This window comes from Flagellimonas algicola, from assembly GCF_005937185.1.
In the GTDB taxonomy this organism is placed as follows: domain Bacteria; phylum Bacteroidota; class Bacteroidia; order Flavobacteriales; family Flavobacteriaceae; genus Flagellimonas; species Flagellimonas algicola.
The window spans coordinates 288,358-346,028 of sequence record NZ_VCNI01000001.1 but is presented as its reverse complement, the minus strand read 5'-3'; the positions used below and the strand labels follow the sequence as shown (position 1 = coordinate 346,028).

Annotated in this window: 52 protein-coding genes (2 of these 52 only partly in view); 32 read left to right on the top strand and 20 right to left on the bottom strand. The window is 39.9% G+C overall.

Features of this window, described 5'->3' with window-relative positions; translation table 11 throughout:
• The 4 genes from FGG15_RS01470 to acs all read right to left on the bottom strand — a co-directional run.
• Positions 1-652: the 5' portion of an NAD(P)/FAD-dependent oxidoreductase gene (locus tag FGG15_RS01470; protein WP_138832480.1), read on the bottom strand. 617 nt of this gene lie to the left of the window's left edge; only the first 652 of its 1,269 coding nucleotides appear in the window; it begins with the start codon at positions 650-652; the stop codon falls past the left edge of the window.
• 141 nt (positions 653-793) lie between these two features.
• Positions 794-1,180, bottom strand: a complete 387-nt coding sequence (locus tag FGG15_RS01465) for a DoxX family membrane protein (RefSeq protein ID WP_138832478.1) — start codon at positions 1,178-1,180, stop codon at positions 794-796.
• A gap of 93 nt (positions 1,181-1,273) precedes the next feature.
• Positions 1,274-2,872, bottom strand: a complete 1,599-nt coding sequence (locus tag FGG15_RS01460) for a LamG-like jellyroll fold domain-containing protein (RefSeq protein ID WP_161991892.1) — start codon at positions 2,870-2,872, stop codon at positions 1,274-1,276.
• Between the two features lie 54 nt (positions 2,873-2,926).
• Positions 2,927-4,834 (bottom strand): acetate--CoA ligase, encoded by a 1,908-nt coding sequence (gene acs / locus FGG15_RS01455; protein WP_138832474.1) that lies wholly within the window; start codon positions 4,832-4,834, stop codon positions 2,927-2,929.
• 122 nt (positions 4,835-4,956) lie between these two features.
• On the opposite strand from acs, the gene FGG15_RS20430 reads away from it, so the two are divergent.
• Together FGG15_RS20430 and FGG15_RS01445 are read left to right on the top strand one after the other, a co-directional pair.
• A complete protein-coding gene (locus FGG15_RS20430) occupies positions 4,957-5,820 on the top strand; it encodes an AraC family transcriptional regulator (protein WP_138832471.1) in 864 nt (287 codons plus the stop codon).
• Between the two features lie 77 nt (positions 5,821-5,897).
• On the top strand, positions 5,898-6,653 hold the full coding sequence (locus FGG15_RS01445; protein WP_138832469.1) for an SDR family NAD(P)-dependent oxidoreductase: 756 nt from the start codon (positions 5,898-5,900) through the stop codon (positions 6,651-6,653).
• Between the two features lie 40 nt (positions 6,654-6,693).
• Here the strand turns inward: FGG15_RS01445 and FGG15_RS01440 are convergent, their stop codons facing one another.
• From FGG15_RS01440 to FGG15_RS01425, 4 genes are all read right to left on the bottom strand, one after another.
• Positions 6,694-8,469: a sodium:solute symporter family protein gene (locus tag FGG15_RS01440; protein ID WP_138832467.1), complete on the bottom strand. Its 1,776-nt coding sequence runs from the start codon at positions 8,467-8,469 to the stop codon at positions 6,694-6,696.
• Positions 8,470-8,472: 3 nt separating this feature from the next.
• Positions 8,473-8,727, bottom strand: a complete 255-nt coding sequence (locus FGG15_RS01435; RefSeq protein ID WP_138832465.1) for a DUF4212 domain-containing protein — start codon at positions 8,725-8,727, stop codon at positions 8,473-8,475.
• Positions 8,728-8,821: 94 nt separating this feature from the next.
• Complete coding sequence (locus tag FGG15_RS01430; protein WP_138832463.1) at positions 8,822-9,778, bottom strand: phosphoribosylaminoimidazolesuccinocarboxamide synthase; 957 nt, start codon at positions 9,776-9,778, stop codon at positions 8,822-8,824.
• A 6-nt stretch (positions 9,779-9,784) separates the two neighbouring features.
• Complete coding sequence (locus FGG15_RS01425; RefSeq protein WP_138832461.1) at positions 9,785-10,738, bottom strand: PhoH family protein; 954 nt, start codon at positions 10,736-10,738, stop codon at positions 9,785-9,787.
• A gap of 123 nt (positions 10,739-10,861) precedes the next feature.
• Here FGG15_RS01425 and FGG15_RS01420 point away from each other — a divergent pair, with 123 nt between their 5' ends.
• The 5 genes from FGG15_RS01420 to dnaN all read left to right on the top strand — a co-directional run bounded on the left by FGG15_RS01420 (position 10,862) and on the right by dnaN (position 15,718).
• Positions 10,862-11,692: an SAM hydrolase/SAM-dependent halogenase family protein gene (locus tag FGG15_RS01420; RefSeq protein ID WP_138832459.1), complete on the top strand. Its 831-nt coding sequence runs from the start codon at positions 10,862-10,864 to the stop codon at positions 11,690-11,692.
• Positions 11,693-11,989, top strand: a complete 297-nt coding sequence (locus FGG15_RS01415) for a putative quinol monooxygenase (protein ID WP_138832457.1) — start codon at positions 11,693-11,695, stop codon at positions 11,987-11,989.
• Between the two features lie 96 nt (positions 11,990-12,085).
• Positions 12,086-12,817, top strand: a complete 732-nt coding sequence (gene gldF / locus FGG15_RS20145) for a gliding motility-associated ABC transporter permease subunit GldF (RefSeq protein ID WP_138832455.1) — start codon at positions 12,086-12,088, stop codon at positions 12,815-12,817.
• Positions 12,814-14,481 (top strand): gliding motility-associated ABC transporter substrate-binding protein GldG, encoded by a 1,668-nt coding sequence (gene gldG / locus FGG15_RS01405; protein WP_138832453.1) that lies wholly within the window; start codon positions 12,814-12,816, stop codon positions 14,479-14,481. Before gldF ends, gldG begins: the two co-directional genes overlap by 4 nt.
• A 118-nt stretch (positions 14,482-14,599) precedes the next feature.
• Complete coding sequence (dnaN, locus tag FGG15_RS01400) at positions 14,600-15,718, top strand: DNA polymerase III subunit beta (protein ID WP_138832451.1); 1,119 nt, start codon at positions 14,600-14,602, stop codon at positions 15,716-15,718.
• A 50-nt stretch (positions 15,719-15,768) separates the two neighbouring features.
• On the opposite strand, the gene FGG15_RS01395 is transcribed toward dnaN, so the two are convergent.
• A complete protein-coding gene (locus FGG15_RS01395) occupies positions 15,769-16,128 on the bottom strand; it encodes a DUF4870 domain-containing protein (protein WP_138832449.1) in 360 nt (119 codons plus the stop codon).
• 86 nt (positions 16,129-16,214) lie between these two features.
• Between FGG15_RS01395 and mnmE the strand changes: the two genes are divergently transcribed.
• The gene (mnmE, locus tag FGG15_RS01390; protein ID WP_138832447.1) at positions 16,215-17,585 is read left to right on the top strand and encodes a tRNA uridine-5-carboxymethylaminomethyl(34) synthesis GTPase MnmE; all 1,371 of its coding nucleotides are present in this window, start codon (positions 16,215-16,217) and stop codon (positions 17,583-17,585) included.
• Positions 17,586-17,635: 50 nt separating this feature from the next.
• Positions 17,636-18,376 (top strand): tyrosine-protein phosphatase, encoded by a 741-nt coding sequence (locus FGG15_RS01385; protein ID WP_138832445.1) that lies wholly within the window; start codon positions 17,636-17,638, stop codon positions 18,374-18,376.
• Here FGG15_RS01385 and FGG15_RS01380 read toward each other — a convergent pair whose 3' ends face one another.
• From FGG15_RS01380 to FGG15_RS01365, 4 genes are read right to left on the bottom strand one after another with little or no spacing between them, the layout of a single operon-like run.
• On the bottom strand, positions 18,377-20,770 hold the full coding sequence (locus tag FGG15_RS01380) for a GumC family protein (RefSeq protein WP_138832443.1): 2,394 nt from the start codon (positions 20,768-20,770) through the stop codon (positions 18,377-18,379).
• 11 nt (positions 20,771-20,781) lie between these two features.
• A complete protein-coding gene (locus FGG15_RS01375; RefSeq protein WP_138832441.1) occupies positions 20,782-21,558 on the bottom strand; it encodes a polysaccharide biosynthesis/export family protein in 777 nt (258 codons plus the stop codon).
• Positions 21,559-21,592: 34 nt separating this feature from the next.
• Positions 21,593-23,533, bottom strand: coding sequence for a polysaccharide biosynthesis protein (locus FGG15_RS01370; RefSeq protein ID WP_138832439.1), 1,941 nt, complete (start codon positions 23,531-23,533; stop codon positions 21,593-21,595).
• A complete protein-coding gene (locus tag FGG15_RS01365; RefSeq protein WP_313790985.1) occupies positions 23,530-24,618 on the bottom strand; it encodes a DegT/DnrJ/EryC1/StrS family aminotransferase in 1,089 nt (362 codons plus the stop codon). The genes FGG15_RS01370 and FGG15_RS01365 overlap by 4 nt, the downstream gene beginning before the upstream one ends.
• Before the next feature lie 429 nt (positions 24,619-25,047).
• Here FGG15_RS01365 and FGG15_RS01360 point away from each other — a divergent pair, with 429 nt between their 5' ends.
• The 7 genes from FGG15_RS01360 (at position 25,048) to FGG15_RS01330 (ending at position 31,823) form a co-directional block, all read left to right on the top strand.
• Complete coding sequence (locus FGG15_RS01360; RefSeq protein ID WP_138832437.1) at positions 25,048-26,076, top strand: NAD-dependent epimerase; 1,029 nt, start codon at positions 25,048-25,050, stop codon at positions 26,074-26,076.
• 181 nt (positions 26,077-26,257) lie between these two features.
• Positions 26,258-27,076 (top strand): 3'(2'),5'-bisphosphate nucleotidase CysQ, encoded by an 819-nt coding sequence (gene cysQ / locus FGG15_RS01355; RefSeq protein WP_138832435.1) that lies wholly within the window; start codon positions 26,258-26,260, stop codon positions 27,074-27,076.
• Between the two features lie 24 nt (positions 27,077-27,100).
• The gene (locus tag FGG15_RS01350; protein WP_138835341.1) at positions 27,101-27,529 is read left to right on the top strand and encodes a DUF2061 domain-containing protein; all 429 of its coding nucleotides are present in this window, start codon (positions 27,101-27,103) and stop codon (positions 27,527-27,529) included.
• Positions 27,514-28,113 (top strand): adenylyl-sulfate kinase, encoded by a 600-nt coding sequence (gene cysC / locus FGG15_RS01345; RefSeq protein ID WP_138832433.1) that lies wholly within the window; start codon positions 27,514-27,516, stop codon positions 28,111-28,113. The genes FGG15_RS01350 and cysC overlap by 16 nt, the downstream gene beginning before the upstream one ends.
• Entirely contained in the window at positions 28,106-29,011 is a 906-nt protein-coding gene (gene cysD, locus FGG15_RS01340; protein WP_138832430.1) for a sulfate adenylyltransferase subunit CysD, read from the top strand. Before cysC ends, cysD begins: the two co-directional genes overlap by 8 nt.
• A 10-nt stretch (positions 29,012-29,021) precedes the next feature.
• A complete protein-coding gene (locus FGG15_RS01335; protein ID WP_138832428.1) occupies positions 29,022-30,278 on the top strand; it encodes a sulfate adenylyltransferase subunit 1 in 1,257 nt (418 codons plus the stop codon).
• Between the two features lie 216 nt (positions 30,279-30,494).
• Positions 30,495-31,823, top strand: coding sequence for a UDP-glucose dehydrogenase family protein (locus FGG15_RS01330; protein ID WP_138832426.1), 1,329 nt, complete (start codon positions 30,495-30,497; stop codon positions 31,821-31,823).
• A gap of 101 nt (positions 31,824-31,924) precedes the next feature.
• Here FGG15_RS01330 and FGG15_RS01325 read toward each other — a convergent pair whose 3' ends face one another.
• Entirely contained in the window at positions 31,925-32,653 is a 729-nt protein-coding gene (locus tag FGG15_RS01325; protein ID WP_138832424.1) for a sulfotransferase domain-containing protein, read from the bottom strand.
• Positions 32,654-33,008: 355 nt separating this feature from the next.
• Here FGG15_RS01325 and FGG15_RS01320 point away from each other — a divergent pair, with 355 nt between their 5' ends.
• The gene (locus tag FGG15_RS01320) at positions 33,009-33,917 is read left to right on the top strand and encodes a sulfotransferase family protein (RefSeq protein WP_138832422.1); all 909 of its coding nucleotides are present in this window, start codon (positions 33,009-33,011) and stop codon (positions 33,915-33,917) included.
• Positions 33,918-34,130: 213 nt separating this feature from the next.
• Here FGG15_RS01320 and FGG15_RS01315 read toward each other — a convergent pair whose 3' ends face one another.
• On the bottom strand, positions 34,131-35,138 hold the full coding sequence (locus FGG15_RS01315; RefSeq protein ID WP_138832420.1) for a heparin lyase I family protein: 1,008 nt from the start codon (positions 35,136-35,138) through the stop codon (positions 34,131-34,133).
• Positions 35,139-35,671: 533 nt separating this feature from the next.
• Between FGG15_RS01315 and FGG15_RS01310 the strand changes: the two genes are divergently transcribed.
• On the top strand, positions 35,672-36,805 hold the full coding sequence (locus FGG15_RS01310; RefSeq protein WP_138832418.1) for a glycosyltransferase family 4 protein: 1,134 nt from the start codon (positions 35,672-35,674) through the stop codon (positions 36,803-36,805).
• Entirely contained in the window at positions 36,792-38,051 is a 1,260-nt protein-coding gene (locus tag FGG15_RS01305) for a hypothetical protein (RefSeq protein ID WP_138832416.1), read from the top strand. The genes FGG15_RS01310 and FGG15_RS01305 overlap by 14 nt, the downstream gene beginning before the upstream one ends.
• A 61-nt stretch (positions 38,052-38,112) precedes the next feature.
• Here the strand turns inward: FGG15_RS01305 and FGG15_RS01300 are convergent, their stop codons facing one another.
• The 5 genes from FGG15_RS01300 to FGG15_RS01280 form a co-directional block, all read right to left on the bottom strand.
• The gene (locus FGG15_RS01300) at positions 38,113-39,069 is read right to left on the bottom strand and encodes a sulfotransferase domain-containing protein (RefSeq protein ID WP_138832414.1); all 957 of its coding nucleotides are present in this window, start codon (positions 39,067-39,069) and stop codon (positions 38,113-38,115) included.
• A 78-nt stretch (positions 39,070-39,147) separates the two neighbouring features.
• A complete protein-coding gene (locus FGG15_RS01295; protein ID WP_138832412.1) occupies positions 39,148-40,605 on the bottom strand; it encodes a lipopolysaccharide biosynthesis protein in 1,458 nt (485 codons plus the stop codon).
• On the bottom strand, positions 40,602-41,459 hold the full coding sequence (locus FGG15_RS01290) for a sulfotransferase (RefSeq protein WP_138832410.1): 858 nt from the start codon (positions 41,457-41,459) through the stop codon (positions 40,602-40,604). Before FGG15_RS01290 ends, FGG15_RS01295 begins: the two co-directional genes overlap by 4 nt.
• Before the next feature lie 30 nt (positions 41,460-41,489).
• Entirely contained in the window at positions 41,490-42,614 is a 1,125-nt protein-coding gene (locus tag FGG15_RS01285; RefSeq protein ID WP_138832408.1) for a glycosyltransferase family 4 protein, read from the bottom strand.
• Entirely contained in the window at positions 42,614-43,795 is a 1,182-nt protein-coding gene (locus FGG15_RS01280) for an O-antigen ligase family protein (protein ID WP_138832406.1), read from the bottom strand. The genes FGG15_RS01285 and FGG15_RS01280 overlap by 1 nt, the downstream gene beginning before the upstream one ends.
• Before the next feature lie 440 nt (positions 43,796-44,235).
• On the opposite strand from FGG15_RS01280, the gene FGG15_RS01275 reads away from it, so the two are divergent.
• The 13 genes from FGG15_RS01275 to FGG15_RS01215 form a co-directional block, all read left to right on the top strand.
• A complete protein-coding gene (locus tag FGG15_RS01275; RefSeq protein WP_138832404.1) occupies positions 44,236-45,453 on the top strand; it encodes a glycosyltransferase family 4 protein in 1,218 nt (405 codons plus the stop codon).
• Between the two features lie 82 nt (positions 45,454-45,535).
• The gene (locus FGG15_RS01270) at positions 45,536-46,321 is read left to right on the top strand and encodes a VOC family protein (RefSeq protein ID WP_138832402.1); all 786 of its coding nucleotides are present in this window, start codon (positions 45,536-45,538) and stop codon (positions 46,319-46,321) included.
• A gap of 304 nt (positions 46,322-46,625) precedes the next feature.
• Positions 46,626-47,237: a sugar transferase gene (locus FGG15_RS01265; RefSeq protein WP_138832400.1), complete on the top strand. Its 612-nt coding sequence runs from the start codon at positions 46,626-46,628 to the stop codon at positions 47,235-47,237.
• A 170-nt stretch (positions 47,238-47,407) separates the two neighbouring features.
• Positions 47,408-48,451, top strand: a complete 1,044-nt coding sequence (locus FGG15_RS01260) for a GNAT family N-acetyltransferase (RefSeq protein ID WP_138832398.1) — start codon at positions 47,408-47,410, stop codon at positions 48,449-48,451.
• A 241-nt stretch (positions 48,452-48,692) separates the two neighbouring features.
• Complete coding sequence (locus FGG15_RS01255) at positions 48,693-49,358, top strand: LbetaH domain-containing protein (RefSeq protein WP_138832396.1); 666 nt, start codon at positions 48,693-48,695, stop codon at positions 49,356-49,358.
• 616 nt (positions 49,359-49,974) lie between these two features.
• Positions 49,975-50,421, top strand: coding sequence for a hypothetical protein (locus FGG15_RS01250; RefSeq protein WP_237561715.1), 447 nt, complete (start codon positions 49,975-49,977; stop codon positions 50,419-50,421).
• Between the two features lie 244 nt (positions 50,422-50,665).
• A complete protein-coding gene (locus FGG15_RS01245) occupies positions 50,666-52,186 on the top strand; it encodes an amino acid adenylation domain-containing protein (protein WP_138832392.1) in 1,521 nt (506 codons plus the stop codon).
• Between the two features lie 65 nt (positions 52,187-52,251).
• Positions 52,252-52,461 (top strand): acyl carrier protein, encoded by a 210-nt coding sequence (locus FGG15_RS01240; protein WP_237561714.1) that lies wholly within the window; start codon positions 52,252-52,254, stop codon positions 52,459-52,461.
• Positions 52,458-53,525 (top strand): 3-oxoacyl-ACP synthase III family protein, encoded by a 1,068-nt coding sequence (locus FGG15_RS01235; protein ID WP_138832388.1) that lies wholly within the window; start codon positions 52,458-52,460, stop codon positions 53,523-53,525. The genes FGG15_RS01240 and FGG15_RS01235 overlap by 4 nt, the downstream gene beginning before the upstream one ends.
• Positions 53,526-53,531: 6 nt before the next feature.
• The gene (locus FGG15_RS01230; protein ID WP_138832386.1) at positions 53,532-53,747 is read left to right on the top strand and encodes an acyl carrier protein; all 216 of its coding nucleotides are present in this window, start codon (positions 53,532-53,534) and stop codon (positions 53,745-53,747) included.
• A gap of 306 nt (positions 53,748-54,053) precedes the next feature.
• The gene (locus FGG15_RS01225; protein WP_138832384.1) at positions 54,054-55,292 is read left to right on the top strand and encodes a GNAT family N-acetyltransferase; all 1,239 of its coding nucleotides are present in this window, start codon (positions 54,054-54,056) and stop codon (positions 55,290-55,292) included.
• Between the two features lie 9 nt (positions 55,293-55,301).
• Complete coding sequence (locus FGG15_RS01220; protein WP_138832382.1) at positions 55,302-56,495, top strand: GNAT family N-acetyltransferase; 1,194 nt, start codon at positions 55,302-55,304, stop codon at positions 56,493-56,495.
• A gap of 11 nt (positions 56,496-56,506) precedes the next feature.
• Positions 56,507-57,671, top strand: the 5' portion of a protein-coding gene (locus FGG15_RS01215) for a GNAT family N-acetyltransferase (protein ID WP_138832380.1). Its footprint extends 2 nt past the window's final position; the window shows 1,165 of its 1,167 coding nt (coding positions 1-1,165); the start codon lies at positions 56,507-56,509; the stop codon is cut by the window's right edge — 1 of its three bases falls inside, at position 57,671.

Sequence of the window (57,671 nt, the reverse complement as noted above, 5' to 3'; positions counted from 1 at the left end):
TCTGGGATTTGGTAGACATGGCTGCCAAAACTGCATCTTGTCCGTCCAGCAAATAGATATCTCCCAAATCTTTTTTGTCCAATTCAGGATAGTCCTTTTGCAAGATGTGATCTCGCATCTCCGCAAAAATCCCGGAAAGTTCAACCCCGGTGGGCCCAGCACCAGCAATCACGAACGTGAGCAATTTTTTCCGGGCGGCACTATCCGTAAGTCTAGTGGCCCTATCCAAGCGGGTGAAGATTACATTTCTTAGTGAAAGGGCATCGCTAATAGTCTTCATAGGAAGACTATACTTTTCGATGTTCTTGTTCCCGAAAAAATTGGTTTCCGTACCCGTAGCCATAATTAGGGTATCGTAAAAGAGTTCGCCATTGTCCAAAATAATCTTGTTCTCGGTCGGTACCACCTCTTTCAGCTCCCCAAGTCTAAATCGTGTATTTTTCCTTTGCCTTAAGATCTTTCTAAAGGGATAACTTATGGCCGATGGTTCCATAAATCCAGTGGATACTTGGTAGATTAAGGGTGGAAAGAAATTGTAGTTGTTGGCGTCCACCAAAATGATATTGAACTCTGGGGAATCCCGCATACTTTTGATGAATTCTAAACCTGCAAACCCCCCGCCAACAATGACAATCGTATGTTTATGTGTCAATCTGATCTTGTTTTAATGAAACCTACTACAAAAGTACCTCCCAACGGTGAATTTCCGATTAAGCTGGCTTAAGAAAATGGTGGATTTAACCTAGTTTTAAGGTTTGCGTTCTGGCGACAAAATTTCTTTCAAAACTACCCCTTACCGAAACGAAAGAAGCAACTGTTTCAACTGTCCCCAGTACATTTTCAATAGGATGGCACAGCACAATAAAACGATGACGGCCAAATAGAAGAGTAATCCGCCATCTCCCTGTACTTCAATCCCCAAACTGGTCAAATGGAAGAAAATGGCACCAGAAATCACACCAATCCCCATCAAGGCTCCCAAACCTACGGTTCTTGGCCAAAGTAGCAGGACACTTGCAATCAATTCCACTACCCCGCTGCCATAACGACCCCAGGGTTCCATGCCCACTTGCTCGAATATATAGATGCTTTCCGGAGCACCGGTAAACTTAAAGAATAGGGTTTGCAGTAAAATAATGGCCGCAACCAAACGTAATATCCAGGAGATTATGTTTTTCATGATGTAATGGTTTGTGTTACTTGGTCTGCATCCCTTAGCCTTGCCTTACACCCTTGTGTTAACTTTTGTTATCAAAAGCTGCTCCTGTTGATTTTAATCTATTCGGAAAACGGTCAATACCCCGGCGTGATCTGACGGAAACATAATGGGGTGATAATCCACTACTTTGGATTCAATGGCATTAAGATTTTTGCCCTGATAAAAAATATAGTCGATTCTATCGCGTAACCCATATTTATCTGATGAAGTAGCCGCTCTGGGAGTCCATGTAAAACCTGGGTCAAGCAATGGGTCAATGTGTAGTTCCCGATAGCTATCCTTAAAACCAGCATTGGTCATTTCCAAACTCACAGGCCATTTGATTTTTTTATTGTGGTGTATTCCCTTGGTTTCCTCAATCCAATCCAGATGGGAGCCCACATTAAAATCCCCAGACATAACTATGGGTGTTTCCTCTGACTCTTCTAGGTAAGGTGCAATTTCCTTAAGTATCGCCTTGACCTCTGCATGGCGTGTTTCTCCTTCTTCTGTGACCAACTGTTTGGGGGATTTCTTTCCTTCAATCACGCCTTGGCCATAATCTGGAAGGTAATGCAGCCATGTGTCGAAAAATATAAGGTCTTTGCCCCCGCCTAAACTAAGTTTTGCCCCACCAAAGTTAAAAGGCTTAAATGCGGTTATTGTTTCAGTAATTGGATACCTGCTCATAATGGATAAATTGGAACTGATCAAATAAAAATGATAGCCCAAGGCATCTGCTATTATTTCACCGGACCCATAGGTTTCAATCAATCCAATAATATCGGCATCGGTTGCCTTTATGGTTTCTATTACCCGCTGCACACCAACCGCCTCACCATATCGATGTCCTCCATGCCAGATATTCCAGGCCAAAACTTTTAGATGTTGGGGCTGTATGCGATTCTTGTCCTCATTAGTGCTTGGATAAAACCTGAGATACTGTTTTTGAATTTCTTCTGGACGTACCACCCTATCCCAAATTTTTACCTCATCTACAAAACCATTGAAGGCGTTCCACTGCGCATAGGATCCATATTCCCATTTTTCGTCAGATCCTCCAACAACGGTGGCCAATTCTGTTTGAAAATCCCCAATGCCCGGAGTGTTGTATATGGCTACATTGTTCCCGTCCAAATACATCCAGACCTCTTCTTTGTCCTGATTGATGGCAAAAGCGATTTGATGCCATTTTCCATCATTGACTTGTTGCCTTTTGGCCGTGGGCCTATAATCGTATTGACTTTTTCCATCGTGCAAGTTCAAAGCCCAAGCTCCATTCTCACTGGTGTACAATTGCCATCCTTTTGAATCAGGTTTATTGGCCTTTTTGTTCCCTATAATGGGTGACCCCATGATGGCATCTGGCAGCGTTTTTATCCAGATTTGAATTGAAAATGACTGCTTATCCGTGTATGGAATTACCTCACTTTTCAGTTTAACAGGTCTTCTTAAGGCTGCATTAGCTGAAAGATCCAATGCTCTACCTGATATCCCTTCTGCATATTCTGATCGCAGTAAATCCACCATATAAATGGCTTCTTCCTTAGGAATTATAGTTTCTTCAAACCCATGGGTATCGAAATCCAATTGAAAAATAGGTTCCTGTGCGCTGACAACGCCAACAAATTGCACAAATACCATGGTAACCCATAAAGTTCTTATTAAACTCATGTTATACAGAAATTTTTGGACCATCCAAGTCCACAAACAATTATACTACAGCATTTATAATGCTTCCTCTATGATTTTTTCAACCACTTCTGGGTTCAACAAGGTGGAGATATCCCCAAGATTGCTCGTGTCTTTGGAGGCAATCTTACGTAAAATTCGACGCATGATCTTACCACTTCGGGTTTTAGGCAAACCGGGTACAAACTGAATTTTATCCAACTTGGCTATGGGCCCGATGTGTTCTGTAATCATTTGGTTGATTTCTTTTTTCAGATTATCACGATCACGAGATTCACCTGTTTCCTTTAAGATGACGTAGCCATAGAGCGCATTCCCTTTAATGTCATGCGGGAAGCCCACAATAGCAGACTCAGCCACTGCTGGGTGCTCGTTAATGGCATCTTCAATAGGAGCTGTGCCCAAATTGTGTCCGGATACGATAATCACATCATCTACTCTACCAGTGATTCTGTAATAACCAACTTCATCCCGCAGTGCTCCATCTCCGGTGAAATATTTGCCCTCGAAAGCTGAAAAATAAGTGTCTTTGTACCGCTGGTGATCCCCCCAAATGGTTCGTGCTATGGAAGGCCATGGGAACTTAATACATAGCCGCCCATCTACTTGGTTTCCTTTAATTTCTTTGCCATTTTCATCCATTAATGCGGGTTGTACCCCAGGCATGGGCAGCGTGGCGTAAGTGGGCTTGGTCGGTGTGGAAAATGGAATAGGTGAAATCAGAATCCCTCCGGTTTCGGTCTGCCACCAGGTATCTACGATCGGACATTTTTTCTCTCCCACATGATCATTGTACCAGTGCCAAGCTTCTTCGTTAATGGGTTCTCCAACCGTACCCAATACCTTAAGGCTTGATAGGTCGTATTTGTCCACAAATTCCAAATTCTCCTTGGCTAAAGCCCTGATGGCTGTTGGTGCCGTATAGAACTGGGTCACTTTATGCTTTTGCACAACTTCCCAAAATCGACCAAAATCTGGATAGGAAGGAACACCTTCGAACATTACAGTGGTAGCTCCGTTGGCCAAAGGTCCATAAACAATATAGGAATGACCTGTAATCCAGCCAACATCTGCGGTACACCAGTACACATCCTCCTCACGGTATTGGAAGACATTTTTAAAAGTAAATGCCGTATACACCATATAACCTGCAGTGGTATGCATCATTCCTTTAGGTCTCCCCGTTGAACCCGAGGTATATAGAATAAACAACGGGTCTTCAGCATCCATAATCTCGGCAGGATAGTCAGAATAAGCTTTATCCAGCAAGGGCTGTAACCATTGATCCCTACCTTTTTCCATATGGATTTTTGCACCGGTTCTTTTGGCGACCAAAACGGACTTAACACCTGGACATTGTGCCAAGGCCTCATCTACAATACCTTTTAGATCAATGGTTTTTGCACCACGATACGAACCATCAGAAGTCAAAACCATTTTGGCATCACAATCGTTGATTCGCGTGGCTAAAGCTGTTGACGAAAACCCAGCGAAGACCACGGAATGTATTGCCCCAACACGTGCGCAAGCAAGCACTGAAATGGCCAATTCTGGAATCATGGGTAAATAAATGACCACACGATCACCCTTTTCCACTCCATTATCCTTTAGTACATTGGCAAACTTGCAAACACGTTCATGCAATTGCCTATAGGTGATATGCTCAGCTGGCTCCTTGGGGTCGTTGGGTTCAAAAAGAATCGCTGTTTTATTGCCTCGAATGTGTAAGTGTCGGTCAATACAGTTTTCTGTAATATTGAGTTGCGCACCATCAAACCACTTTATTTCAGGCTTGCTGAAATCCCAATCCAAAACAGAGTCCCATTTTTTCCTCCAGACGAAATGCTCCTCTGCTACTTCTTCCCAAAATTCCTCAGGATTTCTGACTGATTTTCGATACACCTGAAAATACTCCTCTAGGTGTTTGATGTGGTAATTGCTCATGCGCTTGGTTTAGTTAATTCAGAACCTTAAAAATATAAAAAAACCAACCGTTTTAATAGCGAAAGGTGTTTTATCGACGTAAGGGTTTTATGTAACTTCGACCTACTCATCCACATAGACGAATGACAGAGATAAAAAGGTACGACCTACATAAAAATGACCCTTCCAAGCTTCATTTTGAGGTAAACAATGCGCGAAAGTACCTTGACAAAAACCTGAAACATGCTGCCATCCCACATAGGCACAGCTTTTACCAAATTATCTGGTTCAAGGAAAAAGGAAGGCATTATGTGGACTTTGAGGTGGTAGAGCATGAGGCGCAAGCGGTTTTTTTCATCAACAAAAACCAAATCCACTATTTCTGTCCAGATTCGTCCAATGAGGGATTTTTATTCCACTTCAATGATGAGTTCATCAATACCCATGGCCCAGGAAGGATGGAGCGATTCTCCACCACCATATTCAATGAGATTGGAAATCGTTTTCTGAAGATACCAGCAACGGAAATTCAAAAAATGGGATTGATTACCTCGTACATTGAGTCCGAAATCTTGGCCAGGGAGCAAAACTACCGTGAGCAAATCTATCACCATTTTCAAACCATCTTATACTTGGTTGAACGTCTGCGAAGCAAGGCTAACAACTTTGACCTCAAATCGCATCCAGAGTACAAAATGGCGTCAGACTTCAAAAAACTAATTTTCCAATGGTTGGATGCACCCAAAAGTATTGATGACTACGCAAGTGCTCTTGGCACCAATTCCAAATCCTTGACACGAATCTGCAAAAAATACTTGTTGGACACCCCGGCCCATATCATCCGACAAAGTAAACTGCTGGAAGCCAAGCGAATGTTGTCCAATCAAAAAACATCTGTTAAGGAAATTGCATATTCCCTAGGTTTTGAAGATCCTACTTACTTTACCAAATACTTCAAAAAAGGTACGGGAACAACTCCCAAGGAATTTCAAAGGAAGGTGCTCTAAACTACCAGAAACTGTCCTTGGATCACCATTTTTTCTTTTGCATTGTTAGGAATTTTACATCATCTAAAATGTAACATATGAAAAAGCAAGCTTTAATAGTAGGTGGCACCACCGGAATGGGAAGGGCCACCGCAGAACTTTTGTTAAATGATGGTGTTGAAGTCATTATCATAGGAAGAAATGAACAGAATCTTGGTAAAGTAGTGGCTGAGTTGAGCTCCAAAGGAAGTGTAAAAACTGTGGAACTTGATCTCAACGATTTTGGTGCCGTGACCCAGTTTTGTCTAGAATTACCCCTGGAGGTGCCTCATTTGACTTATTTGGTAAATGCAGCTGGTTACTTTAGTCCCAAGCTATTTTTAGAGCATGAGGAGGCTGATTATGACGCTTATCACAATTTCAACAAGGCTTTCTTCTTTATCACCCAGGCCGCTGGTACTATTTTGGTGAAAAACGGTGGCGGGTCCATTGTGAACATTGGTTCCATGTGGGCAAAACAGGCCATAAAAGCCACACCTTCCTCGGCCTATTCCATGGCAAAGGCGGGTCTCCACTCACTTACACAGCATTTGGCTATGGAGCTGGCAGAGCACAATATTAGGGTAAACGCAGTTTCTCCGGCAGTTGTGGTCACCCCAATTTATGGTGCCTTTATTGAAAAAGACAAGATTGAGGAGACCCTTCAAGGTTTTAATGATTTCCACCCTATTGGTAGAGTGGGTCGAGCGGAGGACATTGCCAAAACTATCCATTTTCTACTTACAGACAATAGCTCATGGGTTACTGGAGCCGTTTGGGACGTGGATGGAGGCGTTATGGCCGGAAGAAACTAACATAGGGACGCCCCATTAGTGTCTGTGACATGGATGGGGTTTAATGATCTACCGCTTGTCCTGCCCCACTTGGTATTCTGATGTCCTCCACTATTTGCTGGACATCTTCTGGGGGTGCTGCTGTAAATCTGGAAACTAACAAGGCTACGGCAAAATTGACCAGCATACCCATAGTTCCGAATCCTTCTGGCGAAATCCCAAACCACCAATTATCAGCACCACTGGTTTCTGGATTTCCAATCCATCCCAACTTAAAGCGTGCAATATAATAGGTTGTGATTCCCAATCCTGCCACCATTCCTGTAATGGCACCTTCACGGTTCATTCTTTTACTGAAAATTCCCATGACAATGGCGGGAAAGAAGGAAGAAGCCGCCAGCCCAAAGGCTAGCGCCACCACCGAAGCGACAAAACCGGGTGGATTTATACCAAAATAGCCTGCCACGATCACCGCCAGCACGGCAGAGAATCGGGCAATGAGTAATTCTTTTTTATCCGAAATGTCCTTGGCAAATTGTTTTTTAATTAAATCATGGGAAATTGAAGTGGATATCACCAATAATAATCCAGCTGCCGTGGAAAGCGCTGCAGCCAATCCTCCTGCTGCCACCAAGGCAATGATCCAGTTTGGAAGCCCGGCAATTTCAGGATTGGCAAGTACAGTGATGTCCCGATCAACATATAGTTCATTAGGTGATGCGCTGGCGTTGGAAATTAAACGCTGACCCGAACTGCCTCTTTCTTCCACAAATAGTGGTTTTTTGCCATCTACCGCCGCTCCAGGTAGATATTGAATCTTTCCATCTTCATTTTTATCAGTCCAAGCTATCAGGCCTGTATCCTCCCATTTGGTAAACCAAGATGGAATTTCAGTATAAGGTGTATCCTCCACCGTTTCCATCAAATTGGTTCTGGCAAACACTGCAATAGCAGGTGCCGTGGTATATAAAATGGCAATGAACAAAAGCGCATACCCTGCTGATTTCCGGGCATCTTTCACCTTAGGTACCGTAAAAAACCGGATAATCACATGAGGTAATCCGGCTGTTCCCAACATTAAGGCAGCGGTGATAAAAAAGACATCCGTCATGGATTTTGTACCGTCCGTGTAGGCCGTGAAACCCAAATCGGTCATCAAGCCATCCAATTTGTCCAGAAGATACACGCCGTCCTCCCCTGCAGAGCCCAATCCCAATTGCGGAATTGGATTTCCAGTGGCCATTATCGAAATAAAAATAGCTGGAACCATAAAAGCAAATATGAGGACACAATACTGGGCTACTTGTGTATAGGTAATCCCCTTCATTCCACCTAAAAAGGCATAAAACAACACAACGGTCATTCCAATATAGACCCCTGTATTTACCTCAACATCCAAAAATCTTGAAAATACAACCCCCACCCCGCGCATTTGTCCGGCTACATAGGTAAATGACACAAATAGGGCCGCTATAACCGCGACTGTTCTGGCTACGTTACTGTAATATCGGTCTCCAATGAAATCCGGAACTGTAAACTTGCCAAATTTTCTCAAGTAGGGTGCCAACAACAGAGCCAACAATACATAGCCTCCGGTCCAACCCATCAGATATACGGACCCATCATAGCCTGAAAAAGCAATAAGCCCGGCCATCCCCAAAAAAGATGCTGCGGACATCCAATCTGCAGCTGTGGCCAATCCATTGGCCAATGGTGATACACCACCTCCGGCCACATAAAATTCCTTGGTAGAACCGGCCCTTGACCAAATGGCTATTCCGATATAGAGTGCAAAAGTGAGTCCAACGATGATAAACGTCCAAGTCTGAATTCCCATAGCCTATTCGTTTACCTTGTATTTTTTATCCAACTTGTTCATTAGACGGACGTAAACAAAAATGAGAATCACAAAAACGTAAATGGAACCCTGTTGGGCAAACCAAAATCCCAATTTAAACCCTCCCAATCGAATTGTGTTTAACTCATCCACTAGAAGAATCCCAAATCCGTACGAGACCAGAAACCATATAAATAAAAGGATTGTTAGGTACCGGAGATTTTCCTTCCAGTACTTTTTGCGAAGTGATGTTTCCATTAACAGGTTGGTTTATTCTTGAAATATATGAAATCTCAAATTACTACCTGCTTTAATTTATGGATAGTCACAAAAAGTGGTCTAATTTTGATAACTAGGCAAGCTGACTTAGGTATTGGGATACATTGGCCCCGATTCGTTCTTGAATGTTGTTCACCTCTGCCCTTTCAAAAGTTTCTCCGGTAATGCTTTCATACAATTCGATATACCGTTCAGAAACAGACTCTATGTAAGCGTCACTCATATCTGGAAGGGATTGCCCCTCCAATCCCTGAAAACCATTGCTGATCAACCATTGGCGAACAAATTCCTTGGACAGCTGCTTTTGTACTTCCCCTTTGGCTTGACGCACTTCATATCCTTCAGCATAAAAATAGCGGGAAGAGTCTGGTGTATGGATCTCGTCAATCAAAACAATTTCCCCTTCTTTGGTTTTTCCGAATTCGTACTTTGTGTCTACCAAAATCAGTCCCCGCCCAGCAGCCAATTCTGTGCCCCTTTGGAAAAGAGCCTTGGTATATTGTTCCAGGACCTCGTAATCTTCTTGGGAAACAATGCCTCTGTCCAAAATTTCCTCCCGTGAAATGTCCTCATCATGATCCCCTTGCTCCGCTTTTGTTGCAGGAGTGATTATGGGTTCGGGAAATTTGTCATTTTCTTTCATCCCCTCAGGCATAGGTACCCCGCACAACAGTCTTTTGCCAGCTTTATACTCCCTAGCTGCATGACCTGACAGATAACCCCTTATGACCATTTCCACCTTAAAAGGTTCGCAGGCTTTGCCTACAGCCACGTTGGGGTCGGGTGTTGCCATAAGCCAATTGGGAACAATATCTTCCGTGGCTTTCATCATTTTGGTGGCTATTTGGTTCAGGATTTGACCTTTATAGGGAATTCCTTTGGGCATGACCACATCAAAAGCGGACAGACGGTCGGTGGCAATCATCACCAAAATGTCATCTTCTAAAGTGTAAACTTCCCGTACCTTTCCTTTGTAAACCGATTTTTGTCCTGGGAAATGGAAATTGGTATCCATCAACGTTTTTGGCATGCTAAGCTAGTTTGTGTGCTCTATATTTTTGTAGGCGTCAATGACTTTTTTGACCAGTTTATGGCGAATCACATCTTTGTCATCTAAATAAATAATGCTGATGCCCTGCACATTTTTCAGGATCAAAAGAGCTTCTTTCAAACCCGAAATTACCCTACGGGGCAAATCAATTTGTCCGGGGTCTCCCGTCAACAAAAATTTGGCATTTTTACCCATACGGGTCAGGAACATTTTCATTTGGGCATGCGTGGTATTCTGAGCCTCATCCAGGATAACAAATGCATTGTCCAAGGTTCTACCGCGCATAAAGGCCATGGGGGCTATTTGAATGGTACCGTCCTCTAGGTATTTTTCCAATTTTTCAGGTGCTATCATGTCCCTAAGTGCATCGTAAAGCGGTTGCATGTATGGATCGAGCTTCTCTTTGAGATCTCCAGGTAAAAATCCGAGGTTCTCTCCTGCTTCAACGGCAGGTCTGGTGAGAATGATCCGGCGTACTTGTTTTTCTTTCAAGGCCTTTACAGCCAGTGCGACTCCAGTATAGGTTTTTCCCGTTCCTGCGGGGCCAATGGCAAAGACCATGTCGTCCTTCTTGCAGGCATCCACCAATTTTCTTTGGTTAACAGTCTGCGCCTTAATCAATCTCCCGCTTACTCCATGTACCAAAACTTCCCCGCTACTTTTGGATGACGAAAGTTCTTCTTGTCCGTTGCTCGTGAGCACCCGCTCAATCATGTTCTCATCCAGCTTATTGTATTTGGCAAAGTGGTTGGTCAGCATATCAAAGCGCTTGTCAAACTCTTCCAAGAGTTCTTCGTCGCCATATACCTTTATTTTACTTCCGCGCGCAACAATCTTAAGTTTTGGGAAATATTTCTTCAGTAGTTCAATATTCTCATTCCTCTGCCCAAAAAAATCTTGTGGGCTAATCTCCGTCAGTTCAATAATAAGTTCGTTCAAATAAAGTGGGCTGTTTAAAGGTTATTTTTGAAGAAATTTTATTCTTTCTTTTTTAGTTAATTTTACTCCACAAACTTAACCAAAAATCAATTTGAGCACCGAAAAACATATCAACAGTATTGCATGGCAATCATAACCTTAACTACAGATTTTGGATATAAAGACCACTTTGTAGGTGCCATAAAAGGGACTATCCTCAACAATCTTCCGGACGTTAATGTTGTTGATATTTCGCATGCGATAAGCCCATTCAATATCCAGGAATGCGCTTATATCCTTAAAAATGCCTACCGTTCCTTCCCTCCAGGAACCGTTCATATTGTGGGTGTCGACTCCGAGCTTTCACCAGAAAACCAGCATATAGTGGTTCAGGTGGAAGACCAATTTATCATCAGTGCCAACAACGGGGTCATATCCTTAATTACCTCCGAGTCCAATCCTGAAAAGGTCATGGAGATAGATATCCCGAATCTAAACCCTAGCTCTTTCCCTGTTCTGAATGTTTTTGTAGAAGTGGCCTGTCATATTGCAAGGGGTGGAAAATTGGAGGTCATTGGTAAGCCTTTTTCCGCGTTGAAGGAGTTACGGGAGTTTGAACCCCGAATAACCAATGAAGGTAAAAGTATTGTTGGCAATGTTATTTACATTGATAATTACGGTAACGTAATCACCAATATTCAGCGAAATCTCTTTGAAGCGTATAGAAATGGGCGGGACTTTGAAGTGATTGCGCGAACCAATAAAATCAAGAACATCCACAACAGTTATAATGGTATTGTCAATTTTCAGTTGGATAGAGCTCAACGTAAGGGTCCGGGAGATGCATTGGCGCTGTTCAATTCGGCGGGATATGTTGAGCTTGCCATTTATAAAAGTGATTTGAAAACGGTTGGGGGTGCCGCTAGTCTGTTGGGCCTTGGCTATAGGGATACGGTAACCATAAATTTTTTATAAATGTTGGTACGCATCGTGAAACTCACTTTTAAACCCGAAAATATTCCTAGTTTTGAGCGAATTTTTGAGGCCTCCCAAGCCAAAATATTGGAATTTGATGGTTGCCTCAAGGTTGAAGGATATCAGGATATCAAAAATCCCTGTGTATTTTTCACTTACAGCCATTGGAATAAGGAGTCTGATTTGGAAAATTATAGGAGGTCTGTTTTTTTTAAGGAGGTATGGGGAAAAACTAAGTTGCTATTTGCCGACAAACCAGAAGCATGGAGCGTTGCAAAAATTGATAATGGAAAATGAAAAATGCAAAGTGAAATAGAAAGCCAACTAGGTCAAATTACCTTGCAGCAGCAGAACCATTGCACATTGACAATTGTTTATTGATAATTGAACAGCATGTTTGCCATTTTTAAAAGAGAAGTCCAGTCATTTTTTACCTCACCTATCGGTTATTTGATCGTTGGGCTCTTTTTATTGCTCAGTGGACTTTTCTTGTGGGTGTTTAAAGGAGCATACAACATCTTCGATTATGGTTTTGCGGATTTGGGTAAATTCTTTCTCCTGGCACCATGGATTTTTACTTTTTTGGTTCCGGCTGTAACCATGAAGAGTTTTTCGGAAGAACGTAAAGCGGGTACGTTGGAACTTCTCCTTATCAAGCCTATCTCCGTTTGGAAGTTGGTTCTAGGCAAGTTTTGGGGCGCTTTTTTCCTTTGCATTATAGCCATTTTACCTACCCTTGTTTATGTTTTCGCCATTTCTGAACTAGGCATTATTGAAGGTAATTTTGATTTCGGGGTGGTTTTGGGCTCTTACTTCGGACTTCTGTTTTTGATAGCTGCCTTTACCGCTATAGGTGTTTTTACCTCAACCCTGTCTGAGAGTCAGATTATTGCTTTTATCCTGGGAATTGTCCTGTGTTTTTTCCTTTTTAATGGGTTTGATGCAATGTCATCCCTATTTTCCTCCGGTGAAACACAACAATTAATTCAGGGTATTGGAGGTAGCGCACATTTCAATAGAATTTCCAAAGGGGTATTGGATACTCGGGATTTGGTATACTTTTTTTCCATTACCCTCCTATTTCTTTTCCTTACCCATCAACGTCTTAAACAATTGACTAAATGAGTGGAAAGTTTTTGATTGCAATGGGAAAGGCCTTGGCAGTGGTTGTTATTCTTAATTTGATTGGGAGCTTTCTTTACGCCCGTTTTGATCTTACCGAGGACAAACGGTTCACACTTTCCGAGCCGACTATTGCTGTGGCCCAAAAATTTGATTCCCCAGTAGTCGTGGATGTTCTTCTGGATGGGAACATTCCTCCAGAATTTTCAAAATTAAAGGCTGAGACTATTCAGTTATTGGAGTCTTTTGCCACTAAAAATAAGAACATACAGTTCAATATGGTGGATCCCTTGGAAGGTGAAACCAACACCCAGCAGACCATTTCCGATTTACAACGCATTGGTTTGGAACCTGCCCGAGTTACGGTAGAGGAAAATGGCAAGGTGTCACAGGAATTGGTTTTCCCATGGGCCATGGTCAACTATCAAAACCAGACCGTAAAAGTTCCCTTGCTTAAGAACAAATTGGGGTCTACCATGGAGGACCGCATCAACAATTCCGTTCAGCAGTTGGAATACGCTTTTGCGGATGCCTTTACCAAACTGAGTATCTTGGAAAAAAAACGCATTGCCGTTATCAAAGGAAATGGGGAGCTGGACGACCAACACATTGCTGATTATCTGACCACGATCCGGGACTACTACAACATTGGTGCAATTACGTTGGATTCCGTTGCTACCAACCCACAATCGGTTTTGGATCAACTCAAGGGTTTTGATCTGGCCTTGATAGCCAAGCCCACTGAGGCTTTTACCGATGAAGAAAAGTATGTCCTGGACCAGTTTGTGGTTCACGGCGGTAAATCCCTATGGCTCATGGATCAAGTGGCCATGGAATTGGACAGCATCTTTGCAAGAGGCGGTAATGCCATTGCTTTACCCAGGGAGCTTAACCTGAAGGACTTTTTCTTCAAATTAGGGGTACGTATCAATCCCGTTTTGGTCAACGATATGTACTTCACCCAGATTGTTTTGGCCTCGGGAGATGGAAATGATTCCCAATACAATCCTGTACCTTGGTATTACAACCCCATGGTATTCTCCCAAAACAACCACCCTATCAACACCAATATTGAGGCGGTCCGCTATCAATTTGCCAGCGCCATGGAGGTGTTGCAAAACGACTATGATCATACCATATTACTCCAAAGTTCTCCCCTATCCAAGACAGAAGGAACTCCTAAACCTATTGGTCTGGACATTTTGAACCAACCTCCCAACAGGGAATCATATACCAATGGTAATCAACCTTTAGCGGTCCTTGTTGAAGGTGATTTTGTTTCCATGTTCAAAAATCGGGTCAAGCCCGTGGAATTGGAAAATACCCTTGAAGAGGGGCCATCCAACAAGATGATTGTAATTTCTGATGGTGATGTCATCAAAAACCAACTCCGTAATGGTGTTCCGCTGGAATTGGGTTATGATAAATGGACCAATAGTTCCTACGGAAACAAGGAATTTTTAGTGAATTGCATTAATTTTCTCTTGGACGACACAGGACTTATAAACATTCGAAATAGAAGGGTTTCCATTCCCCTTTTGGATATCGAGAAAATTGCCGCACAAAAAAGCAAATGGCAAGTTATAAACATAGCAATCCCAGTACTTTTGACCTTGATATTCGGAATCCTTTTTGGACTCCACAGGAAGCGGAAATTTACCGCTTAGCTGTTGATAAGTTTGTTTCTTTGCTATGTCCTTTTAAGATATATTTGTTTTTATCCATTTTGAAAGCCTGTTTGACCTATAAAATCCAACAGGAAACCATGTTTAAAGAATTTCTTGAATGAAGTTTATTGTATCCAGCACATATTTATTAAAACAATTGCAAGTCTTGGGTGGTGTCATCAACAACAGCAACACTTTGCCCATTTTAGACAACTTTCTTTTTGATTTAAAACAGAACAAGTTGACAGTCTCAGCGTCCGATTTGGAGACCACCATGAGTTCTGTACTTGAAGTGGATTCAGATGCAGAAGGAGCTATAGCAGTTCCTGCTCGTTTGCTTTTGGATACCTTAAAGACTTTTCCAGAGCAACCCCTCACCTTTGTGGTTGAGGACAATAATACGGTTGAAATCAGTTCCAATCACGGTAAGTACGCCCTGGCCTATGCAGACGGAGCTGAGTTTCCGAAAGCAGTGGAAGTTTCCAATCCAAGTACCACAACACTTTTGGGAGATATTCTAGCCACAGCAATCAATAAGACCATTTTTGCTGCAGGCAATGATGACCTAAGGCCAGTAATGAGTGGGGTGTTTTTTCAGTTCTCCACAGAAAATCTAACTTTTGTGGCTACTGACGCCCACAAATTGGTCAAGTACCAGCGTCAAGATGTATCCGCTTCCCAAGTTGCAGAGTTTATCATGCCCAAAAAACCTTTGAATCTTTTGAAAGGGATTTTGGCGGGTTCTGAATCCGAGGTAACCATAGAGTATAATGACAGCAATGCCAAATTCATTTTTGACAATTCTGAGTTGATTTGTAGGCTGATTGACGGTAAGTATCCCAATTATGAAGCTGTAATTCCAAAGGAAAATCCCAACAAACTGTCCATTTCAAGAAATCAGTTTCTAAGTTCGGTTCGGAGGGTTTCCATTTTCTCCAATAAGACCACGCATCAAATTCGATTGAAGATTGCAGGCGCCGAATTAAATATATCCGCAGAGGATGTGGACTACAGCAACAAGGCTGAAGAGCGTTTGTCTTGTTCCTATCAAGGAGATGATATGCAAATCGGGTTCAACTCCAGGTTCTTGCTGGAAATGCTTAATAATCTGAATTCCGAAGATGTTTCCTTAGAAATGAGTTTGCCCAACAGAGCAGGTATCTTGACTCCCATTGATGGATTGGACGAGGGAGAACACGTGACCATGCTGGTTATGCCAGTGATGTTGAACAGCTAAACAATCAACCTAAATATGTGAAAGGCTGGAATTTGAATTCCAGCCTTTTTTTATACAAAGGGAATTGTTAAAAAGTATGATGGAGATTCCCCATTGGATGCTCTTACTGCATTTACTATGGGTAATACAAAACCTAGTATCGCAACCCCAAGTAGGCCTACCAATCCCAAACCTACCAAAAGAATAGCCGGAATACTGACAACAATGTACAGCAATAGACTTAGTTGTAGGTTAATGATGGCCTTTCCATGTTCGTTCATCCCCTCAACGGTCTTCCTTGAAGACAGCCAGATAATGAGAGGGACTATAAATCCTCCAAACCCGGTAACATAATGTAGCAACTGGGTCAGGTGAGCTACGGACAACAGGGTGTTGTCCTTTCGTAATACATTTTGATTAATGACTTCCATTTTTGATTGATTTTAATGATGTACCTTATTAGTGGTGCTTTGCTTACAAATGTTACAACTATTGGGTATTTCGTACTTTTGCGCACATGTCATATTCCGATAACATTGTTGCCATGGCCACGCCTCCAGGTACCGGAGCCATTGCTATTATCCGAATTTCCGGGCCGGAAGCCATTGCCTTGGTTTCCAAACATTTTGAACCCATAAAACCCAAAGACCTTACCAAGCAAAAGAGTCACACCATACATTTGGGTCACGTAGTACATCAGGAAAAAGTATTGGATAAAGTACTGGTTTCCATTTTTAAGAGCCCAAATTCCTATACTGGGGAAAATGTAGTGGAAATTTCCTGTCATGGATCTCCGTATATTCAACAACAGCTGCTTCAATTGTTTTTGAGAACGGGGTGCCGCATGGCCACTGCCGGCGAATTTACGTTGCGTGCCTTTTTAAATGGTAAAATGGACCTGAGCCAAGCAGAAGCAGTTGCAGATTTAATTGCAAGTGACAGTGAAGCCTCTCATGAAATAGCTGTCCAGCAAATGAGGGGTGGGTTTAGCAATGAAATTCAAAAATTACGGGAGGAACTTCTAAACTTTGCCTCCTTGATTGAATTGGAATTGGATTTTTCACAGGAAGATGTGGAGTTTGCAGATCGTACGCAATTCAACTCACTGCTCAAACGAATAAGTGAGGTTTTAAAAAAACTCATTGATTCCTTTGCCATTGGCAACGTCATCAAAAATGGGATTCCCATTGCCATTGTTGGTAAGCCCAATGTTGGTAAATCCACATTGCTTAATGCCCTACTCAATGAAGAAAGAGCCATTGTAAGCAATATCCCCGGTACCACCCGGGACACCGTGGAAGATCAAATTAATCTTGGAGGAATCAATTTCCGGTTTATTGATACTGCCGGAATCAGGGAAACTCAGGATATGGTGGAGAAAATTGGGATTGAAAAAACTTTCGACAAAATTGAAAACGCCAAGTTGATCTTGTTCCTATTCGATGGTTTGGATTATGACTTAAAGGAGTTGGAAGATCTCAAAGGAAAATACCCGAATAAAGAAGTACTTCCCATCTGCAACAAGGTGGATTTGTTGACTATCGTTGAACGAGACCAAATACAGAGTTCTGTTTCTGATTTGTTGTTTCTGTCAGCCAAGGATAGAACCGGTGTTCCAGAATTGGAGCAAAAATTGTCCTCTCTAGTGGTGTCTGGGGCATTGAGCGGGGATTCCACCATTGTTTCCAATAGTAGACATTATGATGCGTTGCTAAAAGCCTTAGAAGAAATCCAAAAGGTCAAAGAAGGCATGGACATGGGGCTCTCCAGCGACCTTATGGCCATAGACATCAGGCAAGCGCTCTATCATTTGGGTGAAATAACTGGAAGTGTTACAACAGATGATCTGCTGGGCAACATCTTCTCCAATTTCTGCATCGGAAAATAGATCTTTGTGTAGTCGAGATATCCATTATCTTTGGATTCCAAATTTTATTCATGTTCAACTTTTTTAATAGAAAAGTTTTTTTAGCGGATTATCTTCATGGGCTGGTAGATATTCACAACCATATTCTACCGGGTATTGATGATGGTGCAAAAACGGTGGATGAATCCTTATCGCTCATCAATGCATTTGCGGCTTACGGAGTGACCAATTTTGTGTTTACACCGCATATCATGAACCACTATTATCCCAATACTCCCTATTCAATTAAAACTTCCTTTGAGCTACTTCAAAGTGAATTGGAGAAACAAGACGTTGAAAATGTCAAAATTGATTATGCCGCGGAACATATGATTGATGACGAATTTGAGTCTTTGTTGGAAAACAAAGGGTTTGTACCACTAAAAACCGAGCATCTTCTAATAGAAATGTCGTATTTACAGCCTGCCTTTGGCTTTGACAATGCCGTCAAAAAAATCTTTGAGCAGAAGTACTTTCCCATTTTAGCGCATCCTGAGCGATACAGCTATTTTCATCAACAACCCCAAATTTACTCGGAGTTAAAATCAAATGGGGTTCAGCTACAACTAAACCTACTATCTGTTTCTGGATATTACGGTTCTGAAATACAAAAGGTAGCCCTGAAATTGTTGGATGACGAGCTTTACGACTACTGTGCTTCAGATGCTCATCATATACGACATATTACTGCCTTAAAGGAAATCAATGTATCCCAAAAAGTGCTGGGCAAAATCTTACCTGTTATAGAAAATACGATTCAGACCTTTTATTGATCAATTAAAGTTCCACCACTTCTTGACTGTTCTTCCATAGCCATAACCATAGTTTCGTCCATACCCCAAATTGGTCTCCTTAACACCATTTACCACAAAGGATAGGTTTTTGACCTTTTTTTCATCCACTAGCTTAATGGGGTACTCCAATACCTTACGGTCGGTGACACCAGCCTTGGTAACATATAAAATTTGATGAGCAAAATCGCTTATCAATAAGGTGTCCGTAACCACAAGCATTGGGGCAGAATCCACTACTACATAGTCATAATTTTCAATGGCCAGATCCATAAATTCCTTTAATCTACCACTCATAAGCAACTCGGCAGGGTTTGGTGGAATCTTTCCAGAAAACACAATATCCACCTTGTTGTCATTGATGATAGCTGGAGTAATTGTGTCCTTGAACTGAAGATTATCATCATGCAGAAATTCTGTCAAGCCCCTTTTGGATTTACCATTAGCTCCCAATTCGCCGTTCATCCTTAGTCCTAAATCCGAATAGAAGTTTTGAAGTTTGGGATTTCTGATATCCGCTCCCACCAGTAGCACTCTCTTTTTTGTGCTGGCAAATACCATTGCCAAGTTGGAGGATATAAACGTTTTTCCTTCACCTGGGACACTGGAGGTAACAAGAATCATGTGACCACGTTCCTGACCATTCTTGTTTTTAAGAACATAGTTCAGGTTGGTTCTTAATATACGGAGGGATTCGCCCAAAACGGAGCGATCCATCCCATTGATCAATTTGCTTGCTTTTTTGCCAATTTTAGGCAATTCTGCAATGACAGGTGCCTTGTTGAAAATTGCCTTTTCCAGCTCTATCTTGTTGTGCACCTTATTGTCCATCATATCTTTCAGGTAGAAAAAACCAAATGGAACCAAAAGACCCAAAATGAATGAAGCTAAATAGATAACCGGTTTCTTGGGAGAAACTGGATCTTTGCTCATCAGATAAGCTGAATCAATAATTTTCGATTTTGGGGAAGCAGAAGCATAGGTAATCTGTGATTCCTCCCTTTTTTGCAATAAATACAGATATAGCGACTCCGTTGTTTGCTGCTGACGCGTAATATCACGCAGCGCCCGTTCATTTTTAGGTGCAGAATATATTCGGGAATTTATTCTAGATAACTGACTGCTAAGACTGTTAACTTGAAGCGTTAGATTGTTTTCAACACTATTTAAACTGGACTTCATGCTACGCTTTAAACCATCTAACTGCCTGTCTAAGTTGACAATAATGGGGTTTTTTTCATTGGAGCTTTCAAGAAGCCTTTTACGCTCCAATGCCAATTCATTATATCTTGCTGTTGTACCTGCAATGGTTTCGTCGTTAAGTCCTACATTGGTAGGAAGCAACTCGTACCCGTTCTCGCCGTCCACAAGGTCTTTCATACTGGAAGCAATATCCAATTGAACGGAGGCATTTTGAAGTTCTTGTTGGTTGGTAGCACCAATGTTCAGATTTACATTGGTTTGGGCACCTATGTCGGTAATTCCCCTACCCGATTTAAAATCCTCAGCACTTTGATCCACATTGGATAAATCACCATAAATATCAGCTATTCGGTCGTTGATAAAACTCGAGGTCCGATCGGCGATTGCCTTTTTGTCATCAACCGCATTTTGGTTATAGATGGAAATCAGTGTATTTATGACATCCTTGCCTCGTTTTTTTACCGCATCATTCAGGTTGATTGAAATAATGTTGGAAAGCATGTCGGTAACCGTAATCAGAATATTTCTCTGATAATATTCCGCCACATTTGCTATAGGACTTACTTTGACCTTATATTTTTTTCCCTTGAGTTTCCCAATATCCAAAGTGCTCTTTGGCGTTATGATCAAATCGCCCAAAGAAGAGGCAATTGGTGTCCCAAAGGATTCTTTGGAAAAAGGAGCATCCTCCTCGTTGGCAAAATCAAACGAGGTTTGGGAGTCCAAGGTGACGAAAAATTCGTGTTCCGTTTTTTGTACTATGGAATCAGGGGCCAAAAAACTTACGTTGAAGGGCTGGTCGTCATACAATACGGTGTTTTTTATGCTTCCGAGAGCAATTACCTTTGTGTTCAGTCCCAAATCTTCGACTACCTTCATCAAATTCATCCTGGAATTAAGGGATTCAATCTCATCCTGTACATTGTTTCGACCTCCACCTAAAACTCCAAGGTCGCTGAATGCTCCCAGCTCCGAAGTCGAGTTTTGATCTTCCAGAATCTTAATTTTTGCATGTATGCCATATTCTGGCACAGCATAGCGGATATATAAAAATGCAAGTAAAATAGCGACAAATATGGATGCAACAAACCATTTCCAATTTTTCAAAATTGGCTTAAGTAGGTCGCTGGTAGTCTCGTTACTATGGAGAGCTTCCGAATTTTCAGTTTTCATTAAAATCCAATTTAACTTCTTGTAATCATCAATACCGTGGAAGTAATCACCAACGAGATAATAGAGACATAGATAGATGCTCTCTCATCCAATGAAGTTTCTTGAATACCAGATTTGTTGGGCTCCACATATACCACATCATTTTGGGTTAAGTAATACACAGGTGATTTTATCATCTCCTTAGAGGTCAAATTGATACGAGTGTACACTTTTGTCCCATTAAAATCCCTAACCACCAATACGTTTTCCCGAACACCCCGTATAGTTAAGTCCCCAGCAAGACCCAATGCTTCCAAAATGGTTATTTGTTCTCCATTTACTGGATACGTACCTGGCCTGTTTACGGCTCCAAGTACCGTAATTGTAAAATTACGGAGTCTTATATTTATAATCGGGTCTTTCAAATAATCGGATAAACGATCTCGTAGCACAGCTCTCAATTCCTCTGGGGACAAGCCTTCTATTTTTAACTTACCGATAACCGGGAAATCAATTTCCCCATCTTGATCCACCAAATAATCTACCTGTTCTGGTCTAAACCCACTTTCCGAAGCTCCCCTGAACAAATTGAAAGGTGCACTGGCTTCAGGGTTTAAGGAAGATACGTGAATGGAAACCAAATCATCCACTTTAAATTTTGACACGGAAGTATTGTTATTGACCAAAGTCTCAAAGTCCCCTGTATCCTGAAAGTAGACTACATCTTTTCTAGAGGCACATGAAGCGAGAACTAGAAACAATAAACAAAAGCTATAACTTTTGATTGATCGGCTGTTAAATCTAAACATGTTGATTATCTAATTTTAATTTAAAAATCACGAACTAGTTGGGTTTTACCGTTGTAAGGGTACTATTGTCAAAACTAACCTTTTCATCTTTATCCAATTCGCAAAGTTTTGAATTTTTTGAAATATATTCAGGAACTATACTTTTCATTAGTTGAATAGTATTTTCACTGAAAAATAAGTTACTTATGCAAAGTTCATCAATTTTAGATCGCAAGTCTACATAATCCAAGTCCCTTGTCTTGCTTATTTTTATTTTCTCATGATAGGTAGGCAATGTATTTTCACCATTGGCCAGTAGTTCTTCGTATAACTTCTCCCCTGGTCTTAAACCGGTCACTTTAATGTCAATGTCCTCAGGGTAACTCAGGCCTGAAAGCTTGATCATGTTCTTTGCCAAGTCGTAAATCTTCACAGATTCACCCATATCGAAAATAAAGATTTCACCACCTTCACCCATAGCTCCAGCTTCCAAAACCAATTGGGAAGCTTCAGGAATTGTCATAAAGTAACGCGTAATATCTTTATGGGTTAAGGTAATTGGTCCACCATGTTCAATTTGCTTTCTGAACAAGGGAATCACGGATCCATTGGAACCTAATACGTTGCCAAAACGGGTTGTGATAAACTTTGTCTTGCTTTCTTGCTGCTTGCAACTCACATAGATTTCCGCAATTCTTTTGCTAGCTCCCATAACATTGGTGGGGTTCACCGCCTTGTCTGTGGATACCAGTACAAATTTGTCGATATTATATTGTATTGCCAGGTCCACAATGGTCTTTGTGCCTGCAATGTTTATTTTAATTGCTTCATAGGAATTATACTCCATTAAAGGTACATGCTTGTAAGCAGCTGCATGGAAAACCAAATCCGGTTTGTGCTCCTGGAAGATATAATTCATCCTATTTTTATCCCTCACGTCTCCCACGATAGGAATAAAATTATGATACCCCTTCTGTTTCAATTCCTGCTGTAAATCATACAATGCTGATTCCGCCTGATCAATTATTACCAGAGAGCGGAAATTGTATCTGCATATTTGTCTTACGATCTCACTTCCGATTGATCCAGCGCCCCCGGTAACAAAAATCACTTTATCCTTTACTTCCTCACTTATTTTGGAATTGGTAATGGCAATAGGTTTGCGGTTCAGTAAATCCTCAATTTGAACCGTTTTAATTTGTGAGGCCTTTAATTCGCCATTGATCCAGTCTTCAACCGGAGGGATAATTTTAACCAGTACGGGGAAATCAACCAAGCCCTCAACCAACTGGTTAAGTTTTTTATGATCTATGTTTTGGATACAAAATATGACTTCGGAAATTCTCTTTTTGGAAATGAAATCCTTGGTCAGTATCTCTGGGCCATAAACATTGACTCCATTGATCAACTTACCTATTTTCTTCCTGTCCTTGTCTACATAACCTACCACTTTAACATTACTCTTAGAATGGTTGGTCAGTGCTCCGTGGGTCAAAATCCCGGAATTACCTGCACCATAAATCACCACGTTTTTGGCAGAGTTAAATCCATTCTCATTTACAAATCCATGAAAAAGTGTTTTAAACACATACCTGGAAGCTACTAGGGCCACGAAAGAAATAAGGCTGTTTATTATAATGATGGACAAGGGAATGGTAAAATTGTCCGCCAACTGAAATTTTCTGTTAGCAAGTACAAGGAAAATCGTAAAGATACTTGCCAAGCAAATGGCATTGAAGATATTGTATACATCCCGCATACCCGTATGCCGTACAACGCCTTTATAAGAGCCTATCATTAAAAAGGAAATCAAGGCAATGAACAAGACCCATGGCAATTGCACGAAGAGTTTATCTACGTCAAAATTGAAAGTCAGGTTGAAACGTATAAAATACGATAGTACAAATGAAAATGCCACAATGACCACGTCAATTGCCAACACCAGCCATTTGGAGGCATACCTTTCAACAGTGTTAGTTAGGTAGTTCTGTATCATGAAAGAGCAATTTTTATTATTTTAATAATGCGCTCCAAGTCCTGTTCCATTAGATTGGAGCCACTTGGCAGACACAAGCCTCTTTGAAAGAGGTTTTCCGAGGTGCCATCGGAAAAGCAAACTTCTTTTTGATAAATGGGTTGCAGGTGCATGGGCTTCCAGAGTGGTCTGGATTCGATATTCTCAAGCTCCAAGGCCACACGTATCTTTTCCCTTACCTCATAGGAAGGTGTGAGAATACAGCTCAACCATCTGTTACTGAACATCCCGTAAGGCTCGTCCAGAAAGGTTATTTCATCAAATTCACGAAGTTGTTCGGTATAGAACCTATAGTTGTTTCTTCTAGCTGCAACCCTGTCATCCAAAACTTGCATCTGGCCTCTTCCAATTCCGGCCAAAACATTACTCATTCTATAGTTATGTCCAATCTCTGAATGTTGATAGTGAACTGCTTTGTCCCTAGCTTGGGTGGCCAGAAAAATTGCCTTATCCCGGTACTCTTTTCTTTTGGATACCAAGGCACCTCCTCCAGAAGTTGTTATAATCTTATTTCCGTTGAACGACAATATGGCTATATCCCCAAAAGTACCACACGCCCTCGAACCATAAGTACTGCCCAGGGCTTCTGCGCTATCTTCCAAAACCGGAATCTCATAATCGTTTGCTATGGCATGAATCTCTTCTACCTTATATGGCATTCCATAGAGGTGAACGGTTACAATGGCTTTCGGCTTATTGCCAGATGATATTCTTTGAATGATTGCTTCCTCAAGAAGCTTTGGTGACATATTCCAGGTTTCCGGTTCACTATCAATAAAGACTGGTTTAGCCCCGAGATAAGTAATTGGGTTTGCCGAAGCAGAAAATGTAAAACTTTGACAAAGCACCTCATCCCCAGCAGAAACTCCAAGTAACTTAAGTCCTAAATGTATGGCCCCGGTACCCGAACTCAATGCTGCAACATTTACATCATGTCCCAGATAGTTTTCAATGTCCTCCTCAAATCCAGTAACATTTGGTCCCAGTGGCGCTACCCAGTTGGTATCAAAGGCCTCGTGAACAAAAGAAAGTTCTGTTCCTCCCATATGCGGCGAGGACAGCCATATTTTAGATTGAATTTCGGTTTCCAAGTTCAGCGGTTTTACTTTAGTTGTAACTAATAGATTTTATCAAATCAGGTACTAAAAACTTTTAATTAAGGGGACTGCAATTCGTTGAAAATTAACTCAAGAGTCACATTAAAAACTAAAGTTACCAACTTAACATAGAGTTAGGATCAAAACCATGTGATTTTCGCCAAACATGTAAAAAAAATCGATTGAATACCATTACCATTTAGTTGACCACATCATTTCCAAATAAAGAAGGTCGGGTATTACCGTTCATCCGTTTATCGGGTATTACAACTAAGGGTACTATAAATAAGGTATACTTTCCTCGTAATTATTTAATTTGGCCGCTCAATAAAATCGAATCCATACATTAAATAGTATAACCTCAAAAAACAGAATTGAATGAAGGTATTGGTAACTGGGGCAGCTGGGTTCATTGGATTTCATACAGTAGCCCAGTTGATAGCTCAAAACTGTCAAGTAGTAGGACTGGACAACATTAATAGTTACTACGATGTCGGTCTCAAATATGCTCGGTTAAAAGAACTGGGGATAGATTCCTCCCAAGCTGAAAAATTCAATTCTGTTTCAGAAAGCTCGATTCATTCGTCCCAATTCAAATTTGTTAGAATGAATCTGGAAGATCGCGATCAATTACCCAAATTATTCGAGACCGAAAAATTTGATGTGGTTTGTCATCTTGCAGCACAGGCCGGTGTGCGATATAGTCTAGAAAATCCGGAAGCTTATGTAGATAGCAATGTGGTGGGTTTCTTGAACATACTCGAAGGCTGCAGACATAATAAGGTGAGACACCTTGTATACGCCAGTAGTTCAAGTGTGTATGGCTTAAACAAAAAGATACCTTTTAATACTTCAGATAATGTTGACCATCCCATTAGCCTATATGCTGCCACCAAAAAGAGCAATGAGCTCATGGCACACACCTACAGTCACTTATATGGTTTCTTGACAACAGGTCTTCGGTTCTTTACGGTATATGGTCCATGGGGACGACCTGATATGGCCATGTTCCTTTTTACAGATGCAATGTTAAAGGGCAAACCTATTAAGGTATTCAACAGCGGAGAAATGGAAAGGGATTTCACTTTTATTGATGATATTGTAGAAGGCGTGGTACGAGTTGTGGTCAAGGATGTTACCGAAAGAAAATCTGCAAGTGAGCTGTACAAGGTTTACAATATTGGAAACAACAAATCCGTTAAGCTAATGAAATTCATCAAAGCAATTGAAAAAAGCTTGGGGATTGAAGCCAAAAAAGAAATGCTACCCATGCAACCTGGTGACGTCAGCAAAACCTGGGCCAATGTAGATGAGCTGATCAAAGATTATGATTACCGCCCTGATACGCAGATAGAGCATGGGGTGCAAGAATTTATAAACTGGTACAAACAATATTATAAGGTTTAAGATTTTTACTAACGTAAATTGTTATTAATTTGTAATTTTTTCCTTTCATCCGATACTCTCACCCCCTTGGAGCGTCCTTAAAATTTAGAATTGATCATGATAATCGATTTTTTTAAACGTACACCGTAAAAACGTGTCAAAAATTGTTATTACTGATGGTATTTTTGAATTTTGTCATCATATGAAAAACAACACGCAATCAATTACCGACCCTATTGAAATAGCTATCAAAGCCGCCATCTCTGGTGGTTCGGCTATTATGGAAATTTATAGAAAACCCAATTTCGAACTGGAAATAAAAGATGACCGTTCACCGCTTACTGAGGCGGATACTGCGGCCAACACCCTTATCAATCAATATCTGATTGAAACCGACATCCCTATTATCTCCGAAGAGAACAAAAACCTGGAATACGATGATAGAAAGCATTGGGATAAATGTTGGATTGTAGATCCGCTGGATGGCACCAAGGAATTTATCAAGCGGAACGGCGAATTTACAGTGAACATTGCGCTTTGCCAAAAGGGAAGACCTGTTCTAGGTGTAATCTATGTTCCTGTAAGTCGTGAACTTTATTATGCAGATGTGACAAAAAAGATTGCCTATAAAACCATCCTCGATGAAGAACTCAATCTTACAAATGAACTATTTGCGGAAGAAGATCGTATTTCTATGAGTAAAACAAGTAAAGCGTTGGCCCGCGTTGTAGGCAGTCGCTCGCATATGAACCAAGATACACTTGATTTTATCTCATCCATTGAAAGTGACTTTGATGAAATAGAAGTTGTTTCCAAAGGAAGTTCGCTTAAATTCTGTCTTGTCGCCGAAGGTAAGGCCGATTTTTATCCTAGATTTGCTCCTACCATGGAGTGGGATACTGCAGCCGGCCATGCAATTTGCAATGCAGTTGGATTAAAGGTGATTTCCCAGCAGACCAATGAGGAATTACCATATAATAAAGAAAATTTGTTGAATCCCTATTTTTTAGTAAGCCAATAAGCTGTGGGTAAGATCTCTGGATTTATGGGCAGAATATCCCATAAAAGACATATTGCCAAGACTATCACCTGGAGGTTAGTAGGAACCTTGGACACCGTAGTGTTGTCCTGGATTATTACCGGGAACCCTGCCACAGGGCTTAAGATTGGTTTTTCGGAGGTTTTTACCAAAATGATTTTGTATTACCTCCACGAACGGGCTTGGGTAAGGATCAAGATGCCCGAAAGTAGAAAACGACATTTGTTCAAGACAGTTTCCTGGCGTGCGATTGGCACCCTTGATACAATCATCATTTCTTGGATAATCTCAGGAAACCCGCTTACAGGATTGAAGATTGGAACCCTAGAGGTAATCACCAAAATGATCTTGTATTATTACCATGAAAGGGCTTGGTATCGTATCAACTTTGGACTTGACAAAATAATTAGATCAAAAACATGGAAAAGAATATAATTGCCCATTCCTATAAAATTGACGTAGGAAAAAGGAGAACATTAAGTGGACACAATTCACTTCTTATTTTCTTCACTGGGCTTTCAGGTTCTGGTAAATCCACTTTGGCCAATGCCTTGGAACAGCGATTGTATCAGGACGATGTTAAAACTTATGTTCTGGATGGGGATAATGTTCGCAAAGGTATTAACAGCGATCTAACCTTTAAACCAGAAGACCGATCAGAAAACCTTAGGCGTATAGCCGAAGTCTCAAAACTTTTTATTGATGCGGGCGTTGTAACCCTTGCGGCCTTTGTTGCTCCCTATGAAAAAGACCGGGAGTTTATAAAACAAACCGTAAGACCCGATAACTATATTGAAGTGTTTGTAAACACCAGTTTGGAGGTCTGCGAGCAAAGGGATGTAAAAGGACTTTACGCAAAAGCACGTAAAGGTGAGATTAAAAACATGACCGGAATTTCAGCACCATACGAAGCACCTAAGAATCCTGATGTTGAAGTCTCAAATGAATACGGAATAGAAGAATCTATTGACATCATATATAATAAGATAAAGAACCAAATAAGACTCAAAAATGAGTAAGTACTATTTAAACTATTTAGACGAGTTAGAGTCCGAGGCCATCTTCGTATTGCGAGAGGTCTGGGCACAATTTCAGAATCCGGTCATCCTTTTTTCAGGAGGAAAGGATTCCATTGTAGTGACCCACTTGGCAAAAAAAGCGTTTTTCCCATCCAAAATCCCTTTCTCCCTGATGCACGTGGACACGGGTCACAATTTTCCGGAGACCATAAAATTCAGGGATGATATCTTAAAGGAGCTTGGTGTCAACCTTATTGTAGGTTCTGTTCAGGAATCAATAGACCAAGGTAGGGTTGCTGAAGAGAAAGGAAAAAGTGCAACACGGAATGCGCTGCAGATTACAACCCTTCTTGATGCCATTGAAGAACACAAAGTAGACTGTGCCATTGGTGGTGGTAGGCGTGACGAAGAAAAGGCGAGGGCAAAAGAACGTTTCTTTTCGCACCGAGATGATTTTGGCCAATGGGATCCTAAAAACCAGCGTCCCGAGCTGTGGAACCTTTTCAACGGAAAACACTTTGAAGGAGAACATTTTAGAGCTTTCCCTATAAGTAATTGGACTGAAATGGACGTTTGGAACTATATCAAACGGGAACAAATTGAAATACCTTCATTGTACTATGCCCATGAAAGGGAAGTAGTATGGAGAAGCGATTCCTGGATTCCCAATTCTGAGTTTTTAAAGCTTGAGGATGGTGAAGAAATAGTTACCAAGAAAGTTCGGTTTAGAACCCTTGGGGATATCACCATCACGGGTGGTATAGAATCGGATGCCGATACATTGGAAAAAATTGCCGCGGAAGTCTCTGGTATGAGAAAAACCGAAAGAGGTAACAGAACCGATGACAAACGCTCTGAAAGCGCAATGGAAGATAGAAAAAGACAAGGGTATTTTTAGAAAATTAGATATGGAATTAAACAATAGTCAACTATTAAGATTTACAACGGCCGGAAGTGTTGATGATGGAAAAAGCACACTTATCGGAAGGCTTCTATATGACTCTAAATCGATCTTTGAAGATCAACTGGAGTCCATTGAAAACACCAGCTTGAAAAAAGGCCATGAAGGCTTGGATTTGGCATTGTTCACCGATGGTTTAAAAGATGAGCGTGAGCAAGGTATTACCATTGATGTGGCCTATCGTTATTTTACCACTCCAAAGAGAAAGTTCATTATTGCAGATACACCCGGACACATTCAGTATACAAGAAATATGGTCACCGGTGCATCAACCGCCAATGCCGCCATTATTCTTATTGATGCCAGACATGGCGTTATTGAACAAACAAAGAGGCACTCATTTATTGCTTCCCTATTACAAATCCCCCATTTGGTAGTTTGTATCAACAAAATGGACTTGGTAGATTTCAAGGAAGAAGTATATAATGACATCATAAAGCAGTTTCAAGATTTCTCATCAAAGTTGTTGGTGAAGGACGTACGCTTTATTCCAATTAGTGCCCTGCTGGGGGACAATGTGGTGAACAGGTCCGAAAATATGCCTTGGTATAAAGGCGCACCTTTGTTGCACACCTTGGAAACCATTCATATCAGTAGTGATTTCAACAGCGTGGATGCGCGATTCCCAGTACAGACCGTATTGCGTCCTCAACGCGAAGGATTCATTGACTATCGCGGTTACGCTGGAAGAATAGCCAGTGGAATTTTCAGGCCAGGTGAAGAAGTGACCGTAATGCCTTCTGGATTTACCTCAAAAATTAAAACCATTGAAGGTCCAGATGGCCAACTTGAAGAAGCCTACGCTCCGATGTCAATTTCAATGACTTTGGAAGACGATATCGATATTGGTCGAGGCGACATGATCGTAAGATCTAACAACAAGCCCGAACCGGTTCAAGATTTGGAGGTAATGTTATGTTGGATGAACAACGATCCTGCAAAACCAAGGGCAAAATATACCTTAAAACATACAAGCAACGAGCAAACAGCCATGATCAAAGAAGTGCTGTACAAAATTGATATTGAGACTCTTGGACGTAATTTGGAAGACAAGGAAATTGTCATGAATGATATATGCAAAGTGCGTATACGTTCAACGAAACCCTTAATGATAGACTCCTATAGGGATAATAGAAGCACAGGGAATTTAATTCTAATTGACGAAAACACCAACGAAACGGTTGCCGCTGGTATGATTATTTAGTCCTGGCTATTACATGTGCCAGTTTTTGACAATAACTCCCATTTAATTTAGTTGGAATTGTCCGCTGCACTTTAAAAGTTAACATCTAGCCGTAGGTTTTGTTATGTTTTCCAATGAAAAATCAAAATCGTCTAAAACAAATTTATTTCTCCTTAAATAATAATTTAATGGTTCTGTCATTATTATGACATTTACATTGTTTAAAAATAACATAAAATGAATCTTACAATAATTGGTACCGGATATGTAGGTCTTGTGAGTGGGACTTGTTTCGCTGAAATGGGTAACAGAGTTACCTGTATCGACGTGGACGAAAAGAAAATCACAAATCTTAAAAACGGAATCATCCCAATTTATGAGCCAGGTTTAGAGGCCATGGTCGAAAGAAATATTGCAAACAAAACACTACTCTTTAGCACCAAATTGGCAGAAAATCTTAATAAATGCGATATCGCATTTATCGCTGTGGGTACACCTATGGGCGAAGATGGCTCAGCCGATTTAAAATATGTGTTGCAAGTGGCCAAAGAGATTGGGCAGAATATGCAGCATTCATTAATTATTGTTGATAAATCAACTGTACCCGTAGGTACTGCAGACAAGGTCAGGGAAGCGGTTCAAACAGAACTGGATGCCCGAAATGTAGACATTGATTTTCATGTGGTTTCAAATCCTGAATTTTTAAAGGAGGGTGATGCCATCAATGATTTCATGAAACCCGATCGTGTAGTAGTAGGTTCCGATCATGAAGAATCCACAAGAAAGATGCGCAATTTGTACAGCCCATTTTTTAGAAGTAGCACGGATCGTTTGATTACCATGGATGTTCGCTCTGCAGAAATGACCAAATACGTTGCCAATGCCATGTTGGCTACTAAAATTTCGTTTATGAACGAAATTTCCAACATTTGTGAGCTCGTGGGTGCGGATGTAAACAAAGTTCGTATTGGAATTGGTTCGGATAGTAGAATTGGATATAGTTTTATCTATCCTGGAAGTGGATACGGGGGTTCCTGTTTTCCAAAAGATGTCAAGGCACTGAAAAAAACAGCCCAGGAACATGGGTATTCCGCTAGAATAATTGGTGCGGTTGAAGACGTTAACGATGATCAGAAGTTTGTTATAGCGAAAAAGGTGGTCAGTCGTTTTGGAGAAGATCTTAAAGGAAAAACCTTTGCCGTCTGGGGATTGGCCTTTAAGCCGCAAACAGATGATATGCGCGAAGCACCTGCAATCTATATTATCAAGGATTTGGTGGAAAGAGGGGCCAGTATCCAGGCCTATGACCCAAAAGCCATGCATGAAGCCCAGGAGTTTTATCTGAAAGACGTTCCAAATGTTTCCTATTGTAATTCCAAATATGAAACCTTGCAAGATGCAGATGCAATGATTCTGCTTACGGAATGGAAAGAGTTTAGATCTCCGGATTTTGAAGAACTCAAACAACAGCTCAACGAACCCATTATTTTTGATGGGCGAAATCAGTATGATGACCAAACGTTGGAAGAACTAGGCTTTGAGTATTTCCAAATTGGGAAAAAGTGACACTGTCCAAATAAGTGAATAAATCGAAAGTAAAAAAGGGTTGGGCTTTACAAAGTCCAACCCTTTTTTTATGGGTGCGTTATTGCTGCGCTTATAATCCGTTAGGACAGACTGCGTCTTAGTTCAAAAATGATGTAGTAACCTAGTTTGTCCAAAAGGTTGTTCTTTTTTTTGATTCTTTCTAAATCCTTTTCCATGGAAGGGGTTAGGTAATTCTTGTAATCCCCAATTTCACCTTTTCTAAAAAACCATTTGCGGGGAGAATTCTCCCTTACTTTCTTAATACTGTTGGTTTCAATGATGTCATCAATTTGCTTCTGGCTTAGAGGAACACCGAGAAATTCCGCAAACCGTTTCAATTCTCCAGGAGTATCCCTTTTTAAGGATTCAAAGGTTGAATGGTAGACATTGTTCTGGTATGATGCCCAATTCTTATTGTACTTTGCAAGCTGTATGGCCTTGTAACGTCCAACCAACCAATAATACGTCTTAAATGATGGTTTAAAAGAGCGTACATTAATGAAGTGATTATAATGGGAAACTATGGCATCCCGAATATCACGCTGAATCATAAATATTTTTACATCTTCCACATTGCTGGCAAGCAATTCTATGTGGTCTTTTTTATAAATATGGCCTTTTGCCAAATAATTGTTGGATTTAATCTCTGGGGATTCAACAATATCAGCCAAACGATTAACGCCAACAAAGCTATCATGCTTCTTGCTTTGAAAATTTTCAGGTAGCGGCTGGAAATCCATCAAGCCTTTTAACAAATTTCGCTGCCAGGTAGAACCTGACTTGAACGCACCATTTGCAATTACTATCATATCTATGTATTAATCCCGTTTAGTTCAAAAATTTCTCAAAATTTGAGACGCCAATTTATTGAATTTAAAACTCATAACGTCAATACCCGAAAAGTATTTGTTGAAGGGGCAATAAATTCAGATGTTCTCAACATTTTGTAAAAATGTGGGGCAAAATCTGTATAAATAAATAATGAAATGGGAACCAAAAAGAACGGGAAAACTTTTTTTATTTGCCAGCTTTATAGGCTTCCAAATAAGAGAAATTGTAAGCCAATTTCAGTTTCCCGAGTATTTAATCCTTTAAACGTGTTTGCATATCATCCAACTATTTTTTCAGTAGTTTTGAATCGGAAAAACCAATTTTAATTTCTTAATGAAATACATATACATTACAGGCCGAGGACGCAGTGGTAGTACGGTGATTGATGCCATGCTTGGAAATTCCAAATCAATTGAGAGCGTTGGTGAATTGGTTTCCGGACTGGGAAGGTTCAATGCTATGTGTAGCTGCGGAAAGGGAATGAATGATTGCGGTTATTGGACCAGCGTTCGACATAATTACGAGTCAAAAACCGCGCAGAGTTGGGATAAGTTTGCCAAAGACACAGTGAAATCAGGACATGTCAAGGAATTTATGGACACCTTATTTGGCAATTCCAATTTTAATAGGGGATTGGTGAAAGATACAGAGCAATTCACCCAAGGATTGCTGGAGGTAGCTGGAAAAAAAGCCATACTTGATTCATCAAAAAATCCGAACAGGGCCTTATGGTTGGCCAAATTTTATGATGATTCCAAAATCATACACTTGGTCAAACACCCGGATGGAGTTGCTGCAAGTAAATATAAGTTTATAGGAAGGGGTAAAGGTTATAAGTTTCTTCGAAGAACCTATCTGAATCCAAAACTGGCCCCTTTGTACATGACAGTGGAAGCCATATCCTGGATGGTAGGTAATGCCATGATAGGACTAATTAAATTAGTAAGGCCTAAAAAAGTGATATTGGTTAAATATGAAGATTTTGGTGCAAAACCAGAGGCTATTTTTGAAAAGCTCTCCAAGTTTTTGGAAATAGATCTTAGTGAGGTTCGTGATGCCGTTATCAATGGACACCCTTTAACTTTTGGGCACACCATAGGGGGTAACGGAGTAAGAAATAGCGAGACCTTTGTTTTCAGCACCAAAAAAGGAAAGAAACGCCCGATGCCTACTTTTTACAAAGTTCTTATCCGCATTTTCTGTTGGCCTCTTATGTTGATTTATGGCTACAGGTTTATATGACCAAATCTCAGCATACTTAAGTTCATTTGACCTGAGCATTTCTGATCAATTTACTTAAAGGTCATGGAAGTTTAGTTTAAACGTTTCTCCGCCACATAACGGATACTTATACGTTAATCCTTATTCCCAAAGGTTGTATGAAATCTTGCTCTTAAACCGCCGTGTAATTGGGTTCAAGAATTAGCAAAATTAGTACGTGTCAGTCAATTGAGATTAATTGTTAGGGCTAAGGCCTCCGGGACTAACATTTTCATAGGTCCCTGCTCCTTTCCAGACCTTATATTCATCAAAGTAAACATCTCCTTGAGGATTATTTTGCGAAGACCAATAAACCCCAATAGTGTGCTTGATCTCCCCAGTATAGGGAATTCCACTAACGTTGGCATATTTGTAAGTTGTGGTACCCGTTTCATCAACAATCTTATCCCCGTTTACCCAAATTTCCAAAAATCCATCAGCAGGATCCAGCTCCCAATGGATTACAATGTCAATCCATTCGTCAAGATTATAGTTGAAGTGTGTACTTTCGGTACCCGTACTTGCCCCACTGTCTTGAACCACATTGACTTTTGATTCATCCGTTGAAGTGGCGAAAAACATTTTTCCATTGGAACCTTGTCGTAGGGTAACAGGATTGATACCTCCGTGGTCGGGAGCACCTTCCGGCCTCATGTTTCTAAATTGGGCATAAACCCTGGAGCTTTGGGCAGCTTGCTTTACTTTCATGGAAAAACCTATCCAATGTTCGCCCCAATCGGACAATCTATTCCTATGGATCTCATTTCTTGTAACGTGGTTGTTGTAATCGCCTAAATGAACAGCCTTGGAACCTGCTCTAGAATCTGAGGTGGTATGTGGTTCTCCTCTACTTGCCTCATATTCCCAGGTATTGTCACCTGAACCACTTAGATTCCATTGATCTGATTCAAAATCTGAATACCAAATTAAAGAGCCCTGTCCCTTGGATTGGTCATCAGTATTGTCTTCTTCTGTATCTGTATTATCTTCCTCTGAAGTATTATCTTCTTCGGAAGTATCCTCTTCACCGGTGGACGCTTCTTCCTCTTCTTCATTGTTCCTTTCCTCTATCTCCTTGTTCGTTTCTGTTTCCTCTTGGATAACATCATAGAACAAATCCGAGTCTTTGGCACAAGAAAAATTAAATAATAGAATGTAAATTAGTAAAGAAAACACTTTGAGTGGGGTATTAGTGTTCAGCATGGCAATATAATTAGGTTAAGTAAATGTCGAGTAATTCGATTCAGGGTTTATAAATAGATTACTGCTAAATTTTTTCGACGAAATGCCCATTAATTTGGTTAAAGTGCAATATTGGGTTTCAATTCGTTTTCAAATTACGGTAAATTACATCGGTTTGGATGTTCATCGATTTTATATTCGATGAACTACATATTTATTTAACATTTCATAAAGATTTGGATCGTTGAAATTCAGGCTGTTCCGAAATTAAACTAGCTTTCTCTAAGTGGTTTAAAACTGGGGGTTACAGCAGAACAATGGTGCTATTGGACACTTGGATTCCCAATTTTCCTGCATGTTAAAACCAAGCAGCTTTATCCATATTGACCTAAGTCATTTCAACAACATTTTCTTCATCTAAACGTTCAGAATAAATCATAGACATAGTGGTGCCAGTAATCCGTAAACTAGTATTTTAGCAGCGCAATTATGTGAGGTTCAAATTGAAGCCGTAAACGCTTGAACATTAACTATAATTCAAAGATTATTTATCAATGAAGATTCTCCACCTCAATGCATATTATATAGATAACCATCTCTACTCCCAATTGTATACCATATTGGATGCTGATTTGGAACAACGGGTCTACATTCCCATTAAGACGGATAGAAAACCTGAAAATGTAGTGGACTTAAATCAAGGAGAGCTGATTTTTGAGAAGGTCATAAAACCCAACCATAAGTATAATTATTTCCGCAAAATCAAGGAGATTACCAACGCACTGATCCAAAAGCAAGCACATCAAGATATAGACTTTATACATGCCCACAATCTATTTACAGATGGTGTGGTTGCTTATAATCTAAAGAAGAAATTTGGTCTAAAATATATTGTGGCCGTCCGCACAACCGACATCGCCTTGCAATATAAGTATATGTATCACCGAAGATTCAGGGCAAAAAAGGTTCTTGAGGAAGCGGAACAAGTTATCTTTATTTCGCCCACCTATCGAGATAAACTGTTCCAGATGATGTCGGATACGTTTGTATCCAGGATTTCACCAAAAGTTAAGATCATGCCCAATGGAATCAACGATTTTTGGCTGGAAAATCTTCAAAATCCATCTGGGAAATCATTGGACAAAAGAGTCAATTTACTATACGTGGGACAGATCATGCAACGAAAAAATGTGCTCCCTTTGATTCAGGCCCTTCAAAAATTAAATGAAACCACGGATAAGGAGTTCCACCTGACCGTTGTTGGAGGAGAAAACCAATACGAAAAGGAATTTTACAACCGCTTTTTAAACGAGATCAAATCAAACGATTGGGTAGATTACAAAGGAAAAATCAAGGACAAGGAAAAACTTCTCCAAGCATATCGACATGCTGATATTTTTGCCATGCCCGCCAAAGGAGAATTGTTTGGTTTGGTATACATAGAGGCCTTATCCCAGGGAAAACCTGTTCTATATGCCTCGGGTGAAGGTATAGACGGTTTCTTGGAAGGAAGAGGCGTAGGTGTATCCGTAAATCCAGATAATCTGGAAGGAATCTGCGATGGAATATCACAGATAGTCGACAGTTATGAAACCTATAGGGATTTTACCAAGGTTGTAAAACCCTTTAATTGGAATAGCATAGCAAATCTTTATAAAACAATGTACCAGCGCAATGAACAAGATTGAAAAACTAGTTTACGATATCGTAAAAGGCAATCCAAAAATCAAGATTGCTATCCGAAACTTATACCAATCTTTTTTTGATATCCTACCTAATAAAAAAGACTACTCGATTAATGGGATAGATGCCAAGGAAGGCCATTTCTTTGGATTTCATGATGTATCCCCTTTTTCCCAAGATAGTTCGAAGGTCTTGGCCAATAAATTGACTATACCCTTACACATGCCAAAACGGGGCGACGTTCTAGAAATAGGGTATTTTCCTTTTGATGGTAAAATGGGGGATTTTGTTAAAGTTGGTGAAACCCTAGCATGGAATTACCACAAGGGAAGTCGCTTACAATGGTTGGGGAAGAACAGCCTCATTTATAATAATGCAAGTGGGGACAAGCTCATTTCCACTGTTTATGATATAAGTACTAACACGGAGAAATCCCTGTCCTTTCCTATGGATTCTGTTTCCGCTTGTGGGAACTATGCAGCTACTTTTAGCTATGGCAGATTGGAGCGATTGATGCCGGGTTATGGTTATTCCGTTTATGATGATGACAGTTTTAACGATACTAAAATACCGGGCAACACCGGATTGTTTCTTGGTGATGTCAATAAGGATACCAAGGAATTGCTCGTTAGTCTCAAGGAACTTACGAAAATAGGTACGCTTACCCCGGAGTATGAGGATTGTCACCATTTTGTAACCCACACCTTGTTCTCTCCGGATGGGAGGTATATCTCCTTCTTGCATCGCTGGACCGATGTATCATACACCAACAAAAGGCATTCAAGGTTGTTGACCATTGATTTGGAGACAAAACAATGTCATGTTGCGCCAACCAATGACATGGTCTCGCATTATGTATGGAACAATAAAAATCAAATTATCGCTTATTGCAGAACTGGAAACATTGATAGCCATGTACTATTTGAGGAGCCCACTTTGCAAAAACACAAAAGAGTGGCTTATCCTAGACTAAATTCAGATGGGCATCAAAGTTTTATAACCGATGATTCCTTTGTTACGGATACTTACCCTGATAAATACAGAATGGCCAATTTGTACAGTGTGGATTGCAACACCAATGAAGTGGTGCTTTTGGCCCGGTTAAACTCTTTTAAGCGATTCCAAAGCCAAAACTTTATGCACTGGTGCTGTGACCTGCACCCCAGAATGGATCCAAGCGGGGAGTATATCTGTTTTGATTCAGTGCATACTGGAAAAAGGGCCCTTTGCGTGATGAAAATCAGCAAATAACTACCTCACCTCCGAATACGCTTCTCCGTTTCAACCAATGGTTGTTGGGTTTGAGCCGGTGCTATTTTATCATGGTAGTACAGAACAATCTATCGTCCTGGTTTTCTGAAGGCTTACCATAAGATTCCAAGTACCATTTATTGAAGTAGCCACCATATTGGTTGGCTAGGTCCAAAATCATATCGTGATACATATCCTTGAGTAAAACCAAAACTGCTGGAGGGCAATCCAATTCTATGGATTTATTTACCACTTTTTTGGTTGCGGCTTCATCTGCATTCCAGGATTTGTTCAAACCTTCCTCAGCATCATTGCTGGTTGAAATAAACTGAATTACCTCCTCCAGTAATTGCTCTGGAGCTTCTACTATGGCATCAAAGAATCCAATCAACAGTTGTTCCTTCGGAAATATGCTGGTAAAATTTTCAATGGTACGGGCATAATCCGATCGTAGCACCTGTCCTTCACTTTTCATAAAGGCCAAGATTTCACTCTCCTCAAAATTATCAAGGGTAAAACCTTCAATTCGCTTTTTGGTATGTCTAAAATGAGACCAAGCCCTATCAATAGGGTTTCTAAGCATCAGGACCAACTTAGCATTGGGGGCCATGGCATACATTCTGGAAATATCCTCTTTGCTCAGCATGGAATAACTGGGGGTAATCTCGCCCTTAAGTCCTTTAAAAGGAGCAAATATGGACTTGTACCACTCATCACTGTAATCTGAAAAGAACCATTTGAATGAGAAGGCCACATGCTTCATTTTCCCTTTCACAAGTGAGGAGCCTATGGACCTGGCAGCCTTGTTCAAATAAGCCGTGCTCCCAATCCTATCCTTTATCTTGGTCTTTGAAAGGAAGTTGGGTGAGGGATATTTGGTGTCCCGGTCAAAATAGTGGAATTCCTTTACAGGGGGTATAGCAAAACCGGGGGTTTTGGATAGATTGTAATATAACCATGAGGTCCCTGCTTTTTGTGCGCCTATTCCCCAGAAGTTGATTGGATCCTGACTTTTCATAATTGAAGTAACATTTAAAATGTATAATCTTTTTAAGTAATCAAAATATGTTTGCCACGTTCAACACTATGAACGTTTTCAAATCTTTTTTATGGTGTTGTTGATCGCCTCTTTTAGATAATATCCAAACAGAGAGGGTCTAAATCTAACTATGCCAACAGATAGTACCAATAAGCCCACCACGAATACAATAAACATGGTTACGTCCGTCTTTCCCCATAAATTGAACAGTAATTTATATCCAACGATCAAAATTCCAAGATATAGTCCCAGTCTCAACCCGGCTATAAAGGGTTGAAAGAAGTATTCCCGAAATGTCCCCTTAAAAACATTTTTCACAAGAACGATCATCATTAAATAATTTATAAAATGGCTGATCACAATTCCTACGGCGGCTCCATTGATTCCGAAAAAATAACCTAAGGTCCCAGAAAGAAGGATAATAATTACCGTAAAAATATACTTCCGGGTCACATTCTTGTAAATAAGTCCTTTGGACCGAATGACCGCATCGGTCATTTTTCCAGAATTGCTAAAAGTAAGGACCAGTAACATAATTTGTAACGGTAGCACCGCCTCTGCCCAATTGGACCCCATTAGAATCTGTACAATTTCAGCAGAAAAAAACACCAACAATACTGTGGTAGGAATCATCAGTGAATTGCTTAATCCCAGGCCAAACTTGTAAATTTTAACCAGCTTTTCATTTTCATCCTGGATTTCCGACATGACCGGAAACATTACCTTATTAATAATATTGGCAAGAAATTGACTTGGAAGATTCTTTACCCTTGCGGTCCTTTCATAAATACCCAGAATATCTTGCGTGAAAATCTTACCAAAAACCAGGTTCAATCCCTTGTTCGACAAAAAGTTACTAAAGGACAATAACATCATACCGGAGCCAAAGCCAAACAATTCACGGGCTTCCCTATAATGGATTTTGAAACTGACTTTTATGGGTGCAAAGTAAAATAACACTATCGTACTGATGAAAGAAGCGAGAAGTGTTGCAATGATAAGTGACCAAACACCATACCCATTAAATGCCAAATAGACTCCAAGTCCGTAACCAATGATATTGGAGGTGATGTTGACCAGGGATACATGTTTGAAATCGAAATTTTTTAATAATAAGTTACCTGAAATATTACTCAGGGAAAGTAATATTAGGTTTAAAGAAGCTACCTTGATCAGTTCATCCAATCGGGCATCATTATATACCGTAGAAATGAATGGAGCCGTAAAATAGAAAAGGGCATAAAGGACAAACCCTATTAGGAGACTGGTTTGAAGCGCTCCATTTATGTGCTTGTTATTTACATTTTGCCGCTGAATCAAAGCTGAGCCCATACCTCCTTGAATAAAAATGTTGCCTATTCCTATAATTCCATTAACCACCGCCATTAAACCATAATCCGTTTTTAACAGAAGCCTGGTCATTATAGCGATATACGCTAACTGTAAAATGTTCAAGGAAATAACGGACAATGACTGCCATTTACCCGCCTTTTTAATTTTTTTGGTAAGGCTCATCCTAATTTATTAAGTATATACCCTAGCCCATTAAAAAGAGGATGCTTTTTGGCAACACTATGCCATCGGTCATCGTATTGTATTTTGGTCCTCTTAAAACGGTTGGGAGTACCGGCAATGGTATGATCATCATTAAGTTCCATGTATTCAGGGACCTCGTATCTATCAAATCCGAAGAAATTCGACATATCATCCAAGGTCTGCTGGGGATTTTTAAAAAACTCCTCATATTTTAAATGAAAGACATCTTCTTTCTTTACATTCTTCAGCATGGATCTACATGTTAACCTGTGCAGGTAGTTGGATGCAAGCAACTTAAGAAGGCTCATGTCTTTTTTATTGTATTTTTTTCTCCACTTATCCCTTGAAATGGACACAGCGCGTAAATCCCTTTTCAAATAGATAAACTTAAAATCAAATGGGGAATTTTGATAAAGGGAAGTCCCGTAAAAGGCCTCTTTGGAGGAATCCACCAGCACATCACAGTTGGTAATTTCAAATACAGCTTTGTACACCTGATTCATCAAAGACCGAGCCTCTTCGTTTATTTTCTTTTGATTTGCCCCTTCCTTTCCTTTTGGAGAATCAATCTGGGTATTTTTTATTTGCATGGGATCCGAAACACCAAGCTTTTGGTATACTTTTTTCCAAAATTCACAGATTTCCATACTGGAACCACAGGAACAATTCCAATCCCAAGTCCCGCCAGGGCCTGTCTTCTGGATATGGCCTCCCAAAAGATAGGATTCCCCAATGGACACCATTTGCGAAGATTTTGAAAGGATATTCTCAATGAGCGTGGATCCCGATCGTTGGTTGGATAATATATAGATGATGGTCTGTTTTTCTTTCATAAACTTTGCTTGGTCAAAAGACCACTTATCCTATGCTTCTATACTACCCTTTATAAAATTCAGTATACTACTTGCTCTCTCCCCTATCTCAAAATTCTTGGAATACTCCAAAGCGTTCTTAGACATTTCAACTCTTCGTTGTTCATTGGACAGAATGGTATCTATCCCTTTTTCCAAGGCTTCTACATCCAAAGGATCTACCAAAATGGAAAAAGAGGAGGTACATTGATCTCGTACTTCTGGAATATCGGAAGATACAACTGGTAATCCGCAGGCGAGGGCTTCAGCAATGGCATTGCATGATCCCTCTTTTTGTGTTGGCAGCACGAAGAGATCGGAGGCAGAAAGCAACTCAGGTATTTGATAAGATGGTACACTACCTTTAAAGACAACGGAATCCCCTTCCGGTTCTTGAGGACCACTGCCCATAAAAAGTGCGCCAACATTATTCAAATTTTTAACCGCTTCCAATACACGTAACGGTCCCTTATGGTACATAAACCTGCCTACAAAGGCAACCAATTTCAAATCAGGGGGCAGGTTGTATTTCTGCCGCATTTCTTTCTTGTTCCTTTTATAAAATTTTGTTAGGTCCACGGCATTGGGTTTCATATAAATACGATCAGGAGAAATCCCAAAACCAACCAATTGATCTTTTAATTTATTTGAAACAGCTACATATCCATGAATTCCATGACTGCTCTTTTTGAAGTAATCCTTCGGATACCATTTAGTAAAACCTAGGAGATTACTTTCACCTATAGCGCAGAACACCGGTTTATTGTATTTTTTGAGTGCGTTTACGGCAATTATCCCATTCATCATAAAATGTGCGTAAACAAAATCAAACTCCAAACTGTGCTTTCTCACTGTCCTCTGAACCGCTCTTACCTGACCCCAATTGGTAATCATATAAGTATATAAGGGACCTATTTTTCTTGCGGATGCCGAGATAAATGTAGGGCGGTAAACCGTACAATTCTCCTCTCCATAAGTTTCAACCTTTTTGGTACTGGAAGCCAAGATGTTTTTAGGGGAAATTACAGTAACCTCATGTCCCAATTTGCAAAATTGCTGAATTAGGTTGTAGACAAACACACCTCTTGTTGGATACTCTAACGATGGATAATTATTAGATACTACCAATATTTTCATTAAGCCAGCTTTTTTTGTTTAACCCTGGAGATTACATGGGCTGTGGAGCCCATCAACACCGCAAAAAAGAACCAGAACAGTGTTTTTCCTATGCTACCACCTTGTTTGGACATATTAAACACAACGATAACGAACATAACCAGGTTCAAAGAATCTCCATACCTTTTGTAGTGCAGAAACAATAATTTAACCAAACGGGCCAAAAAAGTAACAAACAAGATTATTCCAGGGAGTCCACTGGCTATATAAACATAGAGTAAAATGTTATGCGGATTCATAAAAACACCTGAATGCTCATACATTCGCGGTTTTACACCTTCAAAACCTGCACCAATAAAAATATTGTCCTTTATAACCTCAATGGCAGCTGCCCAAAGTACATTTCTTCCAATATCCCCCCTTTCCACTGTGGCGGCAAAACGTTCTGCCATAACCGGATTTGTTTCCAGCAAATAGGTAATCAGCATGGCGGATGCAAGCACTCCAAAAATAATCAGCGCCATCTTATTTAGAATATCCGTCTTTCTATATAGGAGCAGTACCGTGAGCCCCAAAAACATGGAAACAAAGGCTCCCCTTGATCCGGACATTGCTATTATGCTTATAAAGGGCATACAAATGATTATGATAACAACAGCCCTTTTAATAGTGAACTTGTTGATTAACCTTGAAATGGTAATTAAGAAGGCCAAAGCAGATTTGGCCCCAATAATATTCGGATTCTCCCCAAATAGCAACAGCCTACCATTTTCATAGGTAACGCCTTTGCCTGCTGTTATCAGCAAAAATGCCAAAAGCACACTGGCCAAATAGCAATTTAAAACCAGGGGCAGCATTTTTGGCTTGGAGTATATATGGGAGGCAATAAATGTCATCAGCACTATTAAAAGAAGTGCTCTATAATGGTATGCAAATTTCAATTCGTGAACATACTCCGAGTGTATGGCAGAACATATAAACCCCACCACAATAAAGAGCAGTAAGGGTATCACAATTTTTTTAAAGGGGGTAAATTGAAAATTCCTGGCTATCAACGGAACCCAGGTTCCCAAATACATGATGGTTGCAAAATAGGTGACCGAGTAGCCTACCAAATTAAATGGATCCCAGTTCTCAAAAGTAACGGAAAACACCAGAAGGTATAGACAATAGTCATTTATCCTATTTAATAAGCTTATCATTTAGACACTTTGAAATCTGAGGGCAAATTAAATTAAAAAAAGAGTGGAAGCACCAACTTACTAGTCAAAATACTAGTTTTATCGAATAATTGAATCCAATGTTCCAAATACCACAGCGGAATTCATCCAACAAATAAAAAATCAAGGAAATTTTTAAGATAGTTCTTTGTGCGAATTAAATTTTGAATCTAGGTAATTGGCCGCACAGATTATCCTGAAAATCCTATTTTTGCGCTTTCTTCCAAGTCTTACAGATATTTGCCGGCCAGCAACCAATTAATATCTTGCTTGCCTTCATATTTTATGGCAATTAGGCATGAGACAAGTAATATGTAATACATGCCAGCGTTAAGGTTAAAGATTTTGTCTTTATTTTAAAACCAAAGAAATTCCAAACGCTCAAAAAAGAGCAATACGATTATTGAATAACGTAACGATTAATGAAAATACTTTACATACACCAATACTTCGCAACACCAAAAGAACCAGGAGGCACCCGATCGTATTGGATAAGTCGCAAGCTTATAGAAGAGGGGCATCAAGTTACTATGTTGGCCACCTCCAGTAAAATAGATTCAAAAATCAAAAGGATCAACATTGATGGGATAGATGTCATCTATTTAAAGGTACCCTACAGTCAGTACATGAGTATTTTTAAAAGATTGCTCTCCTTTGTCAGCTTTATGCTCAAATCGGCCAGAATGGCCCTTAAGGAAAAAAATGTGGATTTGGTCATTGCCACCTCCACTCCCCTAACCATAGGTTTTCCAGCGCTGGTGGTCAAAAAATTCAAAAAAACCCCATTCCTTTTTGAGGTTAGGGATCTATGGCCCGAAGTACCAATTCAAATGGGCGGATTGAACAACAAACTTCTGATCAAGTTGGCATTGTGGTTCGAAAAGACCATTTATGTAAATGCAGAACATGTTGTTGCCCTTTCCCCTGGAATGGAAGATGGTGTGATAAAAAGAGGGATTTCTCCAGAAAAAGTATCCATGATTCCCAACATGTCCAAGATAGATGTCTATTGGAATCGGGAAAAGAACAATGCATTTTGCATGGAATTGGGATTAAATCCCAATTCGTTCAAAACTGTGTATTTCGGATCTATGGGATTGGCCAATGGAATGGATTTTATAATTGAGGGAATTAAAAATTTAAAAGACAATCCAGAAATAGAATTTCTTTTCATGGGAGGCGGGGCCACAGAACCCATACTCAAGGCGAAATGTGATCAACTGGGAATACAGAATGCACATTTTCTAGGTGGTTTTGGCTTAAAGGAACTATCAGAAATTGTGAATTTATGCGATGTTTCCATGGTAACCTTTGCTGATATTCCAATCTTGGCCACCAATTCCCCAAACAAACTTTTTGATTCTTTATCTGCCGGAAAGCCCATAATTGTCAACTCACCCGGTTGGACCAAGGACATGGTCGAAAAATATGAGTGCGGGGTTTTTGTGGATCCAAAAAATCCAGAGGATTTAGCCAACCAGATCACTTTTTTAAAGGATAATCCAGAGGTTTGCAAAAAAATGGGATTGAATGCCCGAAATCTGGCCGAAACCAAGTATGATAAATCTATTTTGTGCAAAGAATTTGCCGAAGTAGTCAATTCTGTTTCGGAAAACATCCAGAGCCAGCATTCCAAATGAGCTTAAAAAGTTCCACTTCTATGTTCATGGACATCCGTAAGCAGAGAACGGCTTTTTCCAACCAATACTAAAAGAACTCAGCATGAATAAGGCAAATTTTCATCATATCCATCTAAACGTCTCGGATATAAATAAGAGTTTAGCATTCTACGAGAAATATTTTGGTGCCAAAAGAATCATATACAGAGGAAAATCGGATGCCTTGTTTACCGAAAAGTCATTTCTATTGCTGGATGAGGTCAAAGTAGCCCCTGAAACACATGATGGGACCAGTTTATGGCACATTGGATGGTCTGGAGTAGACGGACCTTCTGAGTTTGATTGGCGGGTCAAGGAGGGTATAGAAGTACATACCCCCATAAATCCATTGAACGATAGCCATTGGATGTACTTTTTTGGTCCTGACAAGGAGATCGTGGAGGTGTTTACAGGCAATAAAAACCATACGTTTGAACATATTCATCTATTGGCCACCGATGTTGACGAAACCATGTATTGGTTTGAATCCCATTTGGGCCTGGCTCCGGAGTATGAAAGTGCACAGACCTGGGCAACCGGTTTGTTTAAATGGAATAGACTATATGTGGGCAATATCAACATTACCGTAAACGGTAAGCCTGTGGAGGAAAGAACGTGGTTTCCATCAGAATTCAGGCTTACAGATGGAACCTCTCTTGACCACCTTGCATTTTCTTTTGAAAACATCGATCCCGTATTTGAACAAATGGTGTCTTCCAAAGTTGAAATAGTGAGGGGAATTGAGACAGATCAGATACAGGGACTAAAGAGCTTCTTTGTTAGAGGCCCCAATCAATTGCTCATTGAGGTAGTTGAAGAGAAACCTATTCCAGAAGGTATTTGGCTTTAGTTTTCAAGTGGTTGGAATTGAATTTTCTATCAGATTTGAACCGGAAATAGGCTTCAATCGTTAAATAAATAGGGAATGTGGAGAAATTCCATGAGCGGTAGCAAAAAAATGTCATTTTTTGGTTTTAGCTTTCGTTCATCCAAAGGATTTAGCATTTTGGCTAATATTTGGTTTGGTTGGTACAGGAACAATTTTTTTCCTATTTCTTTGTGCCTGAAAAAACCAATTTTTAAGACTTTTAATTCCAAAAATCCAAAATCTTGGAAGTATTATAAAGAGATATTACTAAAAAGATGCATTCATTATGTACAGAAAGTTTTTTAAAAGAGTACTAGACTTTTCAATATCACTTATAGCGTTGATTGTATTTTCACCGGTCATTATTACCTTGATCGTTCTATTGATGTTTGCCAATAAAGGCAAGCCTTTTTTCTTTCAACAGAGACCAGGTAAGGACGAGAAAATATTTACTATTATAAAGTTCAAGACGCTAAGGGATCCAAAGGACAAGGACAGCGAATTGGAAGATCAGGCTGATCGTGTTACGAAAGTTGGTGCGTTTGTCCGAAACCATTCTTTGGATGAATTGATGCAACTGGTAAACGTATTGAAGGGAGACATGTCCATAGTTGGGCCAAGGCCGCTATTGACCATTTATCTTCCCCTATATAATAAAGAACAGGCGCGAAGACACCAGGTAAAACCAGGAATAACAGGTTGGGCTCAGGTAAATGGCCGAAACATGTTGTCTTGGGAAGAAAAGTTTGAGCATGATGTGTGGTATGTGGACAACCTTAGTTTTGGTACCGATGTAAAAATTTTACTTAAAACCGTTCAAAAGGTATTCCAATCCAGCGATGTCTATACCGAAAAACAGGAAGACGCTTGGGCCGCTTGGGGTGGAAACGCCAGCTAATTGCTATACCCTATTTGAACGCATGAAATTAGGCTTTGACTTCAAAAGATCGGCTGAAAAAATGGGAATATGGATTAATGAATTTTGTTGTCAAAGGTTGTATGGAATTTCAAACCAATACCTTTATTAGGGACCGAACTTAATACCAATCGAAAGACCAAATTCTTAGGATGATTGAAATCGTAAAGGAGAAGAAAAAATGGGATGCTCTTGTAAAAGGATGTGATTCCGCTGATTTTTATCACACCTATGACTATCATTATGCGTCCAAAGTAAACGGTGAGGAACCTGTTTTGATTCATTATCATGATACGAACAGGACCATTCTTTTACCTTTGCTCTTTCGAGATATCGAATATTCCCAATACAAGGATGCGACCTCCGTATACGGATATCCTGGACCCATTACCAAAAATGTAACTTCGGAATGTGATTTCAGTGATTTTAGAAAAGAGATTCAGGATTTGTTCGAACAACAAAATATTGTTTCCATTTTTTCTAGACTGAACTCCTTTATTCCCAATCAAGAACAATGTTTGTTCCATTTGGGACAAACTGAAACCTTGGGCAGGGTGGTTTACATTGATCTCACCAAAACCTTGGAAGAACAGTGGGGAAATTATTTTAAAAGATTAAGAACCTACATCAACAAATCGAGATCCATTTATACCATAAGGCATTCCGAAACGGATTCTGACTTAGATACTTTTATCTCTTTATACCATGAAAACATGGTGCGGGTCAATGCAAATAAGGAATATCTATTTGACAAAAAGTATTTTCTCGATTTGTTAAACAGTCCTAATTTTGATACGGATTTGATACTTGCAATCGAAAACGAAACTGGTAAGATTGCAGGGGGGGCTCTTTTCACCAAAAAAGATGCTTATATCCAATATCATCTTTCAGGTACCAGTGAGAAATATCTTCATTTAAACCCCGTAAAATTATTGATAGATGAAATGAGAATCCGTGGGACACGGGAGAATTATCTTTATTTCAATCTTGGTGGCGGGGTTGGTAGCAAAGAAGATTCTTTGTTCTATTTCAAATCTGGGTTCTCAAAGGATACCTTTCCTTTTAGAGTTTGGAAGTATACAGTTAACAAGGAAATCTATCAGGAGCTGGTAAAACAAAAAAACGGCCTTATGTATTGTGATAATTTGGATCTGAGATTTTTCCCGCAATATAGGGCGAGCGTAGTACACAAATAATGAAGTTGTAAAAGTTCCATGCCTTATTATTCTGAAGACAGAACACGCGAGTAAATCATCAAAACAAGAACAAACGGTGCCGAAGTGAATCTTTTAGATGACTATAGCAATACATTAAATTAAACAAATAGGGCAAATTTGATTCATAGAAAATACATAATTTCGCTATGAGCAATAAAACACCCCCGCTTAAATCAAAAAAATAGAAAAGGTCAAGTCCGACCATACTAATACAGATACAATGAGAAACATTATCATTTTAGGAACTGGGGGTTGCGCCTCTGAGGTTACATTCTATATAGAAGACCACAATACAAAAGTACCTGAAGAAGAAAAAATCAATATTCTAGGTTATATAGATTATGCGGAGCACGTAAAAGACCATTACGAAAAATACAACTTTTCAGCTCCAGTCCTGTGCGATATAGATGCCTATGAGCCCAAAGAAGATGAAGAAGTATTGATTGCCGTAATGAGTATTCCTTTTAGGCAAGAGATGATCAAGGCTTTGAAGGCCAAAAACGCAAAGATTGGAAGCTTTATCCACCATAGTGTGGTAATGGCAAAGGAATTGAGTATTGGTGAGGGAAACATCGTCTTTCCATTTTGTATCCTTGAAAAATATGCCACCATAGGAAGTTACAATCTTCTTACCTCCTACTGTTTTATTAGTCATGATTGTGTGGTGGGAGACAATAACTTCTTTTCGGTCGCCGGTGTAGCTGGATCTGTAAAAGTGGGCAATAACAACCAATTTGGACTACGCTCTTTGGTAATTCCAGGCATTGAAGTGGGCAACAACAATGTGATTCAAGCGGGAATGATCGTGGACAAAAATGTAAAGGATGACACCACGGTTTTCTATCGTTTTAAGGAAAAAGTGATGGCCATACCAAAGGTGGGCTAGATTAAGGCATCAAAGGTTTCATTGATCCCGATTAAGATCAGCCGCTTGACATGTTTGAATGGGATTTTCATGGGTTGTTTGTTTTGTTAACAGTCAGTTGGAGGTTGATTCTATTTAAAAGAAACCCCATTTATCATATGCGATTATCTATCAAATGTAATCCAATGAAACAAAGGTTATTCCGATTGAAAACCCAAATATGAAGGGCTTCCTTTCAACTCCGAAATATGCACATCATTCCAGTTGGATTTCAAAAACAATTTGGGCTTTTGCCATTTTAGGAGGATGGTCGATACTTTTAAGGATTTCAACTGAAAAAAAATAGGTTGTCAGGAAGATGTATTTTTTTTGTAATGGTTTGGGAACCAATTCAGAGATTATCGAAAAGTGATTTCGAAAGCAAAGAATGAAACTCAGCTATATGGATCCTTTGAATAAATTCCTACAAGCAGACCCATCAAGGTTTACAAAAACACGACTGGTTTGTAAGAACAACGAAATAACAATAATAATAGTAGACAAATCGTTCTAGCTGTTTAATTTTTAAAATAAATATTATATAACCCAAAACAACATTTCTATTATGAAAGAAGAATATCTGAAAAGTGTACAGACGATGGATGACATCATAAAAACCTCCTATGCATGTATAGGCGGGGAGCCAGGAGAGCCCAGAGATTGGGATTTCTACAGGTTTCTATTCCATCCTGAGGGCAAATTGATCAGTTATGAAAACGATTCAAATGGTAATATGAGGCCTCAGTTCTTGTCTTGTAATGAATATATTGAAAGAATTGGGAAGTGGATGGAAACTACTAGAAAGACCGGTTTCTATGAAACAGAAATTGGACGGGTAGAAGAAACTTACGGTAACATCGCACACGTAGTGAGTACTTGCGAGTCTTTCCACAGTAAAGAGGACATGGCTGCTGGTAAATCTTACGTGAGAAACGTACACAGCATTCAATTGGCTTACTATCAGGAAAGATGGTGGATTCTAAGTATGTACTGGCAAAGAGCCACTCCAGAATTCCCAATTCCAGAAAGGTACTTGAAGTTCTAAAATTCGGTTACTGACTGTTTTAACTAGCTGTTCAAAGGCACCGTTCCGGTGTCTTTGAATAGTCAAGTTTCCAGATACATTTTGTCACCCCCAAATTTGTTAATCAGTAGAAAAGTAAGCAATCGGAATTCAACTAAGTTTGGCAACAAGTGCAAAGCCCATCCTTTCAACAATTGTGTTCAGCTATGGAATGGTTTTCTTGTCGCCACAGATTTCAACCTTTTTATGTGTTTAGCGTACCATTATGATAAAAATTAACCTAATTGAATACTTCGAAAGTACCGTTGATCAATTCCCAAACAAATTAGCGGTTGTAGATGGTACTTCTCAATTAACTTTCAAGGAGTTAACCCAACGTGCAAAACTTATTGCCACCCATATAGCGAAAAAAAGTGATGCTATAAACAGCCCTGTGGCCATCTATTTGCCGAAAACCAATGATGCGATAGCTTCGTTTTTGGGAACCATGTACAGTGGCAATTGCTATACCCCACTGGACACCAAAAATCCAGCTCCGAGAATCGAGGCCATTTTAAAAGCATTAAAGCCCTCATGCATCATCACAAACAATAAGTTCTTAGCCAACCTTCAGAAATGTGATCTGGACGTAGACATCATCAATCTGGATGAGTTGGATGGCAATGAGAAGGTAAACGAAAGTTACAATTACAAAAAATGTGTGGATACCGATCCTGCCTATATTCTGCATACCTCGGGATCTACCGGTGTCCCTAAAGGTGTGGTTATATCACATCTATCCATAATCGATTATATCAACTGGGTCGCCGACACTTTTGACATAACCGAAAACGAAAAAATCGGGAATCAGACTCCATTTATCTTTGATATGTCCACCTTGGATATTTATCTCATGATATTTAGGGGTGCAACACTTTACATCATTCCCGAACATAAATTTATTTTCCCCGCCACCTTGTTGGATTACATCAACGAACATGAAATCAACTTCATTTTCTGGGTGCCGGCGGTCTTGGTCAATATTGCCAATCTTAAACTCTTGGATACAAACAAGATCCCTACTGTAAAAAAGGTGTTGTTTGGTGGAGAGGTAATGCCTCCCAAACACTTGAGTTATTGGATAAAAAGCTTGGAAAGAAAGATTGTTTATGGCAATATGTACGGCCCAACCGAAATAACAGGCACCTGTGTTTATCACATTGTTGATGATTCCTTCAATGAAGACGAGTCCTTACCTATTGGCATACCATGCAGGAATACCGATATCCTTGTATTGAATGACAAGGAGGAGCTTTGCAAAGTAGGTGAGCAAGGGGAATTATGTGTAAGGGGATCCTCCCTGGCCTTGGGATATTGGAATAATTTTGAGAAAACCAATACGGTTTTTGTCCAAAACCCGTTAAATAAGTCAGTACCTGAAAGAATCTACAGGACTGGCGATATTGTCTTTTTAAACGAAAAAGGAGAATATATCTATATCGGAAGAAAGGATTTTCAAATCAAGCTATCCGGATATAGAATCGATCTAGGGGAAATAGAACATTATATTTTAAGTGTATTCGATACCATCAACGCCGGCGTATTTTTCGATAAGGCGAAGGAGGAAATTGTTTTGGTATACGAATCGGAAACGGAAATACCTGTCAAGGATTTTAGAATAAAACTGATGGAGGTATTGTCCAAACATATGATACCTACCAGGTACATTAAAATGGATGTGTTGCCCAAGTCAACCACTGGTAAAATTGACAGGGCCTTGTTAAATAAACAAATTAATAACATTTAGGGTATCCTAAAAAGATGCCATAACTAACAATACGGTTCAATTTGAAGGAAAAAATTATAACATTCTTGACGGAAATCAGACCAGAATTCGATTTTTCTGAAAGCAGCAACTTCATTGAAGAAGGCATGTTGGACTCATTTGATATAGTGAGTTTGGTTGCTTCCCTGGATGAGGAATTCGAAATTTCAATTGATGGTACTGAAATATTGCCTGAAAACTTTTCAAGTGTTGAAGGTATTATTCAATTGCTTAATAAAAACGGTGTTACGGAATGAACCTAAAATTTCGAAATAAGAAAATTACCGGGATTCTTACAGTTTTGCCGGAGAATGAAGTCAATTTTGATGATGAAATTGACAACTATGACTTTTCGCGAGCGCAATCCATGAAACTTAAATTGATCATGGGTTATGGCAAACGAAGGGTTGTAAAAGAGGGTACAGCGGTATCCGATTTATGCATTTATGGCATGAATTACCTTTTTGACAAAGGACTTTTAAAAAAGGAAGATATTGATGGTATTGTATTGGTTACCCAATCCCCGGATCATTTTGTTCCTGCTACCAGTCACATTATCCAAGGAAAACTTGGTTTAAAACAGGATATGATGCTGTTGGACATTAACCAAGCGTGTTCTGGATATCCCGTTGGTCTTAACCAGGCCTTTATGCTGTTAGATCAGGAAGAGGTGAACAAAGTAGTCCTCCTGAATGCCGATATGATGAGTTCCAAGGTTTCTGCCAAGGATAGAGGTAGCCGCCCATTGACTGGCGATGCAGCTTCCATTACAATCGTAGAAAAAGATTCCAATGACAGTACCATTTACGGAACCATTAACGTTGATGGAACAGGCGCAGAGTCTTTGATCATACCCGCGGGTGGATTCAAAATGCCATCCACACCGGAGACTGCCAAACTGCAAACGGACAAAAACGGAAATTCCAGAGCCTTGGACCATTTGGTCATGAAGGGTGATGACGTCTTTAATTTTGTTCAAAAACAGGTGCCTCCAATGATCGATAATTTGTTGTCAAAGGCAAATTGCGACAAAGACGATGTGGACTATTACCTATTCCATCAGCCCAATAAGTTTATGCTAAAGAAATTGGCTGATAAAATGGGAGTACCCCATGATAAAATGCCGCACAATGTTGTTGAAAACTTTGGAAATGCTAGCGGCGTTAGCGTCCCTACCGCCATTACTTTCAATTTAGCCGATAAACTATTGACGGAATCGTTTTTGGTTTGTATTGCAGGATTTGGTGCTGGTTTAAGCTGGGCTTCCCTGCTAATGAAATTGGAAAAGCTCGATTTTTGTGAAATGATTGATTATAAATAACAACAAATGGAAAATTTTGAAACTTCAATTGCTGAATTGTTGGAAGAGGAGGCTGTAGGTCTAAGCGATGAACTTCAATCTTTTGAAGCTTGGGACTCATTGACTGTTTTGTCCATTATTGCCTTCTGTGATTCAGAATATAGCGTACCATTGTCTGCCGAAGAAATCGAAGGATCAGGTACAGTATCAGGGTTAAAAGAGCTGGTAGAAAGTAAAATGTGATGCTTTCCTCAGTGAGGAGGTCACCCATCCAACCAATTGGCGGAAATCGTGCAGTGCCTCACCAATGGAAAATTGTATGGATAGCTGACCAAATCAAACGGTTCTAACAGATAGCCCACATATATTGATTTTGGTAGTTACCTTTTGTTAGTTACATAAAGTCATTTTCCCCAAAGACGTGTACAACCGCTATACTTGGTGCCTGGTCACAACCAAAGGTAAAGTGCAATCAATGGAGAAAAGCAATAACAAAAAAAGGTGTCTAGCATGTTGTTTCTAAAATGACGCGCAGCGTAATACTACAAAATGATCAAATCCAACCCATTCAATTCAACCACTTTTCTGTCTTTCTGGTCCAAGCATTTCTTGGGGGACAAGAAGGCCAGCACTTTCAATTTTGCCAAAAACCTTTCATTTTACGAGTCCAAGATTCCCGGTCTGCACATCAATGCAGGTAAAAATTTGACCAAAGGGGTACACTACGAGTTCGACCCAAAAAGCGGAAAAGAAGAAAAGGGCAAAACCTTCCTTATTTACGACGTAATTGATTTTGCCACTCCAAAGGAGAATATCAAAAACAGTCCTTTGGGTCTATATTCGGTGAAACAATATCCCGGATTTCTAATAGAATTAGGTGATTACAACTCCTTGGATGACTATATGTCCAAGACTTTCAAAAAAAGTAGCCGCTATAAACTGCGTAAATACAAAAAAAGGCTTGAGGAGTCTTTTCATATTTCCTTCAAAGCCCATTGTGGTGAAATGTCAAAAGAGGAATACGATGCCATTTTTGATAGTTTCCGAAACCTTTTGGAGAAACGCTTTGGGGAAAAACAAATATCCAACAATAACCTAGATCCCGAAGAATGGAACTTTTACAAAGACGTAGCCTATCCCATGATTTTGGAGAAAAAGGCCATACTATTTGTCCTGTACAATAACAATGAGCCTATTAGCGTAACCTTGGGTTACCTATCTGACAATCGGGTTTTTGATGCCATTACGGTTTTTGACATTGATTATGCAAAGTTTCATTTGGGAAGCATCAAAATCATGAACCTGATTGACTGGTGCACAAAAAACGATTGGGATATCCTTGATTTCTCCAAGGGATATTTCGACTACAAAACACGCTGGTCCAACAAAAAATTCGATTTCCACTATCACATTGTATACGATAAAAGCTCATTTAAATCTAGAGTTTTGGCCTATACCCTAAAAAGCCTGTTTGCATTGAAACAATACTTAAGGGAGAAAAAACTCAATGAAACCTTGCATCGATTTACCTATGCTTTGAAAAACAAGAAAAAGGAAAGTTTGGATTACCAATTTTTGGAGGTGGATGATAGACATACCCAAAAAGAATTGGCTCCTATAGATTTTAATTTATCGGAGCACAGCTCCCTAAAAGGGATTTGCTATGAGTTTTTATATCTCCATCAAGAACATTTGGAAAATCTAAACGTATTTATGATGGACGAAACGGACAAGACCTTCCTTTTGGTTGGCCAAAACAAGAAAATAGGAGTAAAACTAAACGTATAGTAAAGAGGTATGGGAATTGTCAAAATCTCCAATTACAATTTTACCTTTTGCCTGTTCAAAGAACAGCATGTTCCACCTATTTATCACACGATACACAATACCCGCACAGGGCAAAATTATGTAAGCCCCAAATCCAACTCCTCCAAAGCTTGGTTATCTAGAATTACAGAAATACGATGCATTCCCGAGTATCTAAATCCTGTCCCACACACTCTTGACAATCGCCTGAAAATCTTAAAACTTAACAGAATCAAGGGGTTTTATATCGATCTCACCGGATTCTCGTCCGTCACGGACTATATGAATTCAAAGATGGGCTCCAAGCAACGAAGTCGATTAAAAAGTAGGATGAAAAGGCTTGAGTCCTGCTTTGATATCAGCTACCAAGTATACTTTGGAGAGATAGAAAAAAACACGTATGAGGAGTTGTTCCACAACATGCAGGAACTTATTAAGCGTCGTTTTGATCAGATAAATAGAGAATTCAATCAAGCTGGAAAACTAAAAGCGCTTAAAAAAAGAGGCTTTGACTTGATTTTGGATAAAAAAGCTTCTTTTCATGTTATTTATGATGGCGCTCGACCCATTGATATTTGCCTTAATTTTCATTTTCAGGACATCCTAAATGGTGCCATTAGGTCCTACGATATTGATTACGCCAAATTTGGACTGGGACATATAGACATTACCAAACATGTGGAATGGTGTTTGGAACACAACTATGGCATTCTTGACTTTATGTGGGGGGACCAATCGTACAAATACGATTGGTGCAATAATGTAGCCTTTCTTGGGCATCATATTTACTATAATCCTAAATCTTTGGTGCATCGATTGATTGTCCCATTAAGAGTTTTGACCTATCGATTTAAGGATTACAAGGAGGTTAAAAAGGTGGAAAAGCAAAAAAGAGCAGCACTAAGCCGAACAGCCCACAAATCCAAGCCTACCGAAAGACCCGAAATCCAGGAAATTGATCTTCAGAACAAAACTGATGCAACCCTGAGCGAACCCTATAAGGAGGTAAACATTCATACAGCGACCTACTTTTGGCTTAAGCCCTTGGTTTTCAATTTTCAATATCAACATCGGGATCATTCAACGGACATCACGGTAAGGGAGTTAACCAATCTTTCAAATACGTACCTTGTGTTGGGAAAAAATAAAGGCATCATAGTCCTAAGGTCAAGCATAGAAGCGTAACCAACTATTTTATGAAAAAAGAAAGTGTATCGCTATTTACTGACCTATTCATAAAACAAGAGCCTATTTCCCAGGTTTATTCCAATATTGAGCTCTCGGACGGGCAAGGCAACAACCTTGTTGATCATTCAAATACCTCGGATAAAAACAAAAATATCTATTCCTTTTCTCATGTACCGGACCATCTTAAAATCAATGTTTTTGATTCAGAGAGTTTGACGGAAAGAATTTTCCCCACGGTCAAGGGTCACGCAATTCGATTGGATGATTATTCCAGTGCAGACGCTTATTTACGACATCAAAACAAAAAGCAGCGCGAAAACATTAACCGTGCCCGCCGTAGACTGGAAACCTGTTTTGATATACAATACAAGTTGTTCCATCACCAAATCGAGGAAACAGAATACCAATTTTTAATGGACCGCTTAAGATCCATGATTGTGCAAAGGTTTGAGCAGCGGGGACAGAAAAGTAGCACCCTGGCCATCTGGGATAAAGTATATGCCACTTCCTTTGATCTTATTAATCAGGGAAAGGCTTCATTGTTTGTCGTATATGACAAGGATTTACCCATAGCTTTCTCATTTAACTATATCTATGATCGGTTGTTGTTTGGCTACATTTCCTCCTATGATTTGGACTATGGCAAATTTAGCCTTGGCCAAATAGTAATCTATAAATTGTTGGAATGGTGCATGGACAACCAGTTTATCCAATATGATATGGGTTGGGGCGATTTGGACTATAAAAAGTGGTGGTGCAATACTAGCTACCGGTTTAATCATCACTTTTATTACCCAAAGTACTCCATTCCCGGATTTTTGTATGCCCAATTCAAGGGCAACAGATCTAGGATTTTGGCGTTTCTAATAGCTAAGGGAGTCAATACCCAGGTGAACAAAATCAAGAGAAAATTGAAGGGACAACCTATGAAGCCCCATTTGGGTCCACAGCACAGGTTTAAAGATGTGGATTCCTCTCAAACAGAGGCAATGGAAGAGATTAAAGTGCATCACGAACAGCTATCAGTTAGCAAAAAAGTGATTAACGATTTTCTTTTTACGACCCAGGAACATTCAGATGATGTGTCTCTCTATTATTCGGCCGCCAAGAACCAATACATTTTAAAGGGCAAAAAGAAAACAAAATCAATCCTATTCAATCCAACAAACCACT

Excerpts from the sequence above, each read along its gene's own strand:
- FGG15_RS01270 (WP_138832402.1), top strand. The coding sequence starts at position 45,536 with ATGAATAAGGCAAATTTTCATCATATCCATCTAAACGTCTCGGATATA.
- gldG (WP_138832453.1), top strand. The coding sequence starts at position 12,814 with ATGAGTGGAAAGTTTTTGATTGCAATGGGAAAGGCCTTGGCAGTGGTT.
- FGG15_RS01445 (WP_138832469.1), top strand. The coding sequence starts at position 5,898 with ATGAAAAAGCAAGCTTTAATAGTAGGTGGCACCACCGGAATGGGAAGG.
- FGG15_RS01325 (WP_138832424.1), bottom strand. The coding sequence starts at position 32,653 with ATGATAGTAATTGCAAATGGTGCGTTCAAGTCAGGTTCTACCTGGCAG.
- acs (WP_138832474.1), bottom strand. The coding sequence starts at position 4,834 with ATGAGCAATTACCACATCAAACACCTAGAGGAGTATTTTCAGGTGTAT.
- FGG15_RS01220 (WP_138832382.1), top strand. The coding sequence starts at position 55,302 with ATGGGAATTGTCAAAATCTCCAATTACAATTTTACCTTTTGCCTGTTC.
- FGG15_RS01290 (WP_138832410.1), bottom strand. The coding sequence starts at position 41,459 with ATGAAAGAAAAACAGACCATCATCTATATATTATCCAACCAACGATCG.
- cysD (WP_138832430.1), top strand. The coding sequence starts at position 28,106 with ATGAGTAAGTACTATTTAAACTATTTAGACGAGTTAGAGTCCGAGGCC.
- cysC (WP_138832433.1), top strand. The coding sequence starts at position 27,514 with ATGGAAAAGAATATAATTGCCCATTCCTATAAAATTGACGTAGGAAAA.
- FGG15_RS01230 (WP_138832386.1), top strand. The coding sequence starts at position 53,532 with ATGGAAAATTTTGAAACTTCAATTGCTGAATTGTTGGAAGAGGAGGCT.
- FGG15_RS01295 (WP_138832412.1), bottom strand. The coding sequence starts at position 40,605 with ATGAGCCTTACCAAAAAAATTAAAAAGGCGGGTAAATGGCAGTCATTG.
- FGG15_RS01235 (WP_138832388.1), top strand. The coding sequence starts at position 52,458 with ATGAACCTAAAATTTCGAAATAAGAAAATTACCGGGATTCTTACAGTT.
- FGG15_RS01310 (WP_138832418.1), top strand. The coding sequence starts at position 35,672 with ATGAAGATTCTCCACCTCAATGCATATTATATAGATAACCATCTCTAC.
- FGG15_RS01465 (WP_138832478.1), bottom strand. The coding sequence starts at position 1,180 with ATGAAAAACATAATCTCCTGGATATTACGTTTGGTTGCGGCCATTATT.
- FGG15_RS01225 (WP_138832384.1), top strand. The coding sequence starts at position 54,054 with ATGATCAAATCCAACCCATTCAATTCAACCACTTTTCTGTCTTTCTGG.
- FGG15_RS01430 (WP_138832463.1), bottom strand. The coding sequence starts at position 9,778 with ATGCCAAAAACGTTGATGGATACCAATTTCCATTTCCCAGGACAAAAA.
- FGG15_RS01395 (WP_138832449.1), bottom strand. The coding sequence starts at position 16,128 with ATGGAAGTCATTAATCAAAATGTATTACGAAAGGACAACACCCTGTTG.
- FGG15_RS20430 (WP_138832471.1), top strand. The coding sequence starts at position 4,957 with ATGACAGAGATAAAAAGGTACGACCTACATAAAAATGACCCTTCCAAG.
- FGG15_RS01385 (WP_138832445.1), top strand. The coding sequence starts at position 17,636 with ATGTTCAACTTTTTTAATAGAAAAGTTTTTTTAGCGGATTATCTTCAT.
- FGG15_RS01335 (WP_138832428.1), top strand. The coding sequence starts at position 29,022 with ATGGAATTAAACAATAGTCAACTATTAAGATTTACAACGGCCGGAAGT.
- FGG15_RS01285 (WP_138832408.1), bottom strand. The coding sequence starts at position 42,614 with ATGAAAATATTGGTAGTATCTAATAATTATCCATCGTTAGAGTATCCA.
- FGG15_RS01415 (WP_138832457.1), top strand. The coding sequence starts at position 11,693 with ATGTTGGTACGCATCGTGAAACTCACTTTTAAACCCGAAAATATTCCT.
- FGG15_RS01440 (WP_138832467.1), bottom strand. The coding sequence starts at position 8,469 with ATGGGAATTCAGACTTGGACGTTTATCATCGTTGGACTCACTTTTGCA.
- cysQ (WP_138832435.1), top strand. The coding sequence starts at position 26,258 with ATGAAAAACAACACGCAATCAATTACCGACCCTATTGAAATAGCTATC.
- gldF (WP_138832455.1), top strand. The coding sequence starts at position 12,086 with ATGTTTGCCATTTTTAAAAGAGAAGTCCAGTCATTTTTTACCTCACCT.
- FGG15_RS01350 (WP_138835341.1), top strand. The coding sequence starts at position 27,101 with ATGGGCAGAATATCCCATAAAAGACATATTGCCAAGACTATCACCTGG.
- dnaN (WP_138832451.1), top strand. The coding sequence starts at position 14,600 with ATGAAGTTTATTGTATCCAGCACATATTTATTAAAACAATTGCAAGTC.
- FGG15_RS01300 (WP_138832414.1), bottom strand. The coding sequence starts at position 39,069 with ATGAAAAGTCAGGATCCAATCAACTTCTGGGGAATAGGCGCACAAAAA.
- FGG15_RS01245 (WP_138832392.1), top strand. The coding sequence starts at position 50,666 with ATGATAAAAATTAACCTAATTGAATACTTCGAAAGTACCGTTGATCAA.
- mnmE (WP_138832447.1), top strand. The coding sequence starts at position 16,215 with ATGTCATATTCCGATAACATTGTTGCCATGGCCACGCCTCCAGGTACC.
- FGG15_RS01375 (WP_138832441.1), bottom strand. The coding sequence starts at position 21,558 with ATGTTTAGATTTAACAGCCGATCAATCAAAAGTTATAGCTTTTGTTTA.
- FGG15_RS01330 (WP_138832426.1), top strand. The coding sequence starts at position 30,495 with ATGAATCTTACAATAATTGGTACCGGATATGTAGGTCTTGTGAGTGGG.
- FGG15_RS01260 (WP_138832398.1), top strand. The coding sequence starts at position 47,408 with ATGATTGAAATCGTAAAGGAGAAGAAAAAATGGGATGCTCTTGTAAAA.
- FGG15_RS01420 (WP_138832459.1), top strand. The coding sequence starts at position 10,862 with ATGGCAATCATAACCTTAACTACAGATTTTGGATATAAAGACCACTTT.
- FGG15_RS01280 (WP_138832406.1), bottom strand. The coding sequence starts at position 43,795 with ATGATAAGCTTATTAAATAGGATAAATGACTATTGTCTATACCTTCTG.
- FGG15_RS01320 (WP_138832422.1), top strand. The coding sequence starts at position 33,009 with ATGAAATACATATACATTACAGGCCGAGGACGCAGTGGTAGTACGGTG.
- FGG15_RS01315 (WP_138832420.1), bottom strand. The coding sequence starts at position 35,138 with ATGCTGAACACTAATACCCCACTCAAAGTGTTTTCTTTACTAATTTAC.
- FGG15_RS01380 (WP_138832443.1), bottom strand. The coding sequence starts at position 20,770 with ATGAAAACTGAAAATTCGGAAGCTCTCCATAGTAACGAGACTACCAGC.
- FGG15_RS01460 (WP_161991892.1), bottom strand. The coding sequence starts at position 2,872 with ATGAGTTTAATAAGAACTTTATGGGTTACCATGGTATTTGTGCAATTT.
- FGG15_RS01305 (WP_138832416.1), top strand. The coding sequence starts at position 36,792 with ATGAACAAGATTGAAAAACTAGTTTACGATATCGTAAAAGGCAATCCA.
- FGG15_RS01370 (WP_138832439.1), bottom strand. The coding sequence starts at position 23,533 with ATGATACAGAACTACCTAACTAACACTGTTGAAAGGTATGCCTCCAAA.
- FGG15_RS01435 (WP_138832465.1), bottom strand. The coding sequence starts at position 8,727 with ATGGAAACATCACTTCGCAAAAAGTACTGGAAGGAAAATCTCCGGTAC.
- FGG15_RS01275 (WP_138832404.1), top strand. The coding sequence starts at position 44,236 with ATGAAAATACTTTACATACACCAATACTTCGCAACACCAAAAGAACCA.
- FGG15_RS01250 (WP_237561715.1), top strand. The coding sequence starts at position 49,975 with ATGGATGACATCATAAAAACCTCCTATGCATGTATAGGCGGGGAGCCA.
- FGG15_RS01365 (WP_313790985.1), bottom strand. The coding sequence starts at position 24,618 with ATGGGAGGAACAGAACTTTCTTTTGTTCACGAGGCCTTTGATACCAAC.
- FGG15_RS01265 (WP_138832400.1), top strand. The coding sequence starts at position 46,626 with ATGTACAGAAAGTTTTTTAAAAGAGTACTAGACTTTTCAATATCACTT.
- FGG15_RS01255 (WP_138832396.1), top strand. The coding sequence starts at position 48,693 with ATGAGAAACATTATCATTTTAGGAACTGGGGGTTGCGCCTCTGAGGTT.
- FGG15_RS01360 (WP_138832437.1), top strand. The coding sequence starts at position 25,048 with ATGAAGGTATTGGTAACTGGGGCAGCTGGGTTCATTGGATTTCATACA.